General features: G+C 57.2%; 45 protein-coding genes and 2 pseudogenes (1 of these 47 running past the window's edge). 27 read left to right on the top strand and 20 right to left on the bottom strand.

Translation table 11 applies throughout. The annotated features are described in order from the left end of the window. The 5 genes from atpH to atpC all read left to right on the top strand — a co-directional run. Positions 1–234 carry the 3' portion of an ATP synthase F1 subunit delta gene (gene atpH / locus HG800_RS21195; RefSeq protein ID WP_169979229.1) on the top strand. 402 nt of this gene lie to the left of the window's left edge, so 234 of the gene's 636 nt are visible here — the last part of the coding sequence; its start codon lies beyond the left edge, outside the window; the stop codon is at positions 232–234. 104 nt (positions 235–338) lie between these two features. Continuing rightward, positions 339–2,063, top strand: coding sequence for a F0F1 ATP synthase subunit alpha (atpA, locus tag HG800_RS21190; RefSeq protein ID WP_169979227.1), 1,725 nt, complete (start codon positions 339–341; stop codon positions 2,061–2,063). Positions 2,064–2,260: 197 nt separating this feature from the next. Beyond that, complete coding sequence (gene atpG / locus HG800_RS21185; protein ID WP_169979225.1) at positions 2,261–3,172, top strand: ATP synthase F1 subunit gamma; 912 nt, start codon at positions 2,261–2,263, stop codon at positions 3,170–3,172. A gap of 84 nt (positions 3,173–3,256) precedes the next feature. Continuing rightward, positions 3,257–4,699, top strand: a complete 1,443-nt coding sequence (gene atpD, locus HG800_RS21180) for a F0F1 ATP synthase subunit beta (protein WP_169979223.1) — start codon at positions 3,257–3,259, stop codon at positions 4,697–4,699. Positions 4,700–4,833: 134 nt separating this feature from the next. Continuing rightward, a complete protein-coding gene (gene atpC, locus HG800_RS21175; protein ID WP_169979221.1) occupies positions 4,834–5,310 on the top strand; it encodes an ATP synthase F1 subunit epsilon in 477 nt (158 codons plus the stop codon). 96 nt (positions 5,311–5,406) lie between these two features. Here the strand turns inward: atpC and HG800_RS27610 are convergent, their stop codons facing one another. The 6 genes and pseudogenes from HG800_RS27610 to HG800_RS21150 all read right to left on the bottom strand — a co-directional run bounded on the left by HG800_RS27610 (position 5,407) and on the right by HG800_RS21150 (position 13,964). Then, the gene (locus tag HG800_RS27610) at positions 5,407–8,292 is read right to left on the bottom strand and encodes an outer membrane protein assembly factor BamB family protein (protein ID WP_220487822.1); all 2,886 of its coding nucleotides are present in this window, start codon (positions 8,290–8,292) and stop codon (positions 5,407–5,409) included. A 393-nt stretch (positions 8,293–8,685) separates the two neighbouring features. Beyond that, positions 8,686–8,934, bottom strand: a pseudogene (locus HG800_RS28495) (FHA domain-containing protein); the annotation flags it as partial. Positions 8,935–9,012: 78 nt separating this feature from the next. Further along, positions 9,013–9,972 (bottom strand): hypothetical protein, encoded by a 960-nt coding sequence (locus tag HG800_RS21165; RefSeq protein WP_235963859.1) that lies wholly within the window; start codon positions 9,970–9,972, stop codon positions 9,013–9,015. 21 nt (positions 9,973–9,993) lie between these two features. Further along, positions 9,994–11,586, bottom strand: coding sequence for a HEAT repeat domain-containing protein (locus HG800_RS21160; protein ID WP_169979217.1), 1,593 nt, complete (start codon positions 11,584–11,586; stop codon positions 9,994–9,996). A 117-nt stretch (positions 11,587–11,703) separates the two neighbouring features. After that, on the bottom strand, positions 11,704–12,534 hold the full coding sequence (locus tag HG800_RS21155) for a 3-keto-disaccharide hydrolase (RefSeq protein ID WP_235963858.1): 831 nt from the start codon (positions 12,532–12,534) through the stop codon (positions 11,704–11,706). A gap of 506 nt (positions 12,535–13,040) precedes the next feature. Beyond that, positions 13,041–13,964: a serine/threonine protein kinase gene (locus tag HG800_RS21150; protein WP_169979215.1), complete on the bottom strand. Its 924-nt coding sequence runs from the start codon at positions 13,962–13,964 to the stop codon at positions 13,041–13,043. A gap of 394 nt (positions 13,965–14,358) precedes the next feature. Here HG800_RS21150 and HG800_RS21145 point away from each other — a divergent pair, with 394 nt between their 5' ends. The 6 genes from HG800_RS21145 to HG800_RS21120 all read left to right on the top strand — a co-directional run bounded on the left by HG800_RS21145 (position 14,359) and on the right by HG800_RS21120 (position 18,974). Further along, the gene (locus HG800_RS21145) at positions 14,359–15,126 is read left to right on the top strand and encodes an FKBP-type peptidyl-prolyl cis-trans isomerase (protein WP_169979213.1); all 768 of its coding nucleotides are present in this window, start codon (positions 14,359–14,361) and stop codon (positions 15,124–15,126) included. Between the two features lie 196 nt (positions 15,127–15,322). After that, positions 15,323–15,616 (top strand): RNA recognition motif domain-containing protein, encoded by a 294-nt coding sequence (locus HG800_RS21140; protein WP_169979211.1) that lies wholly within the window; start codon positions 15,323–15,325, stop codon positions 15,614–15,616. A gap of 173 nt (positions 15,617–15,789) precedes the next feature. Then, positions 15,790–16,605, top strand: a complete 816-nt coding sequence (locus tag HG800_RS21135) for an NYN domain-containing protein (protein ID WP_152050540.1) — start codon at positions 15,790–15,792, stop codon at positions 16,603–16,605. Between the two features lie 566 nt (positions 16,606–17,171). Further along, entirely contained in the window at positions 17,172–17,633 is a 462-nt protein-coding gene (locus HG800_RS21130; protein ID WP_169979209.1) for a hypothetical protein, read from the top strand. Beyond that, complete coding sequence (locus tag HG800_RS21125; protein WP_169979207.1) at positions 17,630–18,208, top strand: CDP-alcohol phosphatidyltransferase family protein; 579 nt, start codon at positions 17,630–17,632, stop codon at positions 18,206–18,208. Before HG800_RS21130 ends, HG800_RS21125 begins: the two co-directional genes overlap by 4 nt. Continuing rightward, on the top strand, positions 18,189–18,974 hold the full coding sequence (locus HG800_RS21120) for an endonuclease/exonuclease/phosphatase family protein (RefSeq protein ID WP_169979205.1): 786 nt from the start codon (positions 18,189–18,191) through the stop codon (positions 18,972–18,974). The genes HG800_RS21125 and HG800_RS21120 overlap by 20 nt, the downstream gene beginning before the upstream one ends. A gap of 14 nt (positions 18,975–18,988) precedes the next feature. On the opposite strand, the gene HG800_RS21115 is transcribed toward HG800_RS21120, so the two are convergent. Beyond that, positions 18,989–20,062, bottom strand: a complete 1,074-nt coding sequence (locus HG800_RS21115) for a glycosyltransferase family 9 protein (RefSeq protein ID WP_169979203.1) — start codon at positions 20,060–20,062, stop codon at positions 18,989–18,991. Between the two features lie 98 nt (positions 20,063–20,160). Here HG800_RS21115 and HG800_RS21110 point away from each other — a divergent pair, with 98 nt between their 5' ends. Both HG800_RS21110 and HG800_RS21105 read left to right on the top strand, forming a co-directional pair. Then, positions 20,161–21,111 (top strand): alpha/beta hydrolase family protein, encoded by a 951-nt coding sequence (locus HG800_RS21110; RefSeq protein WP_169979201.1) that lies wholly within the window; start codon positions 20,161–20,163, stop codon positions 21,109–21,111. Between the two features lie 98 nt (positions 21,112–21,209). Further along, positions 21,210–21,626 carry a VOC family protein gene (locus HG800_RS21105; protein WP_169979199.1) on the top strand — a complete coding sequence of 139 codons (417 nt, stop codon included), beginning with the start codon at positions 21,210–21,212 and terminating at the stop codon, positions 21,624–21,626. Between the two features lie 22 nt (positions 21,627–21,648). Here the strand turns inward: HG800_RS21105 and HG800_RS21100 are convergent, their stop codons facing one another. Further along, entirely contained in the window at positions 21,649–22,377 is a 729-nt protein-coding gene (locus tag HG800_RS21100; protein ID WP_169979197.1) for an RsmE family RNA methyltransferase, read from the bottom strand. A 135-nt stretch (positions 22,378–22,512) separates the two neighbouring features. Here HG800_RS21100 and HG800_RS21095 point away from each other — a divergent pair, with 135 nt between their 5' ends. The 3 genes from HG800_RS21095 to HG800_RS21085 all read left to right on the top strand — a co-directional run bounded on the left by HG800_RS21095 (position 22,513) and on the right by HG800_RS21085 (position 24,194). Continuing rightward, positions 22,513–23,313 carry a hypothetical protein gene (locus HG800_RS21095; protein WP_169979195.1) on the top strand — a complete coding sequence of 267 codons (801 nt, stop codon included), beginning with the start codon at positions 22,513–22,515 and terminating at the stop codon, positions 23,311–23,313. Between the two features lie 81 nt (positions 23,314–23,394). After that, on the top strand, positions 23,395–23,976 hold the full coding sequence (locus HG800_RS21090) for a DUF6677 family protein (RefSeq protein ID WP_169979193.1): 582 nt from the start codon (positions 23,395–23,397) through the stop codon (positions 23,974–23,976). Beyond that, complete coding sequence (locus HG800_RS21085) at positions 23,976–24,194, top strand: hypothetical protein (protein ID WP_235963856.1); 219 nt, start codon at positions 23,976–23,978, stop codon at positions 24,192–24,194. The genes HG800_RS21090 and HG800_RS21085 overlap by 1 nt, the downstream gene beginning before the upstream one ends. Here HG800_RS21085 and lptB read toward each other — a convergent pair whose 3' ends face one another. The 5 genes from lptB to HG800_RS21060 all read right to left on the bottom strand — a co-directional run bounded on the left by lptB (position 24,195) and on the right by HG800_RS21060 (position 31,765). Further along, positions 24,195–25,226, bottom strand: a complete 1,032-nt coding sequence (gene lptB, locus HG800_RS21080; RefSeq protein WP_169979191.1) for an LPS export ABC transporter ATP-binding protein — start codon at positions 25,224–25,226, stop codon at positions 24,195–24,197. It abuts the gene before it with no gap. A 46-nt stretch (positions 25,227–25,272) separates the two neighbouring features. Next, complete coding sequence (locus tag HG800_RS21075; RefSeq protein ID WP_169979189.1) at positions 25,273–27,021, bottom strand: S26 family signal peptidase; 1,749 nt, start codon at positions 27,019–27,021, stop codon at positions 25,273–25,275. A gap of 42 nt (positions 27,022–27,063) precedes the next feature. Then, a complete protein-coding gene (gene lepB, locus HG800_RS21070; RefSeq protein ID WP_169979187.1) occupies positions 27,064–28,587 on the bottom strand; it encodes a signal peptidase I in 1,524 nt (507 codons plus the stop codon). A 122-nt stretch (positions 28,588–28,709) separates the two neighbouring features. Then, complete coding sequence (gene lepA / locus HG800_RS21065) at positions 28,710–30,515, bottom strand: translation elongation factor 4 (RefSeq protein ID WP_169979390.1); 1,806 nt, start codon at positions 30,513–30,515, stop codon at positions 28,710–28,712. Positions 30,516–30,760: 245 nt separating this feature from the next. After that, positions 30,761–31,765, bottom strand: coding sequence for an ROK family protein (locus HG800_RS21060; protein ID WP_169979185.1), 1,005 nt, complete (start codon positions 31,763–31,765; stop codon positions 30,761–30,763). Between the two features lie 280 nt (positions 31,766–32,045). Here HG800_RS21060 and HG800_RS21055 point away from each other — a divergent pair, with 280 nt between their 5' ends. Together HG800_RS21055 and HG800_RS21050 are read left to right on the top strand one after the other, a co-directional pair. Continuing rightward, positions 32,046–33,005, top strand: coding sequence for an alpha/beta hydrolase (locus tag HG800_RS21055; protein WP_169979183.1), 960 nt, complete (start codon positions 32,046–32,048; stop codon positions 33,003–33,005). After that, entirely contained in the window at positions 33,002–33,970 is a 969-nt protein-coding gene (locus HG800_RS21050) for a DUF1570 domain-containing protein (protein WP_169979181.1), read from the top strand. The genes HG800_RS21055 and HG800_RS21050 overlap by 4 nt, the downstream gene beginning before the upstream one ends. A gap of 23 nt (positions 33,971–33,993) precedes the next feature. On the opposite strand, the gene HG800_RS21045 is transcribed toward HG800_RS21050, so the two are convergent. The 4 genes from HG800_RS21045 to HG800_RS21030 all read right to left on the bottom strand — a co-directional run bounded on the left by HG800_RS21045 (position 33,994) and on the right by HG800_RS21030 (position 40,970). After that, positions 33,994–35,958: a preprotein translocase subunit SecA gene (locus HG800_RS21045; RefSeq protein ID WP_169979179.1), complete on the bottom strand. Its 1,965-nt coding sequence runs from the start codon at positions 35,956–35,958 to the stop codon at positions 33,994–33,996. Between the two features lie 168 nt (positions 35,959–36,126). Beyond that, entirely contained in the window at positions 36,127–37,155 is a 1,029-nt protein-coding gene (locus tag HG800_RS21040) for a cell division protein FtsQ/DivIB (protein WP_169979177.1), read from the bottom strand. A 63-nt stretch (positions 37,156–37,218) separates the two neighbouring features. Further along, positions 37,219–38,100: a UDP-N-acetylmuramate dehydrogenase gene (murB, locus tag HG800_RS21035; protein ID WP_169979175.1), complete on the bottom strand. Its 882-nt coding sequence runs from the start codon at positions 38,098–38,100 to the stop codon at positions 37,219–37,221. 212 nt (positions 38,101–38,312) lie between these two features. Continuing rightward, positions 38,313–40,970: a M14 family metallopeptidase gene (locus HG800_RS21030; RefSeq protein ID WP_169979173.1), complete on the bottom strand. Its 2,658-nt coding sequence runs from the start codon at positions 40,968–40,970 to the stop codon at positions 38,313–38,315. 471 nt (positions 40,971–41,441) lie between these two features. Here HG800_RS21030 and HG800_RS21025 point away from each other — a divergent pair, with 471 nt between their 5' ends. The 9 genes from HG800_RS21025 to HG800_RS20985 all read left to right on the top strand — a co-directional run bounded on the left by HG800_RS21025 (position 41,442) and on the right by HG800_RS20985 (position 51,410). Next, positions 41,442–42,809, top strand: a complete 1,368-nt coding sequence (locus HG800_RS21025; RefSeq protein WP_169979171.1) for an acetyl ornithine aminotransferase family protein — start codon at positions 41,442–41,444, stop codon at positions 42,807–42,809. Positions 42,810–42,885: 76 nt separating this feature from the next. Next, the gene (locus HG800_RS21020; protein ID WP_235963855.1) at positions 42,886–44,280 is read left to right on the top strand and encodes a hypothetical protein; all 1,395 of its coding nucleotides are present in this window, start codon (positions 42,886–42,888) and stop codon (positions 44,278–44,280) included. 170 nt (positions 44,281–44,450) lie between these two features. Next, positions 44,451–45,884, top strand: coding sequence for a HEAT repeat domain-containing protein (locus HG800_RS21015; protein WP_169979167.1), 1,434 nt, complete (start codon positions 44,451–44,453; stop codon positions 45,882–45,884). 13 nt (positions 45,885–45,897) lie between these two features. Further along, positions 45,898–46,557 carry a glutamate synthase gene (locus HG800_RS21010; protein WP_169979165.1) on the top strand — a complete coding sequence of 220 codons (660 nt, stop codon included), beginning with the start codon at positions 45,898–45,900 and terminating at the stop codon, positions 46,555–46,557. 89 nt (positions 46,558–46,646) lie between these two features. Then, positions 46,647–47,072, top strand: coding sequence for a hypothetical protein (locus HG800_RS21005; RefSeq protein WP_169979163.1), 426 nt, complete (start codon positions 46,647–46,649; stop codon positions 47,070–47,072). A 44-nt stretch (positions 47,073–47,116) separates the two neighbouring features. Continuing rightward, a complete protein-coding gene (recJ, locus tag HG800_RS21000; RefSeq protein ID WP_169979161.1) occupies positions 47,117–48,883 on the top strand; it encodes a single-stranded-DNA-specific exonuclease RecJ in 1,767 nt (588 codons plus the stop codon). Further along, positions 48,867–49,520 (top strand): protein-L-isoaspartate(D-aspartate) O-methyltransferase, encoded by a 654-nt coding sequence (locus HG800_RS20995; RefSeq protein ID WP_169979159.1) that lies wholly within the window; start codon positions 48,867–48,869, stop codon positions 49,518–49,520. Before recJ ends, HG800_RS20995 begins: the two co-directional genes overlap by 17 nt. A 142-nt stretch (positions 49,521–49,662) precedes the next feature. Then, positions 49,663–50,445, top strand: a complete 783-nt coding sequence (locus HG800_RS20990; RefSeq protein WP_169979157.1) for an MBL fold metallo-hydrolase — start codon at positions 49,663–49,665, stop codon at positions 50,443–50,445. 188 nt (positions 50,446–50,633) lie between these two features. Further along, positions 50,634–51,410, top strand: coding sequence for a Spy/CpxP family protein refolding chaperone (locus HG800_RS20985; protein ID WP_169979156.1), 777 nt, complete (start codon positions 50,634–50,636; stop codon positions 51,408–51,410). Between the two features lie 95 nt (positions 51,411–51,505). Here HG800_RS20985 and HG800_RS27605 read toward each other — a convergent pair whose 3' ends face one another. From HG800_RS27605 to HG800_RS20975, 3 genes and pseudogenes are all read right to left on the bottom strand, one after another. Then, complete coding sequence (locus tag HG800_RS27605) at positions 51,506–53,047, bottom strand: hypothetical protein (RefSeq protein WP_235963854.1); 1,542 nt, start codon at positions 53,045–53,047, stop codon at positions 51,506–51,508. A 429-nt stretch (positions 53,048–53,476) separates the two neighbouring features. Continuing rightward, positions 53,477–53,920: pseudogene (locus HG800_RS28490) on the bottom strand (c-type cytochrome); the annotation flags it as partial. A gap of 508 nt (positions 53,921–54,428) precedes the next feature. Then, positions 54,429–55,289, bottom strand: coding sequence for a polysaccharide biosynthesis/export family protein (locus tag HG800_RS20975; protein ID WP_315852072.1), 861 nt, complete (start codon positions 55,287–55,289; stop codon positions 54,429–54,431). Positions 55,290–57,671: the final 2,382 nt, after the last annotated feature.

Here is a 57,671-nt window from a genome sequence, read left to right as displayed (position 1 = left end):
CTCGATTCCGAGCAGCGCGAATTACTTCAAGAACGCCTGGTTTCCCTGGCCGGGGGAGCGAATCCCATGATCACCGAGGAGGTTCAGCCAGACCTCATCGGCGGCCTGGTGGTCCAAATCGGCGACCAACTCTACGATGCATCGATCCAGAATCAATTGCGACGCATGCACGAGGTTTTGCTCCGCAGTCGAGCCGGAGAGCTTCGTACTCGCATGGATCTCGTGGTCGATTGATCGTCCGTGCCCCACAATGCTTCCCGAAGACTTCCGTTGGTAACGTGTTCGGATTGATCCCGTTGCCGACCGCCTTGAGTGATCCCCCCATCGAAGGTCGACCTATGAAATTCCGATCCGACGAGATCACCTCACTTATCCAGCGCGAGATCCAGGAGTTCCGGGCCGACGTCGACCGGGTTGAAGTCGGCCGAGTGCTCGAAGTCGGTGACGGTATTGCTCGAATTCACGGCCTCTCTGGCATCATGGCCGGCGAGGTTGTTGCTTTCGAGAACGGGATTCGAGGCATGGCCCTGAATCTTGAAGAATCCTCGGTGGGTGTGATCATCCTCGGGGATTTCAAGCAGATTCGCGAAGGCCAGACGGCGACGGCTACCGGAGAATTGTTGAGCGTACCGGTTGGCGATGGCATGGTCGGGCGGGTTGTCAACCCGCTCGGAATTCCAATCGACGATGGCGGCCCAATCCTTTCCGACTCGAGTCGAATGGTCTTTTCTTCCGCTCCGGGCATCGCTGAGCGGCAACCGGTCGACGAACCGTTGCAGACGGGGATCAAGGCCATCGATTCGATGATCCCGATCGGCCGAGGTCAGCGAGAGTTGATCATCGGCGACCGAAAGACCGGCAAGACTGCCGTGGCGATCGACACGATCTTGAATCAGAAGGGCCAAGGGGTCATCTGCGTTTACGTGGCGATCGCCCAGAAGGAATCGACCACCGCTCAGCTGGTCGACATTCTTCGACGTGAAGGTGCGATGGATTACACCATCGTGGTCGCCGCCGGAGCGAGCGATCCGGCTCCTCTGGCGCATATTGCTCCCTACGCGGGATGCGCCATGGCCGAGTACTTCATGTATGAGAAAGGCATGGCGACCCTCTGCGTTTACGACGACCTGTCGAAACAGGCAGTCGCGTATCGTGAGCTGTCCCTCCTGCTTCGACGTCCCCCAGGCCGTGAGGCCTATCCGGGCGACGTGTTTTATATCCATTCCAGCCTTCTTGAGCGCTCAGCCAAGCTGGCAGAAAAATACGTCATAGTTCCGGAGACGGCTCCGACAGAGAACTCGTCCGACCCTGTTACCGAATCTTGGGGTGTGAACGGGAAGGTCTACGTTGGCGTCCCTGGTAAAGAAGAGGCTGAGCACGATCTGAAGGCGAACTACTCCACCGGACACAAAATCGCCAAGACCGCGAAATCCGGAGGCTCGCTGACAGCACTCCCCTTGATCGAGACTCTTGAGGGAGAGGTCTCGGCCTATATTCCCACAAATGTCATCTCGATTACGGATGGTCAGATCTATCTTCAACCGGACTTGTTCTTTGCCGGTGTCCGGCCCGCCGTGGATGTCGGCATTTCGGTTTCCCGTGTGGGCGGCAAAGCTCAGGTACCGGCCATGAAGAAGGTTGCCGGCGGGCTTCGGCTTGACCTGGCCGCCTTCCGAGAGCTGGAGGCCTTTGCTCAGATCGGCACTGAGCTTGACAAGGCAACCCAGCAACAACTTGATCGCGGGTATCGGATGGTGGAGTTGCTAAAGCAACCACAATATCAGCCAATGAACGTCGCTGATCAAGTCATGAGCATCTTTGCTGGTTCCGAAGGTTTCCTGGACAGCCTACCCGTTTCTCAGGTTCAGCAATTCGAGCAGGAGTTCTTACGGTTCATGGCGACCGAGAAGAAGGAGATTCGGGACCGCTTGGTGCAGGAGAAGAAGCTCACCGACGAAATTGTCACCGGACTTCGAGCAGCCCTGGAGGAATTCCGGACACGCTACTCAATGGCGCATCCCCAGCACACATCAGGGGCAGCTGCTACGGTCGCTTCAGTCTAACTCTGATCCCTCCATGCAGCTCCCTCCTCCTCTGGACAGTCGATTGAGTTCGGGGTTTCAAGGTATTGCAGCCAGCTCCCTTGAAGCCCCGTGAATCCTCGCCAGTCGGAGCCATCGGCTTCGATTGAATTGGCCTTATCCGCCGGTGATCCGACAGACCCGGAGCCGGTCCATCCCGAGAAGAGACTTTCCTGATCATGGCCAAGGCCCGAGCGATCATCAAACGCCGCAAGTCGGTCCAGAATATCAAGAAAATTACGCGGACGATGGAGTTGATCGCCACGGCCCGCTTTCGAAAAGCCTTGGACCGTGCAACGGAGGCTGAATCGTACACCCGGAAGATTGCCGAGATTGTCAGTGATCTGAGTGAGACGTCATCCACTCAGGTGACTCATCCCTTGCTGGAACAACGCGATCCTGTTCGTCGAGTTGGCATGCTCGTCTTGACTAGCAATCGCGGGCTAGCGGGCAGCTATAATGGCAATGTGCTTCGCCTTGCGACCCGAAATTACGAAGAGTTTCAAGGAACAGGCACGACTCCACTGCTCGAAGTATCAGGGAAACGAGGTATCAGCTTCCTCCGCTTTCGCCGAATCGCGGTTGACACAACCTACACGCAATTTGAGGATCGTCCTCAGTTTGATGAAGTGGAGATTTTGGCAAACCGCTATCTCGGGATGTTTCTTCGGGGCGAAATCGACCGATTTGAGGTTGTCTACACAAAATTCGTTTCAGCCTCTCGCCAGAACCCAGTGAGCGAAACGCTGCTTCCTATGACTGTGGATCGTGCGAGTGAGGATCTTAGTCGTCACCCTCGACAGGGTCCCAATGGAGCCCTCACCCGAGCTCGAACGCCTTACGAATTTCTGCCGGAACCGGAAAGCATTCTTGAGGAGATTGTTCCGGCATCGTTCAAGGTCAGACTCTTCAAGTGTTTCCTCGATGCCGCCGTCAGTGAACAGATTATGCGCATGATCGCAATGCGGGGCGCCACAGAAAACGCCGACGAGATGGTCAAGACACTGACTCGTCAATATAACCGTGCCCGGCAATCGCAGATTACACGAGAGTTGTCTGAGATCATCGGTGGTGCCGCAGCGCTTGGTTGATCGGTTTGATTCACATACCGTCAGCCTCGCTGGATACACGATTGAACACTCCCCCCACGCTTTTGAATCCAAGGGTATCTTCCCATGGCCACCGCCACCGCAACCGGACGGATCACACAGGTTATTGGCTCAACTTTCGACGCTGAGTTTGATGAGGGCTATCTGCCTGAGATTTACTCTGCCCTGAAAGTTCAGACCGAGGTGAAGGGCGTCTCGGTGAACCTGACTGGCGAGGTTCAGCAACACCTCGGTGGCAACCGTGTGCGTTGTGTTGCCCTCGGAAGTACCGATGGTCTGGTCCGGGGCATGGACGTCATTGATACAGGAGCACCTGTGAGTGTTCCTGTCGGGACGGAAACGCTTGGCCGAGTGTTTAACTTGCTGGGTGAACCGATCGATGGTCGAGGCCCGGTCCCGGCAAAGGAACAGTGGCCGATTCACCGACCCGCTCCGTCGTTTGATCAACTTTCCCCGAAGACCGAAGTCTTTGAAACCGGAATCAAGGTCATTGATTTGCTGACTCCGTTTGTGCGGGGTGGCAAGATCGGTTTGTTCGGCGGTGCAGGCTTAGGCAAGACGGTGATTCTGCAGGAGCTTATTGCTCGAATCGCAAAGGTCCACAGCGGCTATGCGGTTTTTGCCGGGGTAGGTGAACGAACCCGCGAAGGCAACGACCTTTGGCTCGAAATGCAGGAGACAAAAACCGGTACTGGCGACGATGCCAAATCGGTCATTGACAGCACCGTGATGTTCTTTGGGCAGATGAACGAGCCCCCCGGCGCCCGACTCCGCGTCGCGTTGTCCGCCTTGACCAACGCGGAATGGTTCCGAGACGCGACAGGAGCCGAGACGCTATTGTTCGTCGACAATATCTTCCGATTCAGCCAGGCGGGTTCCGAGGTGTCGGCCTTGCTAGGTCGGATGCCGTCGAATGTCGGCTACCAACCGACCCTGGCCACCGAAATGGGAGCCTTGCAGGAACGGATTACTTCGACCACGAAGGGGGCGATTACCTCGGTTCAAGCTGTTTATGTCCCGGCCGACGACTTGACGGACCCGGCTCCAGCCACGACCTTCGGCTTCCTTGACGCCTTTATCGTGCTGGCCCGTTCGATTTCGGAGAAGGGAATTTATCCGGCAGTCGATCCGCTTGGCTCAACAAGCCGAATTCTCGACCCGCAGTTCATCGGTGTCGAACACTACGAGGTTTCCCGACGGGTCCAATCGATCCTTCAGCGCTACCGAGAACTTCGTGATATTATCGCGATTCTCGGCATCGACGAACTCTCCGAGGAAGATAAAGTCATTGTTCATCGTGCTCGACGGATCGAACGGTTCCTCTCGCAACCGTTCTTCGTTGCAGAGGTGTTCACCGGTAAAGCTGGCAAATATACGCCTCTTGCTGACACGATTCGCAGCTTCAAGGAATTGTGCGACGGCAAGTGGGATCATCTGCCCGAGAGCGCTTTCCTCTATGTTGGTGCGATCGAAGAAGCCGAGGAACAGGCGAACCGGATGGCTCGCTAAGTGTTGCCCTGTCTCGGGGATTCGATTCTTGAACTCGATTCCCCGATCGTCGCACGGAACATTCGTGAACTGATCCGTTGACCCACGCTCCGATCTTCATTGCAGCGAGCCTGAATCGGGAGACTTGAGTGGCCATGTCCACGACTGCGGCCCTGATCGAACCCCAGGAACCGTTTGATACTCCTCCGGGCAATCCGGTGAAAAAGGAACATCACGGTGTTCGCTGTTTGGTAGTGACTCCCGAGGCAACTGTTCTCGACGATGTTGCCGAGTTTGTTGCACTCCCCCTGTTTGATGGGGAACTCGGAGTCTTGCCAGGTCGCACTCCGCTGATCGGTCGTCTCGGATTTGGGGCGCTGCGTCTGCGGACAGGGACCTTGGAACGTCGTTACTTTGTGGACGGTGGATTTGCTCAGGTTCGCGACGATGTGGTCACCATTCTTACTTCTCGTGCCATGCCGGTTGAGAAAATCGACCTGAACGTTGCTCATCAAGAGCTTGATTCGGCGAAATCGAGGAAAGCCACCTCGTCACTCGATCTGGCTGACAAGGCTCGAGCCGAGGGACGAGCCAGGGCCCTCATTCGTCTGGCAGAGACCTCAAAAAGTTAAATCGATCAAGATAAGATTGCTTCGCCGCGCAACGCAACTCTGCAGGTCACCCTCAATTCTGAGGGTGACTTTTTTTGCGCCGACCTTTCAAACCGATCAATTCGCCGCATCCTGATTATCTGAGGAGCGGAGCAATCGGAGAGTTCCTGGCGAGGAGGGAATGACCATCGAATGATCAATCGGTCTTGGTCCGCTTGCAGGCAAAGGTGTCAGTTCGAACCGATTCAGTGGCATTCCGTCGGTTCGAGATCGAAGGTGCAGCGTTCCCCCAAGCGTCAAGAGCCAGACATCTTCGCCCTCGATGATGGGAGCGCCTGATAAGGTATCTCCCTCCAAATCAATGGTCCAAAGACGCTCTCCACCGAGACCGAACGCGATGACCTTGCCGGAGGCGTCTGCAACGAAAACCGTTCCGGAATCGAGGTCTGTATAGGGCCCAAGCGCGACGGGAGCGTCAAGCTCCCAGGCACCTGCCGGACTGAGGTCTCGAGAGGCGAGTGCTCGAATCCAGCCGTCGGCGGTGGCAAGGATGACCGTGTCCCCGGTGGACCCAGGGGGAGCGACAAGAGGTTGACCGAGCGTTACTTCGGCTTCAATTGCCAGTCGAGGACGATCGCCATCGTCCTTGATCACACGTCGCACCACTCCCTCTCGGTCAGCGAGGGCAATGGCATCGATTCCGATTGGCACCGGGTCAAGCCATGAGATCGGGCCATCTCCAGTGAAGGTCGGTAAGAGCGGGTCAGCCACGGGGCCTCCCGTCGTAGGCTCGATCAAATAAACTCGACCATCAATGCCGGGTACTAGTAGGTCGTTCTCCCAGGCCAAGGGACGAGCGCTGAGAGGGGAAGGAAGCGTGACTCGGGTCAGATCAGGCCCGTCTTGCTCCCGAATCAAGAGATGATCCGTATCAGGCGACGGGAGGATCAAAGTCGCCTGCCCGACATCCATCCGTTGGAGTTGCCCCACAGGAAGTCGGCGGTCACCGGGTCTGGGGATTGGCTCGACGACAAACCCCCCAGACTGAAGGTCTTCGAGCGGAATCAGCAGACGGCTTCCATCTCCGGAAAGCGAGGCAAGTTCTCGACGACCGGGAGAGGGTTCCGGAGGAGTAGGCCAGGGAGTCCCGAGAACCGTTCTCCAGGCAACTCTTCCATCGAGTGGGTCGACGGACCAGAGCGTCGCTCCGCGTCCTCGATCGGGTGCCTGAGTTAAGATCATCTGCCTGTCGCGAATCTGGGGAGGAGCGACCGCTGCTCCTGCCTGAGAGAGTGTCCAGACCGTCGAGAGTTTTGCTTCCTGGGGCTCCAGGTCATAGCGGGCAGATCGGGCTGAGGCGACCCAGAGTTCTCGGTCCGTCCGAGCATAGGTAAATGTAGGACCAAGTCTCGATCCTTCAGGCTCGATCCGAGCAATCAAGCGAAGCGGGTTTTCCTCTTCGTAGGGCCCGATCGCGTACGCATCAATGCTTCCTCGATCACTAACGGCCCAGATAACCTGACCGGAGGATGCCGGAGTATCCCAGGTCCACCCAACATGCGGGACTCGCTGACGGAGACGGAGTCGGGTTCCCTCGGATTCGATTTGGAAAAGCGACCAGCGTCCCGATTCGGGGCGACGGTTTTCCGAAACGAGCAAGTAGTTCCCCAATCGAGCGGGTGGGCACGCCGCAGAGCCGGGCTCGTGACCAACGTACTCGACGGCAACGCACTCGACGGGATCACGCTGGATCACGAAGGCAACCGCCGCGTCCGCCAGGACGTAATAGTGACGACCCAGCTCATCCGCGACGGGAGTTTTGGAAAGTTTTCGCCCCAGATCAACCGCGGCCTGTCGATCGCCATTGACAAGATTCATCAGCATCAAGCGACCGCCCACGGTCGGCTGTGCCAGCTGATTTCCGAGGATCAACGGAGGGTCGACCACCGATTCGCCCAGATTCTGACGCCAAACAAGTCGACCATCACTGCCCGAGAGGCGAACCAGATCGTTCTCTCGAGGATCAAACACGAGAACATCTCCGCCCGCGCCGGGAATCGGAACCGGGGGAAACGGGCAATCGAGGCCTACAGCGACATGCCAGATGGGCGCACCATTCGCGGCATCGAGCGCGTAGGCGAAACCATCAGCCAGGGCATAAACGAGTGAAGGGGATTTCCCCGCTGGTTCCATCGAGGAGCGAAGGACGAGAGAGGTGGGAGGGCCGAGTGGGTCGGGTCGGGGATCATCGGACGCACTCACCCGGGTAAGGTCAACCGAGATTCTGGAACGGATTAGTTCATTAGCAGATCGGAGTCGTGAGATGACTTCGGGATCGTCGGCCAGATCGGAATATTGCGTGACCAGTGTATCTCGGGCGGAGTAGGTCGCATCCGGGTCACCAGCGCCGAGGGCTGCGTCCATCGAAGCAAGGGCGGTTTCACGAGCCTTGGCCTTGAGAACCGAGGCACGAGCCTCCTCCAATCGGGTTGGCACCTTCGTGCGTTCTCGGGCCAGCATGGCTGCGGAACCCCCGATGCGATCGTGGAGTGCAACGGCGTTCTCGGCGAGGTGAAGGGCCTGAGCATCGGCAAGTCGTTGGGCTCGATCGAGCAGACCGTTCGTCACATCCAGGACCGCTCCGGCGAGGTCCGCTTTCACGTTGGGATAGGCAGGTTCTTCCCTGAGGTTCTGGTACATCGACTCCGCAGCGGCCAGGGCATTCGCCCATGCGGGATTACTCCCCGTGGTGAATTGCCGGACCTCGGACAAGGCGCTTAGGACTCGCGCCTCAGAGACGTGGGCATGACGGGGATAGTTCTCGACGTAGAGGTCAAATCGCTCAATTGCGTTCCGATATTCGGCGTTTTCGAAGCTTTCTCTGGCCTTGGCGAAGGCACGATCAGCGGCCATCTCTCGGATGATCCCAAAGAGGCCGAACCCGAGTGAAACGAGAATGACCAGAGTAAGGACCAGGATGAGGACCACCGGAGAAGAGAGCACTCGCTCCTCTCCCGGAGCTTGATCCTTGCCGAAAACGACCGACTTCATCCATCGAACGGGAGCAAGGAGGAGGGAGCTGGTCGCGGAAGGGTGAGACTTTGCAATCGAAGCAGACGACTCGACCGTCTTCATTGAAGAGCGCTTCGGCCGGGATCGCTCCCTTCGAGAGGAGCCTCGGCTTTGGGTCGAAGTAGGCTGTTCAAGGATCTCTTCAACATCGTCGAGTGCAGAGTCGAGAGAAGGAGGTTCGACTTCACCCGCCATTGGTCCCATCTGTCCTGCCCATCCTCCTGCCAGGGCAGCACCGGGACGAGCCTGAACGCGAGTTTTTTCGAACTGAGCAGGTCCGTCGTCCGGGGTAATCAGAAAGATCCGCGCCTTACCGATCCGCAGTTCACTGCCTTGGCGAAAGCTGGAGGAGACAACCTTTTTTCCGTCGACCTCAAGCGTTCTGGCTTCGGGAGTTGCCTCCACCTTATAGCGGTCAGTCTTCCATCGGAGTCGCCCGTGAAACGGCATTGCCTCTGCATCGTCAATCACGATGTCGCACTTGGGGTCCGAACCAATCAGAACCTGATGATTTGGAGAAATTGTCAGGTATTCGACACGGCCCTTGCCGTCGTGAATCTCCAGCGTTGCCATGCGAGGCGTCCGAGGGGTTGGAGAGGGAAGAAGAAAAAGATCCAGACCCAGGGAAGGACCGAGTCGATCGAGGCGGAATCAGTTGAGTGGTTGCTGATCGATTACTTCGAAGGCAAAACGGTTGCCGGTTGGAATGACGCTGAACTTGGTCGTTCGAATTTCGAGCGGTTGCAAACCCTTATATTGTTGTTCCAGTCGAGAGAGAATCTGCTCAACCTGGGCCGGAAAGAACTGAAAAATCGCACCTCGTTGACCGACCTCAATGCCTGCTTTCCGTAACAGTTCGATATCCGACTGTCGACGTCCTCCACCTTGCCAGAGGAAATACAGGCGATCGTCGTTCCCCCGATTCGCAATCCGGACATCGGGCCGAGGCTTGGTAAAGTTCGATACGTAATGCATCTGGTTGTCGAGTACGGTTGCCATCTCGACTCCAAAAAAATCGAGCAGACGAGCATACTCATCGAGGGTCTGACCAGGGTTGTAAATGATGCTCCAGCGCTGCTCTCGAGGAACGCCGCCATCTCCTGCACCAAGCCCATAGGCGGCGGCTCCGGTGCCAAGCTTTGAGGCACGAATCCCAGTGGCGAGGGCTCCTCCTTCAGGCATTTCTTCGGCCAGGTCGGCGAACTGCTGATTAGCCAGGGCATCGACCATCGCGGAGGGAACTTGTTCGAGTGATGGTTCTTCAAAGTCTGCAGGTGAGAGTTCCGCGTTCGAGGCAAAGGCCGAGAGAGACGCCTCCGGCACGTCGATCTGTTCGGTGGAATTTTCTTCACCGTCGAGTCGTCCACCACCGCCGCCGTAAACCTCAATGATCTCGATCTGAGCCGGTACGCTGCGGGCGTAAGAACGATTTGTCAGATAGATCAAGGCAAGCCAGCCAACGATGATCACCGTGCTCATAATGATCGCCATGAGCAGCGAAGTCACCCGGTCGTAATCGGTTTCGCCCTGGATTTGAGGCTCAAGCAGCCGAGCCTTTTCCTTTGGATCGGGGGCGGAAGTGGGAGAAGCGGGCACTGTGTTGACCGTCATGGAAGTGATCCCCTCGCGGGGTCAATTGCGACCGGAAGCGTTGACGCGACCGACCTGATCGGCCGGTCGAACCGAGTCATACCAGCGCCGCCACTCGGCAGCGGCGGCCCGTTTTTGATCGGCATCGACCCCTGAGGGAAGTCCGTTGCCATCAATGGTCCGACTGATTAATCGAAGCCCATAGTCGGCAGTTGCGGCAACCTCGTTGTTGGGATCCTCAACCGCTCGAATCAGGTCAGGCGCGACGCTGAGATCCCCGGTGCGTGCCAATGCCCAGGCGGCCGTGAGCCGCTGTGAGGGACTCCCCTCGACCAGCAGCACACGAAAACGGTCTTGGTATGGTTTCAGGGCGAGGGGACCACTGGTAAAGTAACGATCGATCAGCCCGGCAAGAGCCGATTCTCCCTCGTCGGCCCGGGGATCTTCCAGAATCGAGAGCATTTCCTCGATCGCCCCATTCATGGGTCGTACGACGACCCGACCTTGTGCCACGGTCAGATTTTCCAGGTTCTCAGGGAGCCCCCGACCACCGAGCAACGTCCCCGAACCGAGACGCTCGACTTGAATCCGTTCAAGGGTCTTCTCCGTTGCCCGAGTCAAAAACAGAATCGCCCAGGAGGTATTGGGAACGGATTCGAACATTGCGTTCCAGCTGCCATCGCCCCCCTGGTTCGACGTGATGTATTGAGCACCGATCTGGAACCAATCGACAGAACCAAATTGAGTGAGATTTCCCAGTCCACCAACACGTTCACAGCCATATAGACCGTAGTACGTTGAGAGTCCGAAGAGGTTGGTTTGTCCAGGACGGTAGTTGCGAGCGAGCCAGGCAATCCCTTGACCGATCGCCTGGTCGAGCTGGGCGTCGGACAGCCCAACTCGATAATCAGCCTGGTCGGTTTCTGGGACAAGCGGGGTGAGTAAGGGACTGACCGTGCGTTCTCGACGTTTTCGATACGGAGCAAGTTGCATCTTGCAGATCAACAGGCTGCCTGTACCCGCAGCCGTCATCGAAACGGTCGGCTGGCTGGGAGCGTCGGGGTGGTAGTTCCAACCACCACCCCGCTGGACCGACATGTACCAGCGAGCCGCGCGTTCCCAGACACTGGGAGGAATTCGGATGCCGGCATTTTCTGCTTCCCAGAGTCCGAGAATCGCATACTGAGAGATTGAGCAGTCGCCCGTGTCTCCTGCCCTTCCGTCGTAGTCCCAGGCCCCATTGCTTTTTTGCTTGGACATAAGGTACGAGGCTGCGGACTGGATCAAGGGACGATAGACGACCGGATCGAGATTGACCAACATCATGCAGGCGATGCCAGTTTCATAGATGTCGGCCCCTCCGGATCGGGCCGGTCGATACCCTTCGGTCGTCGAGGCACTCAATGCATTCTGGATGGTTTGCACCAGCGCCGGGTCATTGGCTGGGACGCCAGCTTTGAGCATCGCCAGGGCAGCCAGGGCGGACTCCCCCGGAGTCACCGAGGGGCCGCGAGATCTGAGAAATTCGATCCCCCTCGAAATCGATGCATTCTGAGCCGCCGCGGGACGCGAGTGCATCAGAAGCGCGGAGAGGATCGTCAGGGAGACAAAAAGGATTCGAGCTAGACCACGCATGATGCCCCGGACAAAGTGGATCGAGGGAACATCGAGTCGGAACACTCATGAACTGCTGAATGATTCGAGAGCCGCCGGACGGAGAAAAGGCCGGCGACTCGATTTTCCGTCTTCAGTTCAGTCCTTCAGAATGGGTCGAACCTCAAAGCGTCGGCAATGCAGTTCGGCCCCTTCAGACTGGAGGAGGATTTTTCCTCGTGTCAGACTCGCGTTGGTACCAACGTTGACAACGTAGCCATTGACGATGTTAATGATGGTGTCGCCATCACATATCACTTCCATGGTATTCCATTCTCCCACGGGGCTCTCAACGTCTCGAGGGCCTCGGACATTAATCACGTCTTTCCATTCTGGGTCGCGTCCCCACCAGTTATAGCGTCCTGAGTTACGGGTCACGGGGGTTCCGTTGACGGGATCGTAATAGAGTTGATTTCCCTCTCCTTCCCGGACAACGCATGTCAGACTTGGTTGCTTCGCTCCTCCGACCATAATGAAATCGCCACATCCTCCTTCAATGATCTGGCATTCGATTGACTCCATCCAGCCGGAACCAGCGGCTCCGTCTTCACCAACGCAATGAAGGAGCAGTCCGGAATCGCGCGACCGGTCGACCCGAGGAGGGAAGGTTTTCGGTCCCCATCGCCACTCGATGATCAAATGATAGTTCTCAAATTCGTCGTTGGTGATCACGCCTCCGTACTCTTCCCCGGAGATACGGAGCAACCCATCCGACACCGTGAACACCTTTTTGGGATCCTCGTATCCGTTCTCTTTCAGGTAGGTGTAGAACCCGGAGAGGTCTCGACCATTGAACTGAAGAACGGGATCACCCGAGCGAACCTCGGGGCGATTGCGAGCAAAGTCGGGGATTTCATCGCGATCCTGGGTCGGGAGGGCGATCAGAGCCGTGACCATCATGGCCACGCCAAGGAATGTTGAGGAGATCATCGGGGTGCTCGATCAAGAATATGGGAGGGGATTGTCAGGGGCGTTGGCGATGAAGCTCGGCACCAAGAGTTCGGCAAAGCGATTCAATGCGATCAACGGGGATTGAATCAGGACAAGGAATGGAAAGCAGCATGCCCTGGTGACCCTCGACTTGATCGGGAGGAGTGACGCCGAGCCGATCCGAAGGAATCCCCAGACCGATGAGTCGTTGAATCGCCAGGTTTCCCTGGGACGAGTTCCGGAAGAAGGCAACGATGCGAGGGAATGGTTCCTCCACGTTCACACTTACACTGCCGGGTCGGACCCTGGGAACTTCGATCATCACCGCGCTTCCAACCGGGAGAGGATACCGAGATTGTCTGGGATTGAGCTCATCGACCAATCCGTTCATTCGTCTTTCGAAAAGTCTGACAGCGCCGTGAATCTGACGCAAGTCGCTGCCGGTCTCGCGGTGACCGGCCGGCCGCTCGTCGATTGTAGATTTAGATCCTTTGGGGAGGTGGGGTTCAATCCTCGCTCGGAGCAATTGCGAGTGCCCTGAGGTCGTTTGCAACTTGGGCCATGGTTGCATAGCGATCGTCTTTGCGGCGAGCGAGGCAACGGTCGACCACCGCAGTAAGCCCGGCAGGAAGCTCGGGAGCAACGTCGGCGAGGCGGAGAGGATCTGCATTCATCCGGGCTCGGATCATGGCCATCTGATCACTGGCCATTTCGTAAGGGAGCCGATTTGCGAACAATTCGAATGCCATCACGCCGAACGAAAAAATGTCAATTCGACGATCGGTCGCTTCGCGCCGGATCAACTCCGGAGCCATGTACTGGAGCGTTCCAGTACGGTTTCCGGGGCGGTGAAAATGAGGTTCATCGGGGACTGCGAGGCCAAAGTCGATAATTTTGACCACATTCTCACGGTTCACAAGTACGTTTTTCGGCCCGAAATCGTGATGGATAAATCCTGCCTGGTGGACCGCTTCCAGGCCATCTGCCGACTGAATTAACAGTCCGACCTTGTTGCTCAGATCCCGAGCCCCAATTTTCCGAATTTCCGAGAGGCTTACCCCCTCGACAAACTCCATCGAAAGCCAGTGCTCTTTCTTGGTTGACAATCCATAGTCGAAGGTTAAGACCACATTTTTGTGACGGATTCTAGAACCGATGAGTCCTTCAGGTGGGCGTCCTTCTCGGGAGGCTCGGGCTAGGGCTTCAGCAGTCTTGACGCTATTTTGGACCTTCAAGCAAACGGAACGCTGTTGTTCGTTGTCCATGGCCCGAGAGACATGGGACATGCTTCCCTGGCTCGTTTCGGCGAGGATCGTGAACCGGCGCGCCAGATTCACCCGCTTCATCTTCGGGACCGGGGCGGCCTTGACCTTCCCGGGAAGTTCGGGGGCTTTCTTCGATTCCTTCGATCCGAATAGCTTTCCGAACATCGTACCCTTGTCTCCCGAATTCGGGTCGGCCAGAACCTAAGGCCGATCGGGTTGAGATCAACTCAAAGATCCTGAGAATTGATCGTATCGCCGCAGGAGGGACTGGGAAACGGGGACCTTTCTGAAAAAACGGTCCGCGCATGGCCACTCACCATAATCCATTTCTAAAGTCATTCTACGGAATCGAAAGGGGCTTGGTGACTCACGATCATCCGTCCGGCGCGTCCCGGCCACCCGCCTGAATTGGTCGATCCTTCCCTCTTGGGACGATCCTGGGTTATCGGGAAGGGGTCCCCTCCGTTAGAATGAGGTCGCAGCGATGCCTGTCATCGCCAGACTCTCTTCGTTCGGTCCCACCCCAATGCTCCCCCTTTCGTCCTTCAAAGGAGGCTTGATGAGCGACCTGATGGTCATCGCGCTCGGCGCTCTGATCGCATTTGGTCCGACGAACTCCGCCGAGCAAGACCAGCCGGCGCAGCAACCGGCCGCCCAACCCGCCCCTGCCAATGCAGAGCTCTCCGATCTGAACTCAAAGGCGAGCTACGGCTTCGGTTTGAATATTGGCCGGACCCTGAAGATGCAGTCCGAGCAGTTTCAGCTCGACGCCCGACTGGTGGCCCGAGGTATTGTTGATGGCTTAAACGATGCTCAGCCCCTCTTGACCGACGAGCAACTGGCTCAGGTCATGGAAGAGTTCGAGCAACAGCTTCTCGCCAGGCAGGCTGAAGCCGAGAAGGCGATGCTGGAACAGAACAAGGAAAAGGCGGCAGAAAACAAGACTGCCGGCGATGCTTACCGAGCAGAATTTGCCAAAAAGGAAGGGGTCAGGTCGACCAATTCCGGGTTACTTGTGGAGGAACTCAAGGCTGGAGAAGGCGCTTCTCCAACGTTGTCCGACACGGTAACGATTCACTACAAAGGCAGCCTGCTTGACGGCTCTGTCTTCGACTCGACAGAGGGAAAAAGTCCGATGACCTTCCCGGTTGCCGAGTTTATCGAGGGCTGGAAGCAAGCCCTTCAGCTGATGAACGTCGGTGACAAGTGGAGGGTCGTCATCCCTCCCGAGCTGGCATACGGAGAGTTTGGAACTCCTGGAGGACCGATTCCCCCGAACGCGACCTTGATCTTCGAGATCGAACTCCTGGGAATTTCTGGAGAATAACCGGCTTTCCCTCTCCTGCGCTCATCAACGAACTCCGCTAATCTCACCATTCTTGATCGATGGACGATCCAGCAGCGATTGCGCAGTCCTGGATTCTCTTCCAAGTTGATCATGCAACCCTGGGCCAACATCCAGGGTTGCTCTTTCCGAAGTCCGTTTCTCTCGAAACCTTGCTGCGAAAGGAAATCCTTCGAAAATGAGGATCTACGTCGGAAATCTGAACTATTCGGTAACGACCGAAGAATTGCGTACCATGTTCGAGCCATTCGGTACTGTCGGGTGGGCCGAGGTCCAAACGAAAATGCGCACCGGCCGCTCCCGTGGTTTCGGGCTGGTTGATATGCCCGACGACGATCAGGCCCGATCGGCGATTGCCGCCCTGGATGGGAAGGATATTGACGGACGGGCCCTCTCGGTCAACGAATCTCGCCCTCGACGCTCCGTGCGTGATCTTTATGCCGGTGGCTGGTCTGCCTCCGCTCGCCGCTGAGTCGCCTGAACCGTCCCTCCACGGTCCGGTTCACTCTGCCGGACCGTTGGCGGGGCCGTGGGCGGTCAATTGCCTTGGATCACTCCTCGACGTATGCTTGGAATGATTGAACCGGATTCGCCCGGCGCTCTCACACCATTTTCTGCTGTCTCGACACCTGCCCCTCACGTGTCATGAACGCTTCGAACGAAGGTCGCACCCTAGCCGTCTTTATCGACCTGGAAAACCTTGCTCTGGGGTTCGAGAACCAGAAAAAGCCTCGCTTCGACATCCATAAGGTGCTCGAACGGCTGGTCGAAAAGGGCAAGATTATCGTGAAAAAAGCCTATTGCGACTGGAGTCGCTATCAGGCGTATACCGCACCGTTTCACGAGGCCGCGATCGAGTTAATCGAGATCCCACGACGGAGCCAGACCGGAAAAAACTCTGCCGATATTCGCCTTGTGGTCGACGCCATGGATTTGGCGTGGAGCAAATCTCATATTGACACTTTTGTGATTGTTTCAGGAGATTCGGACTTCTCTCCTCTCGTCTCAAAACTCAAGGAAAATGACAAACATGTCATTGGTCTCGGCATGAAGGGGTCGACCTCGGAACTCCTTCGAGACAATTGCGACGAGTTTATCTACTACGAAGATCTGGAACGCATCGAGAAAGATGAACGCGAAGCAGTCGAGCAACTCGACTCCTCCATTCCTGAGAAGAAGCGGGAAGTCTTCGCACTCTTGATCGAAGCCTGTAATGCCCTGACTCGCGAGAATACAGAGGTACTTTACGCGTCGTTGATCAAGGAAACGATGCGGCGAAAGAAACCATCATTCGACGAAGGGTATTACGGCTACAGGTCGTTCACGCACCTGCTCGAAGATGCTGACAACGCAGCGATCGTCGATATCGAACGAAGCCCGAAAAGTGGCACGTATGTGGTCACGCGGTACGGTGACCGAAAAGCGATTCTTAACGGCAGGGCACGTCCTTCCAAACGATGATCCTTCTCAGGCTCGGCTTCCTCCGATCCTAATCATCGAGGAAGAGAGTATCTTCCTTGCGCTCTCAACTGCCGAACACGGTGATTCCCATGTCACTGTCCAAGCGATGACTCTCTGGTTCATGGTCCCTTCAATAATAAGGACAGTGGAGTCGAGCCCTTCAGGCGAACGTAATGCCCCAGTTCAACGTCCAGAGCGGATCGGCATTGGGGCGATCGACGTTCCGGCCCGCGATGATTGAGTATCGATTGAGTGTTTCGAGTACGAGTCAGGATCCCCGGGCGGTTTTCTGGAATTCCATGATCATCTCTGCCGAACGATCGCTGCGGATTCTGGTTATTCCACGCGAGGGACGTCGACCGATCTTTTATTACGAGCCTTCGATCGAGGAATCGATCGCAGATGAGCGGTTAAGCCATGGCGAATCCATAAGACCAACCGGCTTTCGAGCTCGGATTGGCCGGTGGATTGAACGTGTTCGACGCCTGGAACATCAATTGCCCGAGCAGCTTCAATCGTCAGTCGCTTGGCTCAAGTCGAGGCTTCCCGCGGATGAGCGACTCTTGATGTCCCTCAGATACGCCGATGCCATCGTGTTCGTTCACCCAACCACGCTCTCGTTCAAGGATCTCGAGTATTACTGGACCGGGTATCTCGAGAGCCGATTTCAGCGCCGAATGATCTGGTTCGTCCTCTATCTCCTGATCCTGGTCCCTTCGATTCTGTTGGCCATGATCCCTGGGCCGAACGTGATCGGTTACTGGGTGAGCTATCGGGTGGTGGCCCACGCGATGGTCCTCTACAGTTTGATTCGAGTCTCGAAGACTCGAATCCCCCTGACTTTCGAGGAGTCCGAGCTCCTGGATGGCCCAATTCTCTCTGATCGCAAGGAAGCCGAACGGGTTCAATCGCAGCTTCATCTGTTCGGCCTGAAGAAACAGATTCGACGAGCCCGCGTTTGGAACCGTCTTCGTCGAAGGCGCAAGCCTCGGAGAGAAGCATCTTCCCCAGTCGAGGAGTCAAGGTGAGCCGACACGAAGTCACTGCAAGCCTGATCCTTCCGAACGTGCTAACCTTTGCTCGGTTTGGCCTCGCAGTGGCGTTTCCTCTGGTCAACCCGGCCTGGCGGCCGTTGATTTTGATCCTTGCCGCGTTGAGCGATGCGTTCGACGGGGCATTCAGTCGGTTCTTCCACACCGCGAGCACGTTCGGACAAATTCTCGACCCAATCGCCGATAAAGTGTTTGTGGGAGTCGTATTGCTGACGCTCCTCGTTGAGCAAACGCTTTCTCTTCCAGCTTTGCTCTTTGTTGCGGCGCGTGACCTGGCCGTCGGGTTCGGGGTTATCGTGGCCATGATCCGGATCGGTTCGGAAGCGATCCGTCGTATGCCTCCGCACATCCTGGGGAAGGCTACAACGGCGTTTCAGTTCGCGTTTCTCCTCTGGGTGGTGTACCATCAATCGGTCCCGATCCCCCTGCTGCTGATCACTGGAGTGATCAGCGTGGCTGCGGGGATCGATTATCTCAGGAACCCTCATTGGAAAAGGCCCGAGAGTGCGGCGCGCAGCGCCGTTCCTGACGATGCGACTGCTGACTTATAACATCCACAAGGGGATCGGTGGGAGAGACCGCCGCTACGACCTTGACCGGATCGTTGCGGTAATCGCCCAGGAGCAACCCGACCTCATTTGTTTGCAAGAAGTTGCCGAAGGGATCCCCCGAGCCGGTGGAGAAGATCAACAATCCCTCCTGGCGGCCTCGTTCCACGGATATGCGTCGACCTACCAGACGAACCACCGATTTCGGATCGGTTCTTATGGGAACCTTGTGCTTTCTCGATGGCCCATCCATCGAGCCCACGACGTTTGTTTACGCTATTTGAATCGAAAGAAACGAGGGGCTCAATTGGTGGTGGTCGACTCGCCCCATGGCCCGCTTCATCTGGTCAACTGGCATCTTGGCTTGCACGAGAGTACGAGACAATGGCAGGCGAGTTATCTTCTGGAACATCATTGCTTCCAGGAGTCGGCCCATTTGCCAACCATGATCGTGGGTGATTTTAACGACTGGCGCAACACCCTGGCCCATGGTCCCTTCGCCCGGCACGGCATGAGGCAAATCACCGAGCCGCTTCATCGGTTTCGGTCGTTTCCGGCGTATCTGGCCATGAGTGCGCTCGACAAGGTCTTTTGCTGTTCGAAGGTTGATGTCACCCACGCCGAGGTTGTCCGATCTCCTCTCGCCAGGCGAGCGTCAGATCATCTCCCACTAGTTCTGGATTTCCGAGTCCGACATCGGACCGATGTGATGATGGGAGAGATTCGGGCACAATCGCAGCGTCGACACCCGGATTCGAAGCCCGCCTGATGGAGAAATCGGGATCAAGCAACCTCACGACGTTCTTCAATCAGGGTTCGCGAGACAACCTGCCAAACGCGATCCGGGGAAAGCTCGGTCATACATTCCATGCGATCACATCGTCGCACACAACTCGCCGCACACCAGACACCCGTGCGGACTACCTGGGCTCCGGGACCATAAGGACCCGTCTTGGCCGGATCAGTACACGTAAAGATCGCGATGACCCGAGCCCCCGAAGCAACGGCCAGATGGAGTGGCCCTGTATCGTTTGAAAGAACAAGGTCCGCCTTTGCCATCACCGCGGCCAGACCCATGAGTGAGGTTTGCCCGGTTAGATCTCGAACAGGGATTCCCAGGGGTTCGAGTTCTCGGCGAATCGATGTGGACAGAGGTCGGTCTTCAGCAGCCCCGACGACCACGAGTCCCACACCGAACCGAGCCACGGCCCGACGGGCCACCTCGGCGAAATGCCTGGGAGGCCACCGTTTGGTCAGCCAACGAGCACCCGGATTGAGCACGAGCAAAGGCCTCGGCACTCCGGCCAGCGCCGTCTCTGCCCACTGACGATCTTCTTCTCGAATTGCCAGATTGAACCGAGGCAAGACGCGTTCCGCACCAAGGGCAAGCGCGACGTCGAGGAGTCGATCGACCGCATGGGTAGCATCGGAGGCCACTTGGTGTGTGTAGAAGACCGATGCACCTTCGCGAGCATCGGCCCGACCGATCCTGACCGGGGCTGCGGTCGCAAACGTCATCAGGCCGGACCGAAAAAGCCCCTGAAGGTCAATCGTTACGTCAAAGCCCCGACGGCGGAGATCAACGAACAACCGCGAGGTAGTCGCGAGCCCCCGAGGGCCGAGGCCGGCTCTGGCCCGATCGAACGGGATCACGTCATCCAGCGCCGGATTCCCCTCAACCAGTCCGACCAGTCCTCGATTGATCACCCAGGAAAAATGGGCCGAGGGCCATCGATCCCGAAGAGTCGCCAGCACAGGAAGCGCGTGGATGACGTCTCCCAGGGCACTCGGTTTGATCAAGCAGACGCGACGAGGAGACAGATTTCGCAGTTCGTCAATTGACGGAGCGGCTGGCATGATCCGACTCTCCCTCCCCCTGAACGATCGGGGCCGCTATGCTAACGAAGAGAGTGATCCCCGCCTATGCGAATCGGAGCCGCCTGGAGCCAGTTTCCATGATTGCGACACTCACCCTCGCGGTTGTGCTTCACACGGTCCAGCATGGCGAGGTACGAGTGATGCCAGGGCCTGGTGAAGCTGGGGTTCCCCAACGCTTTCGCTTGGAGGAATCGACCTTTGCGTTTGACCTCCACACGCTCCGACAGACACCACGCTATGCGGTCGCAAAGCTGACCTTCCCGTCTCCCGTCACGAGCCCTGACCCTGCGAATAACACCGTTCACGCCGAGTATTTTCAGCCATTGCAGCCCGGAAGGCGACCGGCGGTGATTGTATTACACATTCTAGGGGCAGATTTCGCCCTCTCCCGTTATCTGGCCGCGAGGCTGGCCGATGCGGGGGTGGCAGCCCTGTTCGTCAAGCTTCCCTATTACGGAGAACGGCGGCCGGCGGCGATTGATGCTCGTTTTCTCTCCTCGGACATCGAGCGGTCGGTCACCGCCATGCGACAAGGGGTTTGCGACGTGAGGAGAGCGGCCCAATGGCTTGCCTCCCGATCCGAGATCGATCGCCATAGAATCGGAGTGACCGGGATTAGCCTCGGGGGAATCGTTTCGTCTCTGGCTGCTGGAGTCGACCCTCAGATAAGCCAGGCCGCGATCCTTCTGGGAGGAGGAGGCTTGGCCGAGATCCTCTGGGACATGCCCGAGGACGAGGCTCGTGACTCCCGGAAGGCCTGGATTGCATCAGGCCGGACCAAGGAGGAACTTGCGCGATTGACGCACCCGTTCGATCCCTTGACCTACGCAGCCGGGCTTCAAGGAAAACGAGTGCTCATGATCGCGGGTCGTTCCGATGAAGTGATCCCACCTTCCGCAACCACGAAGCTCTGGGAGGCAGCGGGCCGCCCTCCCATTCAGTGGCTCGACTGTGGGCACTACTCGGCGGCAGGTTACCTTCTGCCGGTGTTTCGAACTGTGGTTGCATTTTTTGCCGAAGAATCATGATACAGATCACCACCGAGCTCAGGTCACATTGATCAGATCACGATCGGCGGGTATCGTTCGGCCGATCATCCGATTGATTCCGGCTGCGGGGGATGGGCATGACTGCCAGGGTGACGAGCGTTTTCCTTTATGTGAACGACATGATTCGGTCCCGAGACTTCTATCACGAAGTGGTCGGAGCAACGGTAGTTCAGGAACTGGCCGAGTACGACGGAGGTCCAATCGCCTTGGTCGTCCTTCGCCTGCATGATTTCACCATTATGCTCCACCCCCAGGACGCCCACGATCAGGAGTTCCGCGATCAGCGAGTCGGTCTGGGCATTCATCTCCAGCTTCGAGTCGACGATGTCGACGCCTTCTACCAGCACTGTATTGAGCAAGGAGCCATGCTCAGTCTCTCGGGAGAGCCGGTCGATCAGGCCTGGGGCTGGAGAGAGTTTGCACTTCGAGATCCAGACGGATACGTCTGGTCAATTTATCAGGATCAGTCAGGAGGCCAGTGGACCACCGCTTGACCGGGATGGTCCATCCGCGTTGTCACGAGTATCTGCCAGTAGTTGGGACTTCCGAAGGATTCAGGGCAAGGAACGCGGCACTTGCCGCAATCCCGGCCGTTTCGATTCTGAGAATATTCGGCCCAAGTCCAAAAGTCTTCCAACCGAGTCTCACTCCCTGATCAATCTCCTCGACAGTGAACCCGCCTTCGGGACCGATGGCGAGAGCAATTTCTGAAGCTGAGCCATAGCATGGGGTAATCGCTTCTCCCTCGGGATGTGCGATCAGCCGAAGCCCCTGTGTGTGAGTCTCGAGAAATTCGGTCCATGAAACGGGTGTTTCGATCTGCAAGAGGTGGTCACGCCCGCTTTGCTTACAGGCTTCCACGACGAGGCGACGAAGTCGATCAAGCTTTGTCGATCGAGGATCGACCACCGACCGATTGGTTCGAAGCGGAATGATTCGGGCAACTCCCAACTCGGTGGATTTCTCAATCAGCCAGTCAAATCGATCTCCTTTCGGAATGGCAGTCGCCAAGGTGATCTGGACCGGAGGTACGGGGCGAGGAACGTCGCGGGATTCAATACGAATCTCGACTCGATTCCGATCCGATTGGTCGACGCGCCCGCGAGCCACACCACCCTGGCCGTCGAACAGTTGAACTGGATCTCCAGGCCCAATCCGCCGAACGCGAGTCAGGTGGTGAGCCTCAGGGCCTGTCACCTCGACAAGATCGCCGACGAGAGGTCCGGGAAAGTAAACGCGTTCCATCGGAGAGCAATTCGCAGGAGGAATTCGTGCAAGCCGATCAGTCATCCTAACCGATTCCAAAGGACAGAACGAGGTGCTCGCATTCGTTCGCTCTGGCTCCTGTCCTAGTTCGGAAGGGAAAAGGAACGAGTTTCCATGATCTGGTTACGACACTGGGACTTGCGATTTGATCCGTTTCGGCCCGGTGCGGTTCCTTTTATCGCTCTCCGAGAGCACGAGGAAGTCATTGCAAGGCTCGTTCACCTGGTCGAGAACGGCGAACGACGAGGAGAGTTGCGTGGCGTCCCCGAACTAGGAAAATCGGTTATTCTCCACGAATCCCTCCGTCGGCTCCGACGGCCGGGCCGTCGCCTCTGCCTGGTTCGCCGACCCTTCGATGAGAATGCGATCATTCGGGGTTTCGCCCTGGGTTTGGGGCAGCGGCTGGAGCCTGGAGTTCGCCCGTCAGAGGGGCTCGGGCACCTGGTGGATCTCCTCCGAATTCACCGAGCACAAGGGGTGGGGGTTGTCCTCGCAATCGACGGAGACGACTTGATGGCGTGGGAATCGGACCGGACAATACTGGAACGGATTGAGGCTGTAGGATCTCAAAGCGTCGGAGCCGTCACCGTCTTGATCTCGGGACGATCCAATTCGATTGAGCAGTCACGATGGCCGCTTGAACTTCGCCTTGAGCGGCTGACTCGTCGCATGACGGAGACGTACCTCGCCGAAAAACTCCAGGCCGCCGGTCGTTTCGTTCCCGTTTTTTCAGATCGGGCTATCCTGCGACTCCATGCCGTTGCAGAGGGCTTACCAGGTGTGATCGATCGCCTTGCGGGACTGGCGTTGAAGGCTGGGGCTCTCGACCAACGGACGCGGATTCCCGAGGAACTGATCTCGGGAATTGCCCAGGCATCCAGCGCAATGATTGATCCAATGACCGCCCCGAACTAGCCAAGCGGCTCCGGTCCATGCTAGATTGATCAAGCCGAGTCGATTGCCTATTGCCAAGCCCGAGCGACCCCACTTCTGCTGATGGAACAACCGACAACCGCCCCAAATGTTCCGTTAAAGAATCGCTCCCTCGCGGCGCTGCTTGCATTGACATGGCCTGGATTGGGCCACGTCTACCAAGGGCGGACCGCGAAAGGGGCTCTTTATTTTCTCTGTATTTTCGGACTTTATACGGTCGGGTTTGCCCTGGGGGAAGGAGCGAATGTGTACTGGACCTGGGTCAATCCGCTCAGAAATCCAGAGCATTTCCGACTCTACTACCTTGGGCAGTTCTGGGTGGGTTTGCCAGCCTGGCCCGCCTTGATTCAGGCTACCCTGATTCAGCAGGGATTCCAACCGTTGTTCAATGGATTCATGGCTGCTCCAATGCTCGACCTGGCGATGGACAACGGGGTCAGAGAAGTGATGCAGGACGTTGTGCGACGAGTCTTCTCACTTCATCAGAAGTATGGAGGACTGAAGGAGATCGGCGATATCTACACAACCATTGCCGGCCTTTTGAATATCCTGGCAATCTACGATGCCTTTGAGGGGCCCGCAGTTCACCAAGAGTCGACCTCAGCCTCCGAGGTTCCTTCGACACCGGGAGGGGAGTCGTCCTGATGAGCCTTCCTGCAGTGGGATTCTTGATTCCTTTGGGCCTGATCAACGCCTACTGGTTCGCCCCTCCCTTGATTTTGGTCATCAGCCTCGTCTATGCCGCGTCTCGTCATGAGGCGTGGCCCTTGATCTTCCGACATGCAACTCGATTGTTCTTGATGATCACCGGAATATTGGCGCTCGTGACCATCATTTTATTGGTGATCAACACGCAGGTTTGATCACCGAGACGAGGGCCCGGGATTGTAGAAATCATCGTCTTCCTCGTCCTGATCGTGACCGAATGATGGGTCCAGGATCACAGGTCCGAAGGCGTCAAGCAGCGGGTCGAAGTGAACCGGCGGAAGAGACGGCGCTTCCACTCGAGGCTTCGAAGGCTCCGGCTGAGGATGGGGGTTTCCAGGGCCATGAGTTGGAGGAAGACTCTCCCTGGTTGACGGTGACGGCGGTGAAGCGATTGTCACCGGATTCGGTGCCGACGGTTTCGGTGCACCATGATGGGGCGATCGATCTTCAAGCAGATGACCGACATCGGCGCGTTCGCCGAGGTAATACCGACGAACGTCAGGATTTTCGAGAAATTCGACACGATTGCCTTCCGCAACCACTCGTCCTTGATAAATCAAGTAGTTCCGGTCGGTCACTTCGAGCGTTTCACGGAATTCGTGATCGGTTAGCAAGATTCCGATATTGAATTGCTCCGCTAGCTCTCGAATTGACCCCTGAATCTCCTTGACAGTCTTCGGGTCGATTCCCGCAAAAGGCTCGTCGAGCATGATGAGACTCGGCTCGGTGATCAAGCATCGCGCGATTTCGAGTCGCCGCTTCTCGCCACCCGAGATGAACTGAGCCTTGGTGGATCGAATATGATCCAATCCAAACTGATCGAGCAACTGATCGCGACGACGTCGTCGTTCCTTGCGACCCAGATCGGAACGGGTCTCCAGGATCGCCATCAGGTTGTTCTCGACCGATAACTGGCGAAAGACGCTGGTTTCTTGCGGAAGATACCCAAGGCCGGCCCGAGCACGGCGATACATGGGGAAATGCGTGATCTCGTGACCACCGAATGTAATGGAACCGCCATCGGCCGAGATCAGGCCGATGGTCATGCGGAAGCTAGTTGTTTTGCCTGCGCCGTTGGGGCCGAGAAGGCCCACAACCTGGCCCTGTTCGACTTCAAAGTCGACACCGCAAACGACCTGACGCTTGCCGTACCACTTCTGCAGGTCGCGGACTTCCAGCAAGGCCATGGGGCCGATCCTCCTTGATCGGTGCCGTGAACGTCTGGGAGCGAGGTTACCGAATCCACTGCATCCGTTCGAAATACGGACGAAACGGGAGCCGGAAGTCTCGTGAGACGCGAATGTCGGGGCCGAACGGTCGTCCGTGAGGCCAGTAAACGAAGAATGCCTTGCCCACAATCAACTCTTCAGGCACTTCATGCGGGGCACGGTCGAGCGTGGACCAGGGCCCGATATCCCATCGTTGAGCCGCATCGTCGTAATAGACTCCTTCCGCTTCGAGACGAGACCAGGCGCGACTATCCTTGCTCCGAGGGCTGTTGTCTCCCATCATCATGTAGCGGCCGGGACGGATTGCAAAAGTCCGCGGTGCGTCAAGCCGCGCCAGTTCCGGGAATTGAGCCGGATCGGACATTGCAAGCTGAAGCCATCGGAATTCGTTCTGACCCCGGAGCATGCCGAATCCTTCCAGGTCCGAGGCATTTGGTTCCAACGTATAGTAGATGTCGCGGTGAAGAACAAGGTCGCTTACCCGAACCTCAGCCGATTCGGCTCCAATCCCAACGGGAGCCAAATCTGCCGTCGTGGGAACGAGGGGCTCTGATCGGTCCCGAACGAAAGCCACACCCTCACCAAAGGGTGTCCGACCGTTCACCCAAAGTGTCAGCCGATCGTCGATGTTCGCGAAGGCGATCCGATACTGACCTTCACTGTCGATCCCGCAATTCAGTGGTTCTGCGAGAACAGTATCATCTCGGGTCAAGGTCGCCAGACCCTCCGCCAGGTCGATGGTACAACGATTCGACACGCCTGCCTGGATGAGTTCAAGAACAAGTTGCCCTCGGAGTGCATCGACCTTGAGGTCAAACTCGATGGAAAGGTCGCTGACCCAGTGAGCCTCGACGATTGGAGGACCATTCTCCCTTCGGACTTGATTGGAATTGTACGAAGAAAAATCGTCGATCAGTGAAGCGGTGGGAGGACGCTCAGGCTTCCGTCCTCGCAGGATTGATCGCCACTGATCCTGATCGGGGATGAGATGACGATAGCGGAGCCAGGAAACCCGGGAACTCCCTGAATTTGCAGCAACAAAGGTTCCTGGCTCCTCGGTCAGTTCGGTCCAGTCGTCGGGCTCAAGGGGAGCCCAACGATGCCACTCGGGAAGTGACGCCAGGTCGATCGGCCGGTAGCGATCATCGTAGACCGGAACTTGCATCGCCCGAAGATGACGCAAGGGTTTGCGAAGGATTTGGAATGATTCGTCGCTATTGAGAGGCCGGGCGAAGAGATTGCCGCCGTGAATCATCAACTCCTCGCCTGGCAGTCCAACAAGCCGCTTGATGTAGTTCTGTTCGGGAGCCTCGGGATAATGAAAAACGACCACGTCCCAACGGGAAGGCCGATCTGCCATCGGGAGAAAGGAGAGTTTGTAAGGAAACTTCATCACCAAGATACGGTCGCCGTTGAAGCTCGGAAGATCGTCGACCTGAGTCCTGAGCCGACAGTTGGAACAAGTGCCGAAAGCAACAGGCCGACCGCTTCGAGGTTCATCGGCGGCATTTACGGCGAAGGTCACACCACATTGGGGACAGTCAACCTCTTTGTGACGCCCCATGAGGGTCGGAGCCATCGAGCCGGTCGGAATCACGAAGGCCTCTGCCGCGAACCCTCGAATTAAGAGAGCGAGCATGAACGCGACAACGATGGACTCAATCGTCTCTCGGTGCGATTCCGCAGGCCGGGCCGCCTCGGTGCGCGAGGAGGAATCAGATTTCACCTTGCGACGGTCGGCGGTCCGGGTCATGGGGCTCCCCTGGGAAGGCTCAAGGACTTGAAGCAGGCTTGGTTAACGAATGTATCGAATTTCACGAGGGTCGGGAACCCAGTACGGTTCACTGCCAAACACGCGGACGGGAACCCCCTGGCTCGGCAGATGGACGAGAAAGGGCTTCCCGAGCAGCATAGAGCCGGGAACCACGGGACTCTCCGCCCAGAAGCGGGAATCATTCGAAACCGGGCTATTGTCGCCGAGAACAAAATATTCGTCTGATCCGAGTCGATACGGCTCTCCCACTCCAAACGGTCGAGCGGGACTCTGGGACAAACCATCGGTGTAATACACATCCCGAAAAATCTTGAGATGCTTAACCGACAAGCCCGTTCCAACGACCCCAAGTGCGACGGGTGGATCGTCAATCCGCGATGATATCGGTCGGGAAGCTGGAGGCTCGAGGTCGAGAGGCTCAAACAAAGGGACGCCATCAAGCGCGACCATCAAGCGATGGTCGAAGAAGGACGCTTCAAGCGATTTCGGTCCCCTGCTCAGAGCCCAGGTCGAGGCGACCTCGGCAGCTCGGTCTTCGGTCCGAAATTCGTTCCCCAAGAAGGAAACGTGAGGGGGTTGCCGTCCATCGAGCGGAATGGTCAGCACCAGCGGATCAGGACCAGATTGGAATCGAACGGAGAGAGCTTCAGTCTCCGGACTGAGTTCGAGGCGTGCCTCGAGTGCGAGATCTTGAACCCTGCGACCAGAGCCCAATCGAGCCCCGTTGTAGGCGATGAAATCCCGAATCGGACCGTAGTTGGACCGATCTGGATCTACATGCTTGTATTCGATCCAGTCGACGCTCTGAGCTGAACTCGCGATCCCTTTTGATTGGTGTCGGAAACCAAGGGAATCAGAGGACCATCCGGTCGGTGCTCGACCCTCATTCCGAAACCGCCACCGAGGAAACCAGTCGGGGCCCGGAGGCCGGTAACGACTGTCGTGAACGAGCAGCCGTACAGCCTGCTGCTCCTCCAGATTCTTCCTGGCAATCCGATCGTTGACAAAAATGTCTCCGTGGCGGATCTCAATGGCCTCCCCAGGCAAACCGACGACCCGCTTGACATACGCTTGGTCGGGTTCTGAAGGATTTAGGAAGACAACCACCTCCCAACGTTTGGGGGGACGCCATCGAAAGAAGTTTTTCTGGACGAGTAATCGGTCTCCGGTCCGTTCGACGACGGGCGCCTGTTCGAGGTCGGCCCCACAATTGGGACAAAGGGGCCGACCGGCGTGGCCGTCTTCATCGACTCCGAGCGCAAAGACGAATGCGCACGAGGTGCATGACACATCGCGATGAACACCGAGCAGCGTCGGGGCCATCGAGCCAGTCGGGACGATATAGGCTTCCGCCGCAAAGGTCCGGACCAGGAGCATTCCGATAAAAAGGATCGGAATTGATTCAATCAACGGGCGAGATGCGGAGGGAATCGATTCGCGTCCCCCTTCCCCGCCCCTTGGCACCAGTGATTCGGGTTCGGGGGCAGACACCATGACCGTGAACGGAACTTCTGGAAGCCGTTCGGGAGTCTCGATTTGATTCATTCGACGCCCCGAATCGTGTCAAGGCCCAACCAGAAGGCATTTGTCTCATCTGTTCTCGCCGAGTCTGGCTCATTGCCATGCAATGGGTGTTCCGCAGCAGGGGGCCAGAGCAAGAGGAAGAATCAGGATTCACCGGCCTCGAGAACTGACAGAAACGCCTCCTGAGAGATCTCGACGTTGCCGACCTGCTTCATTCGCTTCTTGCCTTCCTTCTGCTTTTCCAGCAGTTTTCGCTTTCGAGTGATGTCGCCACCGTAGCATTTGGCGGTTACGTTCTTTCGAAGCGCCGAGATTGTTTCACGAGCGATGACCTTCGAACCAATAGCAGCTTGAATCGCGACCTCGAACTGATGACGATCAATCTCGGATTTCAGCTTCTTGACCAGCTTGCGTCCCCTCCGATCCGCAAAATCCCGGTGAACCACCACAGAAAGCGCGTCAACCCGATCTCCTGCCACCAACACGTCGAGACGAACCAGATTGTTCGGTCGGTACCCGATCAACTCGTAGTCCATCGTGCCGAAACCTCGGGTGGCGGATTTCAGCTTATCGTAGAGGTCGTAAATCATTTCTGCCAGTGGCAGTTCATAGGTGACAATGACTCGAGTCGGGGTGATGTAGTCGGTCTTGATGTAATTCCCGCGTCGTTCCTCGCAGAGAGACATAATCGCGCCGATGTTGTCGGAGGGAACGAGGAAGTTGACTCGGGCATAGGGTTCCCGGAATTCCTCAATCTCTCCTGGCTCGGGAATGCGGGTCGGGTTCGAGACGTAAAGCGTCTCCCCCTTCCGGGTCAAGATCTCATACGTCACGTTGGGAGCGGTCTGGACGAGTGCCAGGTCACTTTCACGTTCCAACCGTTGCTGAACAATCTCCATGTGGAGCATTCCTAGGAACCCGCATCGGAAGCCGAAGCCCAGGGCGTCGGAGGTTTCGGGTTCGAACGTGAAGCTGGAGTCGTTCAGCGCAAGCTTCTGAAGAGCGGTCCGCAGGTCCTCAAACTGATTATGAGTGGCCGGGAAAAGACCGCAATAGACAACCTGGCTGGGCTCCTTGTAGCCCGGAAGCGCCTGAGCCGCGGGACGGTGAGCATCAGTAATCGTGTCACCGATGCGGACGTCCGCCAGTTGCTTGATATTGGCGACGACGAATCCGACTTGCCCGACTCCCAGTTCCTGGCAGGGAACTTCTCGGGGTCGGAACTGACCAAGACCAATGACTTCGTATTCTCGATCCATCGCCATGAGTCGGATTTTCTGACCGACCCGGATGGTTCCGTCCATCACCCGGACATATACGACCACTCCTTGATAGTCGTCATACTTCGAGTCGAAGATCAAAGCTCGGAGCGATCCCTTCACATCACCTGAGGGAGGTGGAATACGCTCAATCAGTGTTCGGAAGAGTTCGGGAACACCGCTCCCTGTCTTGCCACTGACCGAGAGAATCTCATCGGGATCAAGGCCGAGGGTATTAAACACCTCCTCCTTGACCTCGTCAGGACGCGCGGCCTGCATGTCGATTTTGTTCAGCGCAGGCACCAGGGCCAGATCTCCCGCAATTGCCAGGTAGGCGTTCGCGACAGTCTGGGCTTGGACTCCTTGAGTGGCATCGACGAGCAGGATCGCTCCCTCGCAGGCAGCGAGGCTTCGAGAAACTTCGTAATGGAAGTCCACGTGGCCAGGAGTGTCGATCAGGTTCAGTTCGTATCGCTGACCATCCTGATCATAATGCAAACTGACAGCACGAGCCTTGATGGTGATGCCTCGTTCGCGTTCGAGGTCCATGTCATCAAGCAATTGTTCACGGAATTCGCGCTGAGAGATTGCGCCTGACTGGAGCAACAGTTGATCGGCCAAGGTGCTCTTGCCGTGGTCGATGTGGGCGACGATTGAGAAGTTACGAATAAACCTGGGATCGAAGGCCATGGGCAGTCCAGGCTGAAGGCCGGGGTCCAGCCGATCCGATGGATCGAGCCGGCAGGGCGAGCGGGTTGGGGCGTGCATCGAATGGTTGCCGATCCCAAGGAGGGATGACATCCAAGCTCATTGGGATCGAACGTCGTTGTCATCATAGCAACGAGAAACGCTTCAGGCGAGTCGATCCCGATCCTTAGAGGGCAGGTCTCTCCGATTTTTGACGTTTTCGCACTTGCCCAATTAGCTCGAAAGAGTCATTTGGAGGGGGGCTTGGACGGTCCGAAGGTCATACGAGCACAACCGGCTGCGCCAATATAACCTGCTTCTTCTCCGAGAGTTGCGTAATCGATCTTGGTTCGAGAGGCCGGCAAGGGGAAGGCCATTCGCTTGACCCCCTCTCGAATCAACTCCATGAACTCCGGACCTGCGTTCGACATACCGCCGGCAAAGAGGATGATATCGGGATTGATTGTGTGCATCATGCACACCGCCCCAACCGCAAGGTAATGCGCGGTTTCCCTCATGAGCAAGGCAGCAAGCGAGTCTCCTGCAAGTGAAGCCTCATTGATCGATCGGGCCGAGAGTTTTCCTTCCGCAAGGTGTTTCCGCAACACCGTTGGTTCGTCCGAGAGTTCGAGCGCCTCAAGGGCACGTTTGACCAGGGCCGTCGCCGAGGCATAGGCTTCCAGGTGGCCATACCCCCCACAACCGCACTGACGGCCATTTTCCATTTGGATCACGAGATGGCCGCACTCACCCCCGTGGCTATGGCTTCCCTCGATAATCCGGCCTTGCTCGACGATTCCTCCACCAACTCCCGTGCCAAGTGTGAACAGGACGAGGCTCGTGACCCCTTTGCCTGCTCCCGTCCAGTACTCGCCGTAAGCGGCGGCGTTTGCATCGTTCTGAAGGACGGTCGGCTTTTCAAGCCGGGCAGCGAGAAGGTCTCGAATTGGTAAATTTTGCCAACCCGGGAGGTTCGGAGGATCAAGGAGCATCCCTGCGGGGATGTCCATAGTTCCCGGAGATCCCAGCCCTACTGCCGCAATATCTTCCCAACTTAACCCGCTTGCCTCGACAGCCAGCCGTCCGGCCTCGGCCAGAGTGGCAATTCCGGCTTCCGGTCCCCGATCGGCATGAGTTTTGATGCGAATCGAAGAACGGGGCTGGCCGTCGTCATCGACAACCCCGCTCTTGACGTTCGTCCCTCCGAGGTCAATCCCCAGATAGTAGGGCGGGCGGTCGGCCAATGCACTCATGCCGTTCCTCGGGCGACGTTGCGAACACGATCCGAATCGGTTCGGAGTTGTTGAGAAGGTTGAAGGCAAAGCAACTGTAACGGCCACTCCGAGAACGGTCAATCAACGCACGTTGCAGACCCCAATACGGTTCGAAAACCGTAGATTATCGATACTACACATCTGATCGCAACCGATTTGATGCTCAAGGATTGCGAAGTCGAACAAGCCCCGTTAGCCTGACATCGAGGAGCCGCCAAACCGTCTTGCTCGTCTCCTCGCTTCCTTTCGAGATGCCTCCATGAGACGCCGGAATACTCTGGGCTGGGGCCTCCTTGGCCTGGTCTCGTTGACGTTTACACTGGCTGCGTCGCAACAACCGTTTACCGAACGGCCGTTTCCTGATCGGGTCAATGTGCATTACGGAAATCATCAACGCCATCGGCTGGACTTCTGGTCCGCCGGAACTGAGGAACCTGCCCCACTGGTCATCTACATTCATGGCGGCGGATTCCAGGGTGGGGACAAACGAGGGGTTCCTGCCGACTTGCTTGAGGAGTGCCTCAACTCCGGGATCTCGGTTGCCTCGATCAACTACCGACTCTCGAGGCATGCTCCCTATCCCGCGCCCATGATTGATGGTGCACGAGCGGTTCAGTTTCTTCGATCAATGGCGAAGGACTGGAACATCGACCCGGAGCGAATCGCGGCCTCCGGGGGTTCGGCGGGAGCGGGGATCGCGCTTTGGGTCGGATTTCGAGATGATCTCAGGAATCCGGAAAGCGAGGACCCAATCCATCACTACTCCAGTCGGCTCAGTTGCATGGCGGTCTTCGGAGCCCAAACGACGTACGATCCTCGTGTCATTGCAACCATCATCGGCGGCCGGGCTCATGAGCACCCGGCTTTGAGGCCATTTTTCGGTCTCACGGAAGAGCAACTTGGAACCGATGAGGCTCATCAACGCTATCAAGAGGCGTCTCCCGATACCTATGTCACCGCAGACGATCCCCCGGTATTGCTTGTCTATAATGAACCTCGGGGACCACTCTCTCCTAATTCTCCCCCCGGTAGAGGGATTCACCATCCGAATTTCGGCACCTATCTAGCGTCGAAACTTCGTGCCTTCGGTATTGAGTGTCTGACCGAACACGCTGACGACCTGACAGGACGAGGAATATCTCCCCATCATCAGATGGTTCGATTTTTTTGTCGTCATTTTCGGATCGACGGAGCTGAAGGGACCTCGGAGTTCGAATGATGCCATTCAACCGGTTGGGGCTTCGGCAAACACGACGATGCTGGTTCGTTCAGAGTGCAATGATCGTATTGGTCGGCTCATTGCGTTCCCTGGCCGGAGAAACCGAAGTTCCCGATCGTGAACAGGATCGGTTGGAAAAACTCCGCGAGCGAGCGGCTGACGCGGGTTTGCCAGAGCTTCAGCTTCATGAAGGGGAACGGTACGTCGCCCTCGGTTCGGCTCCCGACGATTTCATGCAAGGAGCGCTCAAACTCTGCGAAGGCCTGGCAGACGATTTCCTGGACCATTTTCATGCCAGACAGTTCAAGGTCGAAGCGCCGACAGACAGGATGACTATCGTTGCGCTTGCACATCATGATCAGTTCCGCCGATTTCTAGGAACCGATCTTCCGACCGACGTGACCGGCATCTATGAAATTATTTCGAATTACCTGGCACTCTACGACGGTCGGAGTGGGAGTCCGGCGGGTCTCCAGGCTGAACGAGCGAATTCAATCACCTTGTTCCATGAAGCCACGCATCAGCTCACCTTTAACTCCGGTTTGCTCGATCGTCACGCCGAGATCCCACTGGCATTTCTGGAAGGGCTGGCAATGTATGGTGAAGTTCGACGACCCGATGGGAAAACCAGAATCGGAGCGGTGAATCGCGAGCGACTTGGGGTATTGGTGGGAGAGCTCCAACGGGGCGGATCGCTGTTCCCGATGTCGGACCTGATCAGCTCTGACGATCTCTTCGCCCAGGAATCGACCGTGCAGATGGCGTATGCTCAGTCCTGGCTAATGATTTACGGCTTGATGCGCGAGAAACGAGTGGCTGAACGCTTGCGGACCTACCTGGAGGAACTCCGACTACCTCAACCATCTCGACCCCGCCTTGAGGTGGCCAAGGAGTGTCTGGGTGATCTAGAGCAACTCGACGCGTATTTCCGCAGTCTCCTCGTGCGTCTCAGTCGAGGGAGGTGACCCATTCTTGTGATCGGTCTCGATTAGCCGAGCACAGGATTGAGCCCCATATTCTCCCGCATCTCGGCACGGTGTTTTTCGTAGTGCATCAAAAGGCGTCGATCCTTACGGTGTTGCCGTTCCTTCTTTGCTTGAGCACGCACAAAGAGCCGGCGGAAGCTGTTGCTGGTTAGTTCTCCACGATTTGCGTAACGTGCTCTCAAACGCTTTGCAGGCTTTTCACCGAACGCCTCGATCAGTTCATCCTGGAGCGAAAGGAAAAACTGAACGTGACCAGGATCTCCTTGTCGAGCTGATCGTCCGGCGAGCTGGCGATCAATCCGGTACGATTCGTGACGTTCAGTCCCGAGCACGTGAAGCCCGCCCAGCTGAGCGACCCCGTCTCCGAGTTTGATGTCGGTTCCTCGACCCGCCATGTTCGTGGCAACCGTGACCCGGCCAGGCTGACCGGCTTGCGCAACGATTTGAGCCTCGATTGCGTGGTTCTTGGCGTTGAGGATCTGATGTTCAATCTTCGCCTCGTTCAGCAACGCGCTGAGCTTCTCGGACTTCTCGATGGAACGAGTTCCCACGAGAACCGGAACGTTCGTCTTGTTGAGGCGAATAATTTCCTGGGCCACGGCCTGAAATTTTTCGTCCTCAGTTGAAAAGACGCGATCCTTGACCCAGGTCCGGCGACTCGGTTTGTTCGTTGGAACGGGAAAGACGTGAACCTTGTACGTTCGTCGCAACTCTGAGGCATCGCTCCGAGCCGTGCCCGTCATCCCCGAAAGTTTGCCATATCGCTTGAAGAACTCCTGAACGGTCACTCGAGCGGCGGTGATGGTTTCCAGGGTGATTTCGAGGCGTTCCTTGGCCTGAATGGCCTGATGCAACCCATCCTGCCATTGGCGACCGGGCATCAAACGGCCGGTGAACTCATCGACGATCACGACGTCGGGCTGTCCTTTTTCATTTGGAGCGACCACATAATCCTTGTCTCGGATGTACGCAATTTGTGCCCGTAACGCGCGTTCGACGTACTCGTACAGCTGATCGACCGTGAGCATGGAAAAGGCCGAATGGCCGGCTCTGGCCTGAACCTTTCGTCTCCCAGCGGCGTTCAGTTCCGCCTTACGCTCTAAAGGATCATATTTAAAATCTTTGATTCGGACCAGAGTCGCTGCAATCTCGTCGGCCCCAAAGTAGGCCGAGGCCTCTTCCTGAGTCGGTTGGTTGTTCGCACCGATGATGAGCGGTGTTCGAGCCTCATCAATCAGGATACTGTCGGCTTCGTCGATGATCGCGTAATGGTGGACTCGCTGCACCGGACGAGAGGATTCGGCAGTCGTTGCCCCCTGTACAAAAGCTTGCATGAAGGTCTTGCGGTGATTGTCGCCGTGTTGAAATTTCTTGAGCTGGTCTCGGAGGAAGTCGAAGCCGAATTCCTTGCCGGTCCCATAGGTAATGTCGCAACCGTAAGCGGCTCGACGAATGGAGTCATCCTGGCCGGTCTGGATGCAGCCGACGGTGAGGCCAAGCTTATGAAAGATGGGAGCGTTCCATTCCGCATCGCGATGGGCGAGGTAGTCGTTGACGGTGACGACGTGAACGCCTTTCCCACTGAGTGCATTGAGGTAGGCCGGCAAGGTGCAGACGAGGGTCTTTCCTTCTCCGGTTTCCATCTCGGCAATTGATCGGTGATGGATGGCGATCCCACCCATTAACTGCACGTCGTAATGACGCATTCCGACAGTCCGCTTGGCCGACTCTCGAACCAGTGCGAACGCCTCTACCAGGAGCTTATTGACCGGGTCCCCCTGGCGGGCCCGCTGGCGGAGCGCATAGCTTCGAGCAACGATCTGCTCGTCCGACTCTTTCTCCAACGTCGGCTCCAGGGCGTTGATTTGTTCGATCAAGACCGCAAACCGACCGTATCGGGCCGGATAGGTCGGCCCGGCGATCCCCTTCGCGCGGTTCAGCCAGTTGGGTCCTAGTCGATTCGACATCGCCCCGATCTCCCCGATGCTCCCGGTGTTCCGCCATCACGCCGATCCGATCGTCTTCCACCGATGAGGTCGATGGAACACGACCGACTCTGGATAAAGAAATGGGACACCGAACGCGGGGATTTTCCCACACAGCTTGCTCGATCAGTCCTCAACCCCCATGTGGGATCAGATTGGGGGAAGCCAAACAGGGCCTCTCGAGGTAAAGCCAAGCGCTCCAGGTTCGAGGGGGCGGTCGATCCCACCACTCGCGATCCAGTTTCTCAGCATTTCCCATTTTTCCAGAGCTGAGGGCTCGCTCGAACCCTCGGACCCGGGAGCTGCGTCCCAAACAACCCAGAGGACCTGGCCATTGGGTAATTTGTGATTGATGTACAGTTTTCGAGAGTCACCCTGGTAGGGGTGGATCCGTCGAAAGGGGATGAACTGTCCCGATCTTGTTTCAGGCCAACCACTTGCTTCAGCTTGTTCCACGAGAAATCGGGCCAGTCTCGCAGCTGCCTCAGCCACAGGATCGGGCCGAGAAGGGTCTTCTGGAAGATCGGAACGTGGCCACGGGTGGCCGATCGCGAAGTCCGGAGGAGTCTCCAGCCCACTCAACACGATCAGATCTTTTGAGAATGCGCGTCCAAGGTCCGAATTCTCGGGAAGTCGATCGAGGATGATTCCCGTTCCATCGATCACAAGGAGGTCGCGAGGCGAGGGATTGGCGTCTTGGTCAGACAGGTCGAGCGGAGCGATCGCGACCGGCCTTCGGTAATCGAGCGAAACTACGACGCGATTCGGGTAGAAGCGTTGAATTCCTCGGACCCGCTCAACCCAGTAGAGGTTCTTGAACGCGCGTTCGACGACTCCGAGGTCCAGATCAAGAACTGACCCCTTTTCAAACCCTCGGAGCGGTTCAGCCAGCGCCGCAAGGAGGCCCCTCTCCTTCGATCGAAGCCACGAAGGCGGCTCGGGATCGAGCACGATTTCCGCGGCGGACCAGTGATATTCGGGTCGATCATGGACCCAGGCACGAACCTTACCCGTCATTCCGCTCACGACCAGCAAACTGAGGCCAAGAACCACGACCGCGACCAGAGCCGCATGGGTTCCCCGCGGTCCAAGCAATCCGACCATCAGCGAGAGGCAGGAAGCCCTTTGAGCAGATGGGTGGTTCGGTTCGTCGGCATCCGTTGCCAGGCGAAGCATCATCCAATCCTCGGGCCAGGAGCGAGGCCCAATCCTGGCTCGGACCTCTTCCTTGGCTGGATCGGCTTACCAGATCTGGATCTGGAGTTCGAGTTCATAGCCGAACTGCCGGAGAACCTCCTCACGCGCGAAGTCGATCAACTCCAACACGTCGGAGACGGTTGCGCCCGGGTCGGCAATGATGTAATTGGCATGTCGATCGGAAATCTCTGCCCCACCGACACGATGTCCAGAGAGCCCGGCCTGGTCAATCAAGGTGCCCGCCGAAATCTCTGGGGTGGGATTCTTGAAGATACAAGCTGCAGATTGATGACCGTACGGTTGATTCTCCTTCTTCACAATCCAGACGCTCCGCATCCTTCGGACGACGGCTTCGGGGTCGTCTAGCTCGAGCTCTAGCTCGGCGGAGAGAATCACGCAGTCATCCAGGTTGGAGCGACGATAGGAGAAGATCAGATCATCTTGTTCGCGGGTCCGGACCTGACCATCGGCTTCCAGAACCGTTGCGCGTCGGACGAACTGTCCGATTGCACCCTGCCTGCCACCACTGTTTCCCCGAATCGCACCGCCAATCGTTCCTGGCACTCCGGTAAGGGTTTCCAGTCCTGCCAGTCCTGCCCGAGCCGTTTGTGAGATGAGTGCGGTCATGGGAACCGCGGAGCCGGCAATCAGCCGAGTCCCGTTGATCTGAACTTCGGAAAACGACGGGCTTTCAAGATGGATGACCAGCCCTCGCACCCCTTCATCCCGAACGAGAACATTCGATCCACCGGCGAGAACGCGCCAGGGTATGTCTGCGGCACGACAGGCGCGGAGGAGTGAAGCGATTTCCTCCGCAGAGCTGGGGCGTGCGAAGTAATCTGCTGGACCACCCAGGCGGAACCAGGTCAGTGGAGCCAGCGGCTCGCTGGTCCTGACCACTCCAGGAAACTCGTCGAACGGCTGCATCGTCGGTCGACACCTCGGCCGAAAGCGGGCCGACGCTCAACAATCGCTGGAAACGACCGTTCCAGCTCGTGGAGAACGCCTTCCCTGGCGATAATTGAGGCATCCTAGCCCCGAACCTCGCGGCCAGTCAAGATCGAGGGGCGATGTTTCCCGGCCGATTGGCCAAGGTTCTTCCAACTCTCCCTCGCACAGCGACGATTCCTTTGCTGTGATCAATGGTTCTGATCGATCCAGGTCCCAGGACCCAGCAGGGCGTTGAACAAGGGCCGGAACGAGCCATGGGGTTGTCCTCGATGCTGGGCCGGGAATCCAAAAAGGACGATTCGCCCCGCTCCATGAGGCAGATCAACCAGCGCAGCCTTGCCTTCGAGATACTCAGGACCGAGTAACCAGCCGCTCTCGAGGAGGTCGGTCGAGGCGTATCGGCAGGCGATCGAGGCACCGATTGCGGTCTCACCGAGCATCTCGAAACCCTTTGAATTTGAGAAATAGATGGAACCATTCTCGGGCATTCCTGCAGTCAGGTAGGACCCATCAATTCCAAGCTCATACTCGACGGAGAGGATCGATCCGGGACAGTAGAAGTCGTTCGAGGAGACCCCGGCGAGTACATTCTTGACCGGGAGATCGAAGACCTCGATGGCAAAAGCGCTTGAGTCGTCGAGGCAGACCAGTCGGCCACCAGAATCGACAAATCGTCGGAGCGACTTCACCCCGTCCCCCTCGAGCCCTCCGACATAGGCAGCCTCGGTTTGTTCGGGTCGATAACCCTCCATCAACGTCCTGCGGCCGATCGATGGGAAAACCAACACATCAAACCGATGGCGAAGATCGCCGATCGCGATGTCTGCGTTGTGAACAGTTTCAAACGGGATGTCGAATTGCTCCAGGACGAGACGGGTCCACCCCTCGTCCATGCTGGGCACCCAGGGCTGGTAGAGGCCGATCCTGGGAAGCTCCAGCCGGACCCGGTCCACCTCGGATCCTTCCTCAGGGCCATTGACCATGAGAGGCTCGGCATGATGCCAGGGAGTCTCGAGGGCGACTGCCACCGAAGAGCGCTCGGGAAGGACTGAATCAAGGACTTGCCGAGCCTCCTGGGTTGCTGGAATGCGAAGCGAGTGAGCCGGCAACTCCCGATCACCGATCACAACGGGCTCCACAATCCGTTCAACCGTCTGACCACTGGCAAGCAGTTCGAACACCACTGAGAAATCGTCGTTAGCCCGGTTGAGCAGATAAAACGCATCAGCGGCCTCGGAGTCTCCTTCGATCCTCCCACCTGTGAGATTCACATGGTAGACCAGCTCAGTCGGGGCGTCGAACGACTCGGTAATTGTGGCGACCCTGACACCCATTTGCAGGGGCAGCGTCCAGCCGGCGACATCGTAAGGGCGTTCGGGACGGCCGTCGGGCCCGATCCGATCAGGATAGTCCTGACGTTCCATCATGTCTTTCAGATGAGCCCGATAGGGCTGGGAGGCGAAGAAGATCCACGAGTCGGCGGGATATTCGATCCCGCCCGCCTCGAAGGGCTCGGTCGCCTGATGGACCCGGATGCCCGTGGCGTGGAGAATTTCGACCATCCTCGCCGCGGTGCCGGGGTCGTGCTGATCGGCCGAGACGACCCAGGCGAAGGGAGGCCGATCAGCACCTGCCCTCATCTGGTCGATCGCGATGGCTCGGTAGTTCGACTGGAACCAGTCTGCATAGCGTGCGGCCAACGTCAGAAGGGCTCGGGCGGCGATCAACTCGTACTCGACGATGTCAGCAATCCGCCACCACCCTCCCGGCCAGGGATCGACGAACGTGACTCTCGGCTCATGATCCGGAAAGCCTCGGCTTCCGCCTCGCAGATCGGATTGACTCTGGAAGATCGGTGAAGCCAGCTTCACGCTCGCCGCTTCGGTGAGGATGCCAACCATGTTATGCCGCTGGGGAACGGTCCGATTGCCGCCATTCCACCAGTTGTCGTACATGGAGTGGGTAGCCACTCCTTTCTTCCCAGCCTTTGCCAGGTCAGCCGCCATGTGAGCCCCGATCAGAAAAATCCCCTGGCTGATCCGGGGGTCGAGATTCGGATTCACCGGATCGAAAAACGGGGGAACAAACAGCCGAGGCCCGGTTGATCCCATCTGGTGGACGTCCCAGGTGATCGTCGGAAACCACTCCTCATAGAGGAACCTGGTCAAGATGCGCGTCTCGTCCAGGTTGAGCATGAACCAGTCTCGGTTCGTATCGTGTCCGGCATAAGGATGATACAACCAGGGCATCCCGGAACCTTCCCAGGGTGTCCCCTTCGAGCGCTCATACCAGTCATGAACGAGATCAACACCGTCCGGGTTCACCGAAGGAATGAGGAGGAGAATCGTCTCGTCGAGGATTGCCTGCGTCTCGGGATCATCCCGGGTCGCCAGCTCGTGTAAGAGGGTACAAGACATCAAGGTTGAAGCAGTTTCCGAGGAATGAATCGTACAGGTGATCAGGACCGTCGTCTTGCTCTGTGACACCAGTTCGGCAACCGCTTCGTCCGACAGATTCGGATCGGGAAGCGCGAGCTTGCGCTGGATGGATTTGTATCGATCGATGTCGGCGATGGTGTCCTCCGAGGAGATCACGGCCGCCAGAAATGGTCGACCCTGGGTTGATTGGCCGATCTCGACGACCTGAACTCGAGCTGAGGCAGTCCCGACCTGATGGAAGTAATCCACCACGTCCGTCCAGGGAGCGAGCCGGAAATCAGCTCCCGGCTCGAATCCAAGGACCTGTGAAGGTTGAGGAACACCGATCCGTTCTTGAGCCTGGACCGGCGACCCAGCCCCAATCACGACCAACCCGATCACCACCCTCGCCAAACCGTTCGACCGCATGGGGCCTCCTCTCTCATTCAATCATGGCTTAAGCACTCGGAAGCGCCTCCACATGATCGGGTGCCCTCGGATGCAATGCAACGGTCCGGTCAGCGTCACGTTTGCGGGATGAGGCGGCTGTTCCCAGGGCAACAGGCTCGATTCCGAGACTTGTTTCGATGGGAAATCGACAGCAACTTCATCGAAAAATTCCACTTACAAAATAAAACTACAAATTTTTTAATATATAATATTTTATTAAATTGAGAGGTCACGCCCTTCGGCTCAACAGGAATTGGGGGCAGTTTGACCTGGGATGCTTCACGATCGTATGATCCAGAGGGAGCCACCACACCATTTCAATCGCGTCTCAGGTGTTCCACACAATTCGACTGGTCTTTCTTGACACCGTGCCATTTGCTCTGGGTACGTGATGGGTCTGACTCGTCCTGTCCTCATCGTTCGCGGGTTGAGACGCCGGAGCCCCTCACCATGTCTCTCGATGTTCCTCTCTCACGTCGCGAACCAGGGATCATCACCGACCATCTTCCCGGCCCGCGTGCGGCGGCCTGGATTGCCCGGGATGAACGGGTCACCTCCCCCTCGTATACCCGGATGTATCCGCTGGTCGTCCGGAGAGCTCGAGGGGCGATGATGGAGGATTTAGACGGGAACTGCTTTCTCGACTTCACGGCGGGAATTGCCGTAACCAATGCGGGGCATTGCCATCCTCGGGTGGTCAAGGCGATCCGCAATCAAGCCCGCCGCTTGATTCACATGTCGGGAACCGATTTTTTTTATCGTCCCCAGATTCGACTTGCGGAAACGCTCGCTCGAATGGTGCCGGGGCCTTCTCCAAAACGCGTATTCTTCTCGAACAGCGGGGCCGAGGCCATTGAGGCCGCCTTGAAGCTTGCGCGTTATCACACGGGCCGTCCTCGAGCGATCGCGTTTCGGGGAGCCTTCCACGGCCGAACTTACGGCGCGATGAGTCTGACCGCCTCCAAGTCAATCCAGCGCAAAGGCTTCTCACCACTTGTCCCTGAAATTCAGCATGCCACCTATGGCGATCTCTCAAGCCTTCGTACCCTGTTTCGTACCACTTGTCCGCCGGAAGAAACCGCCGCGATTTTTGTCGAGCCGATCCAGGGTGAAGGGGGATACATCGTTCCCCCCGACGAGTTTCTCCCTGGCTTGCGATCGTTGTGTGATGAGCATGGAATCTTACTCGTCCTTGACGAAATTCAGTCGGGGATCGGACGGACTGGGCGGCTGTTGGCCTCGGAGCACTGGGGAGTCCACGGCGATATTGTCTGCCTGGCCAAGGGGCTGGCCAATGGATTGCCGCTTGGAGCCATTGTCGCCTCGGAAACGATCATGGACTGGACTCCCGGAAGCCACGCAAGTACCTTTGGTGGTAATCCCATTGCGTGCTCGGCAGCCCTGGCCACACTTCAACTCATTGAGCATCGTTATGCCCACAATGCTCAGGAGCGTGGGGAAGAGCTCTCGAACGGTCTGAGAGACCTGGCCAAACTTCATCCCTGCGTGGTCGATGTTCGCGGCAAAGGCCTGATGATCGGCATGGAGATTGGTTCTCCAAAGGGGCCGAATCCTGAGTTCCGCGATCGAATCATCCTGGAAGCGTTTCATCGGGGATTACTGCTCCTGCCTTGCGGCCCCAGCACGATTCGCTTCTGCCCTCCACTTTGCCTGACCGCCAGACAGGTCGAAATCGGTCTCGAGTTGCTTCGTTCCGCGATGGCTGCGCTCTGTGGAGACTGTCCTTTCTCCCCTCGACGTCCCGACGTCGCTCACGTTCACTCTGGTCAGCATCTCCCGTCTGACGAGGCCTCCTGATCCGGTTTCTTGCCTCGCATTGTTCCGACTGACTGTATTCCGAGTTTTCCTCATGTCGACTGGGTCACCAACGTCCATGCCACCTTCCTTCGACTGGCAGCGCTGGCCAGAAACCGAGCAGTTCCTCGGTAAAGCGGTTTGCTCAGCCCTGGGAGCAAATGCCTTTGCGTCGGACTTGGACCGGCGCATGGCCGCCGAGACGAGCACACGAATTACCGACTGGATCGATCACCTGGTCCTCAACGACCGTCCGGGGCTGGTGGAGGAACTTGGTCGGTTGGGTTACGAGCGAACGAGTGAACCATACGGGGTCAATGCCCCGACTTTCCGCCATCCAGGCGGACTTTTCCCCGCGCTCGCGGTCTGCCCTGCGACGAAGGGAGGTCCTCAAGTTTCCTCGCTCGCGCTGAAGGTCGAGTCGATCGCCGCATTCAGTCAAGCGAATCAGCTTGGACTAACGATTCTTGGCTATCCCATCGGCCCGTATCGATTCGCCAAGGTTGAGGTGATGGGAGCGGAGACCACGTTAATCGTTATTGAGCGTCGAGGCTATCTGGGCTTCGAGCCATTCCCAAGTTCCTGGGCCCGGGAAGGCTGGATGGCCCCTCATTCCAGCCGAGATGCAATGGCCGCTCGCGAAATCTGGCAAGCTCGCCGGAGACATTTCACCGACGACGCAGAAGGGTTCGACGTGACTGAGGAGGTTCTCGGGCAGATGCTGGAGCGAGCCGGATCGCGCGACCTTGCCTGTCATCTCGTGTTCGAGGTTGAGCGCGATTACTGGGAATCCCGAAACACGGCCGCGCGGGTCCAGAGGCGTCGGCAAGATCGGCTCGGGCTTGGCTGGGCCAATCATGATCACCACACCTTTCGCTGCTCTCGTCGATTCTTTCCGAGAGTGATTAGCATTTTTGAACGGCTCGGTTTCTCACTCCGCGAATTGTTCCACGCTGGCAAAGACGCCGGCTGGGGGGCTCAGGTTTTGGAGCATCCGACGACCGGGATCGTGATCTTCGCGGACCTCGACCTGGCCCCGGAGGAAGCTGAGGATAATTTCGCTCGAAAGTCACTCCCCGATCTTCCCCGACCCAACACCGTAGGGCTCTGGGTTGGCTTGCATGGCGAGTCAATCCTGGACGCGGGGATGCATCACCTGGAGGCTCAATTCGATTTCGATGCGCTCCGTAGCGACTTGCGAAACGAAGCCGGCATCGAGACGATGAAGCCGTTCAGTGATTTCCCCTTTCTGCGGCAGGCATTCACACAGGGTGAGCGATGGCCAGTCCAACCCCATCGATTGAACCGCTTGCGAGAGATCGGCTGGATTGATGACGCTCAGCATGCACGATTCCTTGAGGAAGGTGCCATTGGAAGCCACCTTGAAAACTTGCAACGGCGAGAAGGGTTCAAGGGATTTAATCAAAAGGCCGTCAGCGCGATTCTTGCCGAAACGGATCCTCGACGACACTGAGCGATCTGGGGCTCTTGCCTGACTCCGCGGAAGCCTCGTGTTAGAATGACCTTGGGAACCTCCGGAGGCTCCCGGGCGTCGAAGGCGTGAGGCCTTCCCGGCCACCGATCTCAACGGCCCGTCCTGCCAGGAACGGTCTGAATCCACGTCTCCATCAAGGTTTGTGAATCATGATCGATGCGATGGCACCGGCTTGGGCGCGGAACCTCAGCCGAGGGCTCGCTTTACTTCTGGTCGTGGGAGGGCTCGGGTTGCTCCCGCCGATGTCGGCCAAGGCGCAACAAGAGGACGACCAGACTACGAATGAAGCCGACCAAGATGCGCCGGCAGACGGCGAGTTGACTCCCGAAAAGCAAGACCAGCAAGAGGTTCTTGCGGATTCGATTTATGTCGATCCGGTCGCCGCGTCGATCATGCGGGGCAGGTACGACCAGTTGCACACAAGCGTCCTCGTCCCTCCGAATACCGATCGAACCATTGCTCAAATGGCTCGGGGTGCAGGGCGGCTCGACGCAGGCTTGATCGACCGCTTTATCAAGTATTCCGCCCGTCAGTTAACCGATCACGATAATATCAATGCGGTCATGTCCAACGGCCAAAGCTCACGCATCCAGTCAATTGAAGAAGCGGGTAAGTACCTCATGCTGCCCTACACTGAGGTACCGAAGTCCCAGCAGGATCGACGATTCCTTCAAGAGTTCAATGCTCGGCTGCTGGGCGTGGCTCCCGATCTCCTCAAAAATCACCTCTACTCCCGTGTTCAGGTCATGCAGGCTCTGAGCCGAATGGGAGATCCGGTTGCCCTGAACCTTTTCCTGACCCAACTTCGGGATCCAGACCAGCCATTGATTGTCAAGCAACTGGCTGCAGAGGGAGTGCGACGCATCGCGGTGGAGGCGGGAGATTCAATTTCGACTGCAGACCGTGAGAACGCGGCCAACGCCCTTGTCGAATTTCTTCGCGGTCATCCCGACGCCTACTGGTTGTCTCAGGCTCGCGCTTTGCAGGCGATCGGCACACTTCGCCAAATCTCGGGAATCCAGAATCGTGATCAAGCTGTCTTCGCCAATGAAGTGCTTGCGATCCTAAGTATGCCCGAACAACGCCCCGAAAGTCGATCCTGGGCAGCCTGGGCCCTTGGCATGCTTGAGGTTCCTCCGAATTACCCGCAGTTAAATTTCACCCTCGCTGCCTATCAGATCGGTTCGCTCGCCGTCGAGATCGGACAACGCATTGTTGACTTGAGTGATCCCCGCGAACTTGAGACCTACAATCCGGAGCGAGTGAAGTATCTGACGGCGCTTATCGTCGCACCGCTCTTCTCATCCCTCGATGGAGCCTCCGAATTCCGGGGATCAGGATTACGCAATACGCGTGGGCTGGGGCCGCATCAGCAGTATGTAGTGCGGGTTCATCAGTTAGTCCGCCAACTTGCCGTCGCTTCGGTTGAACTCACCAACGCCCGAGGGGCTCAGATTCCCGCGGCTCGTGATCGTGTGATCGGCAGACTTAATGAATTGCGAACGTTCCTCACCGAGAATCGTCCCGAGGATGGAACCTTCGTCTCGGGAGGTCGGGAATTCGCACTTCAGGACGCATCTTGACGTTGAGCGGACGATGAACCAGCAGCCCTCGGCGTTTGAAATCCCGGTGGCGCTGGTCCGTGACTACCAGCAGATCAACCGGGAATTGATCCAGGCCCTCGATTCCGGGCATCGGCTCATCCGATTGACCGAGGTCGAGGGCCAGCGACTGCTGGCATCGAGGCTTCGAGGTTCCTGGTCTGCCGTGATTGAAGTCCTCGGCAACGCCGGCCCCGAACTGGCATCTGAATTGGATGCTCCAGAAGTGACCATTTTCTGCCGAGGGTCCGCTGCTGACGGCGCCGGTCGAGGGCTCCGCTCAGGGCGTCTCGTGATCTCGGACGGAGCGGGCGATGCTCTGGGAGCCTTGATGGTCGGTGGCACGATCATCGTTCGAGGAAAGGCAGGCCATCGAGCCGGCCTCCGCCAGCGAGGAGGCTCTCTGGTCTTGCTTGGTGGAGCAGGTCGACTGCTCGCCGATCGTCAATCCGGTGGCCTGATCTTTGTCGAGAGCAACCAGATCACCTCGGCCTCAGGTCGAGGTCGCTCGAAAGGCCGATTGGTTCCCCTTCCCGATCCTCTTAGGAAAATCGATTCGCTCGCGACGGAGGACGCAAACGCCCTTTCAATCGCTCTTGAAGGCCTTCCTGATGCGTTTTTCTTGGCATTCGATCCCAAGCCCCAGAACGAGTAAACAGCATTGTGATTCTTCCATGATGGCACATTTCTCTCTGGAGCAAATTGCGTCCTCAACGTCTCCGAGACGAGGTCGAGGAGAATTCATTGAAGTTTGTTCGCATCAACTCCCGAAGGCTCATTGGTGGGTGGTGTCTGGCCACTCTCGTCTTGAGTGCTGGTTGTGACCAGGAGTGGGGACCGGATGGGATTCCCTCTGCCGAGGTCTCGGGCCGTATCCATTGCACGGGTGATCCCCTCACTCGGGGATGGCTGGAATTCATTCCGGTCGACGGAACCATCGGTCGTTTAAAGTCGGTTTCGATCAGGCCAGATGGAACGTTTCTCGCCGAAGGTGTCGCTCCAGGAGTCGTTGCGATTCGAGTGGTTGCCGCCGACCTCCCAGGGCCTGAGTACTCCCTCTTCGGCCAGATCTATCTGATTCGGCGCGAGATCCGAGACGCCCAGGCTAACCAGATCGACATTGACCTGGAGCAGGAACGTCGGCGAGTGACTTCCGGTCAATCCGATTGACCGACCTGGTGCGACGGTCCTCAAGGAAAAGGGAGACGCGATCGATGTCGCACCGCTGGCATCTTCGACCAAGTGATCCGGCTCAGGTGGATTGGTTTGCCCGAGAAACCCGGGTCCCTCCGCTGGTCGCGCAGATTCTCCTGAATCGTAAGATCAACGATCCGGCGAAGGCCAGAGACTACCTTGATGTCCGTCGAACAAAGCTGCACGACCCTGAGCTTCTTCCCGGGGCGGTTGATGCTGCCGATCGGATCGTCCGAGCGATCGAACAGAATCGAAAAATCGTCATCTACGGAGACTACGACGTAGATGGGGTCTGTGGTACCAGCATCCTCTGGTCTTGCCTTCGGCTAGCAGGTGCCAACGATGTCGAGTACTACATCCCACGGCGGGTCGAAGAAGGCTATGGTCTGAACAGCGAGGCATTGACCCGGATCGCCTCCGAGCACGCGGGGCAGGTTGTTGTTACCGTTGATTGTGGGATCACCTCGCTCAAGGAAGCAAAGCTTGCTCGGTCACTTGGAATCGAACTGATCGTCACTGATCACCACACGATCGGACCAGACCTTCCCGAAGCTGATGCGCTCGTCCATCCCCGCTTACCGGGAGGAGAGTATCCCTTTGGTGAGCTCTGTGGCGCAGGAGTGGCGTTCAAGCTGGCCTGGCAAGTCTGCAAGAGCTTTGGTGATGGGAAACGGGCGTCCCCTCACCTCCGTGAATTCCTACTGGGAGCATTCGGCCTTGTGGCTCTGGCCACTGTTGCAGACATGGTACCGCTCGAAGACGAGAATCGTATCTTCGTCCGATATGGCCTGGATACGATTCACGCAGACCCCTCTCTAGGACTCAGCGCGTTGATGCGTGTGGCCAATTGCCTGGGAAAGAAGAAGCTCACGACTGGGAGTGTCGGATTCGGTCTGGCCCCTCGGATCAACGCTGCAGGAAGGCTCGAATGTGCCATGATGGCCGTTGAGATGCTCACGACTTCCGACCCGGCTCGAGCCCAGTCACTGGCCGAAGAACTCGACACTTGCAACCGCCGCCGGCAAGAAATCGAACACTCGATCGTCTCTGAAGCTCGACAGATGGTCGACGCACTCGGCGGGCTCGGTGAACGGGGAGCGGTCGTGCTCGGGCATCCTGAGTGGCACCCTGGAGTCATTGGCATCGTCGCTGGCCGCTTGGCCGAACTCTACCATCGTCCGAGCATCGTAATGGCCCTCCGAGATGACCTCTGCCAGGGGTCGGGACGATCCATTCCGGGGTTCGATCTTTATGATGCGATCCGATCCTGTTCTTCTGGCCTCCTCGGCTTTGGGGGACACCGAGCGGCTGCCGGACTTCGCATGAAACCGTCCGATTTCCCATCGTTTGCGGAACGGTTCGATCATCACTGTCGAGGCATCTTGACTGAAGAACAAAAACTTCGATGTCTCGAGATCGATGCAGAGGTTCGGCTGGCCGACTTGAGCCTGAAGATTGTCGAGTGGATTGAGGCGTTGGAACCGTACGGCATTGGTAACCCTCGTCCGGTCCTCTCCACCAGCGGGGTCCGAATCATGGGACAGCCTCGGATCGTGGGAGAACGCAAGAACCATGTCCAGCTCCGCCTCTCCCAGAATGGCACCACGGTGAAGGCGATTGCCTGGAATATGGCTGAACGGCTTGGAGCACTGCCCGCTGGCACCGAATGCGCTGTGGCATTTCTTCCGTCGATCAACGAATGGAACGGACGTCGTGAGGTTCAGTTGGAAATACGCGACGTTCAGGTTGGTACTGGCGGAGAACAGACTCATGCCCGATCGGCCTGATCCGCTTGCCCTGGACCTTGTGAATCATCTCCGACAACGGGGTATCAGTAACGCGAACGTCCTCGATGCGATCCTGCGGATTCCTCGTGACCAATTTGTAACGGACTCGATCCGATCGAATGCCTGGGAAGATCGGGCACTGCCGATCTCCTGTGATCAAACCATTAGCCAGCCCTTCATGGTCGCGCTGATGACCCAGGAACTTGCTCTGACGGGTTCAGAGAAGGTCCTCGAAATCGGGACTGGGAGTGGATATCAAACCGCCGTTCTTGCTCGACTCGCACGCGAGGTGTTTACCGTTGAGCGTCACGCAGCTCTCTCCTCAGAGGCTCGCAAACGGCTCGAAGATCAGCTACGGCTGAAAATTCTAAGGTTTCGTGTTGGAGACGGAACGGTCGGATGGCCGGAAGAGGCGCCGTTCGACCGAATTCTCGTAACGGCGGCAGCCCCCAATCTCCCCATCTCCTTGTTCGAACAACTGGCCGAAGGGGGGCGAATCGTGCTCCCGATCGGCTCGGAATCGCAGCAACAGCTTCAGGTCATCGATCGAAAAAACGGTAAGCCGGTTCCCTTTCATTCCGTTCCCTGCCGGTTTGTTCCCCTGGTGGGCGAACACGGATGGAATGAGCGACCCTGATCGGGATCAGTGACGAGGTCCTCACACGAGCACGCCCAGGCTCGGGATGTCTATAATACGTTCCAGGACCCGCTCGTCTGGCCCCATCGCTTAATGTTTCGCCGAGACGAATTGAGTTCTTGAGGATGAGGGTGTATCTCCCATGGTCGAGCGACGCTTTGTGTTTCCCGGGGTCATCGAGCTCAATGTCCAGGCTCGCCGGCGGCTGGGAGTGAATATCTACCTGATCGACGGTGGCAACGAGTACATCCTGATCGACGTCGGGTTCCTCGATGAGTTAGGAGACGTACTGGAACTGATTCGACAAATGAATTACAGCCTCTCGGGCTGTAAAATGATCGTTGCAACGCATGCCGACGCGGATCACACACAGGGACTTGCCCGTGCCCGAGAACTGCTGAAATGCCCGGTTGTTGCGCACCCGAAATCAGTCGCCCCGCTTGAGTCGGGAGACGAAGTGACCACGTACGCCCGCATTGATGCCCAAAACATTCACATCCCGATGCCTCCCTGCAAGGTGGATCGGACGATCGACGAAGGAGACATTCTTGAGGTCGGCGACAAGCGTCTGGAAGTCTGGAGCACCCCGGGCCACACAGCCGGTCAACTCTCGTTTCGGATGGGTGAACTTCTGTTTTCAGGAGACAACATTTTCCGGGATGGAAGTGTGGGTGTGATTGATGCACACCACGGCTCGAATCTTCCGGATTTCGTCAACAGTCTCAGAAGAATCCGCGCAGCGGATGTTGAATATCTTCTCCCCTCTCATGGACCGATCTTCCGAAAAAAGATCGAACTGATCGACGCGACGATTGCCCGCTTGGAAACATATATGCACCTCGCTGATTTCGGGACCTGCGCCGTCGACTGGCCGCTTCTTGACGAATGGGAGGAAGAGCTGGCTTCGGGAAAGCTCCCTATCTGATTCCCGAACTTTCCCTCGCGTCCTTCAAATCCCCTGCATCCAGCGAGGCCCGCGACACTTTTCTTGACGCTAAGTGTTTGATATGGAGGCTGGAACGCTTGAGATCGCTCGGCAGTTCTTCTGGGATTTCCCTGGAACCGAGCAAATCGTGAGCGTTAGGCCCAGCCCGATTCGGGGAGAATCGCTCGATGCAACGACCTCATCAACTCACACTCGCTCTCGGCCTGTTCGTAATTCTCACTGCCCCGGTTCTGGCTCAGCGGCCCGGTGGGCCTGGCCAGGGTAGTCCGGGTCGGCAGGGTGGGATGAGGGGCATGCAAGGAGGGCTGGTCCAGATCCTCTCAATGCCTCCCGTGATTGACGAACTGGGTCTTTCTGACGACCAAACCCAAAAAATTCGGTCCATTGCCGATCAACTCCGCGAAGACATGATGAGCCGGATGCAGGAAGCCCGTGCTGAACTCGGCGATCTCGGGCCTGATGCTCGTCGCGAACGCTTTGAAGAGATGATCCGAACGCTGGATGAGACAGCTCAAAGCCAGTTGAAGGATGTGCTCAAACCCGAGCAGATGACCCGGGTGCAGCAGGTTCAAATTCAAATGCAAGGCGTTCAGGCATTTGAGAACCCAAGGGTGAAGGAAGCCCTTCATCTCGATGAAGAACAGCGGTCTCAACTCTCTGAGTTGCTTGAGACCTACCGAGCTGAGTCACAAACCCTGATGTCCAATGCGAGGGAAGCTGAAGACCGGGGCCAGATCATGCGGGAATTGATGGAGCTCCGCCGAAGCACGCTCGACCAGGCCATGTCCATACTTACTGTCGAGCAAAAAGCCTCATGGAAAGAACTGACAGGTGAACCCTTCCAAATGGGACCTGGAGCGGGAGGCCGAGGAGGCTTCGGCCCTGGCGGTCGTCCTGGACCGGGAGGCCGCCCCGGACCGGGTGGTTCTCCCAGTTCTCGCTGAGTCACCAGCGAAGAAGCTCTCTCTGAATTCAATTGATCGTCGGGTGGGCTCCCGTTCTGGTGAGCCCCCCGACGTTTTGGTTTGGGTGGCTGTTTCTACCAAATCATGACTCGAAGTGCCCCGCTCCAGCTCCCGCGTTGCTGTTTTCTCATTTCGACAAGGACGGAATGCTTGAGGATAGAATCGTTGATTGCCTGAATCCAGGTTCCAGGATGCTCGATCTGCACCTCAACAGGATTCGTTTGATGTGTCGCGCGGTGATCATCTGCCATTGACCACGACATCCCAGCAACGGCCAGAATCACGGGGGTCATCCCCTCAGGGACATTCTGAACCTCGACCAGACGTCTCCACCCATCTGCGGTCGGATCAATCACTTCGCTCACTCTCAGACTCGGCTGCCCAGGGAGGTAGAGATCGTAGCGAAGCCGCACTCCATTTCCCTCAAACGCCAACTCTTCAAAGGACCCGAACCGTTCCCTTCTCAACTCAGGAAAGAGAAGCCGACCATCGTCGTGTCGCAACAGGACGGGTGGCAACTCCTCTGGTGTTGCCCACAGGTTCCGCCCTTCCGGATGCCATTCCCAAAGGCGTCCCTGCTTCGTTCTGGAGAGAAAGCCTCCATCCCACCATTGGATCCAGCTCATTCGATCGGAGTCGAACAGGAGTGACCGATCTCCCTTGAGCCCAATCGCAACGCCTCGCGGGTAATATGATCGGGGTGTTGCTTCCGGGACAACCATATCCCTAACTAACTGGGCCCGATCCCCCTGGCGAACAAGAAACTGTCGGGACGATGTCGACGATCGCTCGGCCAATTTCGGGTCGCCAAGTGCGTCCCAGACCGCCCCAAGCTGTTCTTGAATTGTCCCCTCAACGCCAGGTATGGGGACGAGGAACTGAGGCATCGACGTGCCTGGAATGATACGCTGCGGATCGCTGAGCCAACGTTCGAAATAGGTTCTCGACATCCGTCGATGGGCCAGGCTGAGATCCGGTCCAAGTGTTTCCTCCTCTCCTCCCGGAGGAATTTTTCCATCGAGCACATGACAGGACAGGCAGCCAAAGCCTTGACGCCCGAGTAAGCTGATTCCCACATCGGCTCCTAGCTTGAGGGCGTTCTTCTCATCCGATTCCTCAGTACCAACACGATCAAATTCCTTGAAATACGAGGAGATCGCTTGAGCCTCAGCAGCTTCGAAGTCAAATCGAGGCATGCGGACCGAAAGCCAGGGCCGAGCCACCGGAGCTTCACCTCGAACCGCAAGATCGAGCGAGTGAGGTAACAGCTTCGCACCCACCATCGAAAGATCTGGAGGGGTCAAGGTACCCTTCAAGGCATTGAGCTCTCGGTCTTCCGCAAGAAACTTCGCCAGTTGTTCACCGATTTGCTCGCCTCCCTGACCGTCTCGGGAGTGGCAACCGAAGCAGTTGTGCCGTCGTAAGGCATCCCGGGCTTGTGTCCAGGCAGACAAAGGGGCGAAAGTCTTGGAGCTCCCGGCAATGAACGTTCTGAGTGATTGGAGTTGCTCCTCATCAAACCCGAATCGAGGCACACCAAAAGGCGGATCGGCGGACAGACATCCCTGCTGCACGTCAGTGTCCTCATTGAGGGGGATGGCTTTCGTGCTGGCCATGACTCCAGGGATCTCGTGACAGGACCGGCAACCGACAGTCTCAATCAGAGCCTTCCCTCGTTGCGGATTACCCAGAACCAATGACTTCTCAGCCTCACCGTCTCCATCCGTCACCTCCGACGTGAGATACGCTGCAAGATGTGCCGCGGCATCCGTCGAAAGGCCGAGTTCCGGACGATGACGCCCCGGATCGGTTCGAGAGTGTCCCGCCAGAAAGAGGACGACGGATTCGAACGTCCGCTTGTCTCCCAAACCCTCCAAATCAGGATGAACTCGAATCCGAATTGAGCGATCGTTCAAGTCACGGGTATGGCATCCCAGGCAACCGGCTGACCGAAAGACAAGTCGTCCTCGATCCGGGTCCGCCACATTCATCGCCATCCGGGTTTCTCGGTCCGGAGCGGTCGACGGTTCAGCAAGCGAACGAATCGCGGCCACCACGTCAGCCGACTGTTGATCATCGAGACGAAAACCCGGCATGGCAGTTCCTGACCGCCTGGACTGGGGATCCGAGATCCAATCCACGAGCCAGTCAGATCGAATGGAATGAGCCTCTTGGAGCGACGGACCAAGCTTGGGATGAGGCGTTATCCCCGTCATTGAGTGACAGTTCGCGCAGCCGATTTGGTCGGCCAGTCTCCGCCCCTTTTCGAAGGCATCGTTGTTTGGAGTTCGAACTGCCTCGTGAAACAATTGAGACGGGGGAAGATGTTCGAACCCGAAGCTCGGCCCCGCCCAATCGACCACGACCCTTCGATCAGGCCCTCGATGTTCCGATTGCAAGTGAACCGGAACCAATCCGGGCCTCAAGGACAGTATTCCAGAAAGAACCAGGGCTCCCCCCTCTGACTCAATCGTCCGATCCCCGATCATCAAAGATGCCCGTCCATCGCTTTCGAGTCGGAACCGATATTCTCCTGCTTCTCGAACGAGGAGCCAACCTGACCAGAACGTTCGGAAGCCCTCGATCGGCAATCGAATATCTGGGACCGTCTCGCCCCATCGCTCGACCAGTGTCGACGCTCGACTGCTGATTCGAGGACGATCTCGCTCGATCGGAACCCATTCCACGATCAATCCGGGAGCGAGTTCTTCTGGGTCGGGTTGATCGTCGTCGGCGAGCGGCTTCAACCCAATCGAGGGAAGACAGACCAGAAGACTGACTGCACCGTGGAGGATTCGGATAAAGCGATCAGGCAAGTGCATGTGTTGGTGTCTCAGAAGCAGTTCGGAAGGTAGAACGCTTGGAGATTCAATGTTCCGAGTTTAGTTCTGCCCCGCTCATCGCTTCAAGTCAAGCCCTCAACGATGACCGGGCCGGGAACTCGAAATCAGTTCCTCGGCCCGGTCATTCGCTCCACGACTTATCGATTCAGCAAGGTTAGCGAACACCCAGGGCAGGATCAGCAGGATTGGGAATTATGGGTGTATTCTGTTGACCACCGAGCGGAATGTTGAGGAACCTCAGACTTTGAGATGCAAAGGAGTAAATCTGAATGCCGTTGACGACCGTGAAGAACGGTTCAGCAATTCGATTGAGAAAGACGCTGGTTCGAACGATCGGGTCACGATAGACAACGATTCGATCACCAGGCATCAGTTGATAATTTGTCGTGGTATCACCTACATTCACAATGGCCGCAAGATTCACCGGCAAGACCTGGGCACAACATGCCCCAGGAGGTGCGGGACGTACCAATCGAATGTTCTGGGTTGCCGCAGTCGGAAGCAATCCCCCCGCATAGTTGATCGCGTCGAGCACCGTTTCATTGCCAGTCAGAACCAATCGGCCTGGCTGAATGACATCTCCCTGAATGTAATAAACCTTGCTGTTGTACGAGGAGATGTCGACAAAAATCCGATTCGATTCTTTTGGAGGAATCTTTTCGTATTCGAGTGTGTCAGGATTTAACTCGATCAGACCGAGTGCTTCATCCGTCAGAAACTGACGGAGGTGAATGATAACTTTTTCTTTGACCTCAGAAACGGTCAAACCGGCAACGTAAATATCGCCGTAGAAATCAAGCGAGACCTTTCCGTCTGGACGTACGAGGCGTTCGCCTGTAATCGGTCGACCGGGCAATGCTTCGAGCACCTCAATCCGGATCAGGTCCGGCGGCTCGACGACATACTCCGGCATCGAAGTTTTTTCAAGTTCCCGCGGCAGATTGCTCTGAGCAATCTTCTCCTCGGGAGTCCTGACCGTCTGACATCCGCAGGCGATCAGGGCGAGCAGCGGCACGACCCAGGGCAGCCGCCATCGAGCCGTCCGAGTGCGATCCATGCGAGACTCCTGCCCGTCGAACCGGGTCCGGCCGTCGGTGGGTCAACTCCGCCCCCCGCCGACTCCTCAGGGGAACGACCTCAAGCACAATGCCTGGGGCGGCCACCCTCTCTCCTGATCTCCGGAGTATTCCCCTTGACATGATGTCAGGGTCAAACTCCACTCACACTATCCATCGGCAAGAATGCCTCGAGGCTCAACTCTGATCTCCCCGACGTCCTAATTCCCGACCTCGATGACCGAAAAAATGTCGGTATCGATCATAACGCGTCTGTGCTGGAGAAGCCTTTGGCCCCTCGATCACTCTCGACCTGCCGAAGAAGTGGGCGGCCGACGATCCTCCCGGTCGGGATTGATGATAGGGAGATTCGGACGGCTCCATCCCTCGATCCAACGAACCCTGGCTCCTGTTGGCTTGGGAAGCTGCCCGTTGCTGAGCTGCGAGTGCAAACAAAGACAACCCCCGATTCCCTGCCATCCCAGGCCAGGTATGGCTTGCGAGATAAGGATCCTCAAAGGGATTCCGAGAAGCGGGTAATCGACTCATCTGCTGAGCGTTTCCCCAATCAGTTCCGATCATCATGCTGAAGAGCGTCAAGAACACCTTGGTGAGTGTGTGTCGGCCCATTGTTTGATCTCCTCCTTGAGTTAAGTTCCATTCCTACACTTGCTTCCATCGTTCCGGGAACCCCTCATTCATGACAATCGTTCGCAATTCAAAGGGAATTTCGAACCTAATTCCGATGAGAACTGCCGAGCGTTCGAGCAGCGTCAGGAACACCCTCGTCATGATTGCGGATTATTGTTCCAATTCACTGGCAATACGAACCTTTTCCCATATTGCCCTGATTACCAATACCACGATGCTTTTCCCCATTTACTGAAGGTCGCTCCAGCGATTGCCCGATCGTTGTGGTGAGAGGCGAGGGAGCCGGACTCAGGGAGGTCACGGAACATCCCGAAGCCGAGTCATTCTGCAGCGAGGCGAGGGCAATGCGATTCAGGAGGAAAACCCGAGGATGGGGTTGGGGAGCCTTGCTGGCAGCGATCCTGGCTCCCTCTGTCGCTCAGGCTCAACTGTTTCCGAACCTGCCAACCCAGAAGCGGGTCCGGCCCGATTGTGCCGAGGAACTTCCCGTCTACGGCATGTACCGCCACAAGTATTACGGATATTACCCGACGTGCTGGCGACAATTTCCCCCGGGATGGGGTTGCCCGAGCACTGAGTCACCCGACTGGCAGGCGGAACTCGCTCGTCAGCCACTCGATATTCCGGAAGATGATTTTCCAGGCCTCGATGGACTCGGGTCTGACCCCTTCGAGACACCTGGCACGGATGATCTGTTGCCTGATCTTCCACGCCAGAGATCTCCTTTCGAACTGGATCAACCGGGTCAGGGAGATTCTCCGTTCGATGCTCCTCGTCGATCCCCTTCTCCTTTCGAGGCGGATCCGTTCGAAACGCCAAACGGTGGTCAGGCCAATCCCACGTCGTCACCACCGTCTGTTTTTGACCTTCCAGGAAGTTCTTCGATCCGGTCGGACGAGGTTCCACAAGGAACCGCGGCACGATCTTCGGTCTCGGATCCGATTGCATTGCTTCCTCAACTTCCGAGCGTCCCTGAACTTGCAGTTCTACCCGACTCTCGACCGCGACCCATCCGACTGCCGACAGAGTCAGATGCTACTTCACGAGTGAACGTCTTGAACGTATCCAGAGTTGATGGAGAAATTATCGGCTCTCGCGATCTCCCTGCAACGTCATTGAACTCTCGACCTGTCGGTTTGAGCCCGACGACACCGTTCAATTCCCCGGCGGGAATCCCAGCTGGACTCATTGACGATTCCCACTCGATTCCGTTCTCTCAGTCGATTGGCAGCCCGACCGTCCCAGGGGAGATCGAGTATGCCGAGCCACGTCCTCGTCGTGGACTCTTCTCCGGGATTTTTGGGCGACGAAGGTAGGCTGGTGTGTTTCCAGAGGATGTACGCGGTTCGAACTCAGAAGTCCCCCCTGCCTCATTGACTACGGGCGGGGGGACATTTCGAATTGAGTCCTCAACTTCAAGTCTCTCCACAGATATGCAGAACAAACCGTCAGCTGATGCATTAGGCTGATGAGTCAGTTTGGAGTCTCCGTAAGTGCCGACCCATGTGTGCACAGAAAGCCGAAAAGCGAATCCGACAAAATACAAGAATCAACACAATATGATTTTACCCAGAATCTGAGGCAGTGGCGTCACCGATTACTTGTCCCATTCAGCGCGATGATTGCTCTGAGAGAGATTGCTCATGCTCGACATTCCCTGGAGCTTATCAGCAACACATGATCATTTCAAG

The organism is Tautonia rosea (genome assembly GCF_012958305.1).
GTDB lineage: Bacteria > Planctomycetota > Planctomycetia > Isosphaerales > Isosphaeraceae > Tautonia > Tautonia rosea.
The sequence above is the reverse complement of the archived record's forward strand: the minus strand, read 5'-3'. Positions and strand labels throughout refer to the sequence as shown.

Bases quoted from the DNA above. Each gene is read 5' to 3' on its own strand.
- atpA (WP_169979227.1), top strand. From the start codon at position 339: ATGAAATTCCGATCCGACGAGATCACCTCACTTATCCAGCGCGAGATC.
- atpG (WP_169979225.1), top strand. From the start codon at position 2,261: ATGGCCAAGGCCCGAGCGATCATCAAACGCCGCAAGTCGGTCCAGAAT.
- atpD (WP_169979223.1), top strand. From the start codon at position 3,257: ATGGCCACCGCCACCGCAACCGGACGGATCACACAGGTTATTGGCTCA.
- atpC (WP_169979221.1), top strand. From the start codon at position 4,834: ATGTCCACGACTGCGGCCCTGATCGAACCCCAGGAACCGTTTGATACT.
- HG800_RS21165 (WP_235963859.1), bottom strand. From the start codon at position 9,972: ATGACGGTCAACACAGTGCCCGCTTCTCCCACTTCCGCCCCCGATCCA.
- HG800_RS21160 (WP_169979217.1), bottom strand. From the start codon at position 11,586: ATGCGTGGTCTAGCTCGAATCCTTTTTGTCTCCCTGACGATCCTCTCC.
- HG800_RS21155 (WP_235963858.1), bottom strand. From the start codon at position 12,534: ATGATCTCCTCAACATTCCTTGGCGTGGCCATGATGGTCACGGCTCTG.
- HG800_RS21150 (WP_169979215.1), bottom strand. From the start codon at position 13,964: ATGTTCGGAAAGCTATTCGGATCGAAGGAATCGAAGAAAGCCCCCGAA.
- HG800_RS21145 (WP_169979213.1), top strand. From the start codon at position 14,359: ATGAGCGACCTGATGGTCATCGCGCTCGGCGCTCTGATCGCATTTGGT.
- HG800_RS21140 (WP_169979211.1), top strand. From the start codon at position 15,323: ATGAGGATCTACGTCGGAAATCTGAACTATTCGGTAACGACCGAAGAA.
- HG800_RS21135 (WP_152050540.1), top strand. From the start codon at position 15,790: ATGAACGCTTCGAACGAAGGTCGCACCCTAGCCGTCTTTATCGACCTG.
- HG800_RS21130 (WP_169979209.1), top strand. From the start codon at position 17,172: ATGTCCCTCAGATACGCCGATGCCATCGTGTTCGTTCACCCAACCACG.
- HG800_RS21120 (WP_169979205.1), top strand. From the start codon at position 18,189: ATGCGACTGCTGACTTATAACATCCACAAGGGGATCGGTGGGAGAGAC.
- HG800_RS21115 (WP_169979203.1), bottom strand. From the start codon at position 20,062: ATGCCAGCCGCTCCGTCAATTGACGAACTGCGAAATCTGTCTCCTCGT.
- HG800_RS21110 (WP_169979201.1), top strand. From the start codon at position 20,161: ATGATTGCGACACTCACCCTCGCGGTTGTGCTTCACACGGTCCAGCAT.
- HG800_RS21105 (WP_169979199.1), top strand. From the start codon at position 21,210: ATGACTGCCAGGGTGACGAGCGTTTTCCTTTATGTGAACGACATGATT.
- HG800_RS21100 (WP_169979197.1), bottom strand. From the start codon at position 22,377: ATGGAACGCGTTTACTTTCCCGGACCTCTCGTCGGCGATCTTGTCGAG.
- HG800_RS21095 (WP_169979195.1), top strand. From the start codon at position 22,513: ATGATCTGGTTACGACACTGGGACTTGCGATTTGATCCGTTTCGGCCC.
- HG800_RS21090 (WP_169979193.1), top strand. From the start codon at position 23,395: ATGGAACAACCGACAACCGCCCCAAATGTTCCGTTAAAGAATCGCTCC.
- HG800_RS21085 (WP_235963856.1), top strand. From the start codon at position 23,976: ATGAGCCTTCCTGCAGTGGGATTCTTGATTCCTTTGGGCCTGATCAAC.
- lptB (WP_169979191.1), bottom strand. From the start codon at position 25,226: ATGGCCTTGCTGGAAGTCCGCGACCTGCAGAAGTGGTACGGCAAGCGT.
- HG800_RS21075 (WP_169979189.1), bottom strand. From the start codon at position 27,021: ATGACCCGGACCGCCGACCGTCGCAAGGTGAAATCTGATTCCTCCTCG.
- lepB (WP_169979187.1), bottom strand. From the start codon at position 28,587: ATGAATCAAATCGAGACTCCCGAACGGCTTCCAGAAGTTCCGTTCACG.
- lepA (WP_169979390.1), bottom strand. From the start codon at position 30,515: ATGGCCTTCGATCCCAGGTTTATTCGTAACTTCTCAATCGTCGCCCAC.
- HG800_RS21060 (WP_169979185.1), bottom strand. From the start codon at position 31,765: ATGAGTGCATTGGCCGACCGCCCGCCCTACTATCTGGGGATTGACCTC.
- HG800_RS21055 (WP_169979183.1), top strand. From the start codon at position 32,046: ATGAGACGCCGGAATACTCTGGGCTGGGGCCTCCTTGGCCTGGTCTCG.
- HG800_RS21050 (WP_169979181.1), top strand. From the start codon at position 33,002: ATGATGCCATTCAACCGGTTGGGGCTTCGGCAAACACGACGATGCTGG.
- HG800_RS21045 (WP_169979179.1), bottom strand. From the start codon at position 35,958: ATGTCGAATCGACTAGGACCCAACTGGCTGAACCGCGCGAAGGGGATC.
- HG800_RS21040 (WP_169979177.1), bottom strand. From the start codon at position 37,155: ATGATGCTTCGCCTGGCAACGGATGCCGACGAACCGAACCACCCATCT.
- murB (WP_169979175.1), bottom strand. From the start codon at position 38,100: ATGCAGCCGTTCGACGAGTTTCCTGGAGTGGTCAGGACCAGCGAGCCG.
- HG800_RS21030 (WP_169979173.1), bottom strand. From the start codon at position 40,970: ATGCGGTCGAACGGTTTGGCGAGGGTGGTGATCGGGTTGGTCGTGATT.
- HG800_RS21025 (WP_169979171.1), top strand. From the start codon at position 41,442: ATGTCTCTCGATGTTCCTCTCTCACGTCGCGAACCAGGGATCATCACC.
- HG800_RS21020 (WP_235963855.1), top strand. From the start codon at position 42,886: ATGCCACCTTCCTTCGACTGGCAGCGCTGGCCAGAAACCGAGCAGTTC.
- HG800_RS21015 (WP_169979167.1), top strand. From the start codon at position 44,451: ATGATCGATGCGATGGCACCGGCTTGGGCGCGGAACCTCAGCCGAGGG.
- HG800_RS21010 (WP_169979165.1), top strand. From the start codon at position 45,898: ATGAACCAGCAGCCCTCGGCGTTTGAAATCCCGGTGGCGCTGGTCCGT.
- recJ (WP_169979161.1), top strand. From the start codon at position 47,117: ATGTCGCACCGCTGGCATCTTCGACCAAGTGATCCGGCTCAGGTGGAT.
- HG800_RS20995 (WP_169979159.1), top strand. From the start codon at position 48,867: ATGCCCGATCGGCCTGATCCGCTTGCCCTGGACCTTGTGAATCATCTC.
- HG800_RS20990 (WP_169979157.1), top strand. From the start codon at position 49,663: ATGGTCGAGCGACGCTTTGTGTTTCCCGGGGTCATCGAGCTCAATGTC.
- HG800_RS20985 (WP_169979156.1), top strand. From the start codon at position 50,634: ATGCAACGACCTCATCAACTCACACTCGCTCTCGGCCTGTTCGTAATT.
- HG800_RS27605 (WP_235963854.1), bottom strand. From the start codon at position 53,047: ATGGCCAGCACGAAAGCCATCCCCCTCAATGAGGACACTGACGTGCAG.